General features: G+C 62.2%; 57 protein-coding genes and 1 pseudogene (1 of these 58 cut by a window edge). 26 read left to right on the top strand and 32 right to left on the bottom strand.

Annotated elements, in window-relative coordinates; all coding sequences use genetic code 11:
• Positions 1–184: 184 nt before the first annotated feature.
• Genes KFO72_RS19985 through KFO72_RS20000 form a run of 4 tightly spaced genes read right to left on the bottom strand, consistent with a single transcriptional unit; the run spans position 185 to position 5893 of the window.
• Positions 185–1114: a dihydrodipicolinate synthase family protein gene (locus KFO72_RS19985; RefSeq protein WP_054931644.1), complete on the bottom strand. Its 930-nt coding sequence runs from the start codon at positions 1112–1114 to the stop codon at positions 185–187.
• A 45-nt stretch (positions 1115–1159) separates the two neighbouring features.
• Positions 1160–2509: an MFS transporter gene (locus KFO72_RS19990; RefSeq protein WP_225032837.1), complete on the bottom strand. Its 1350-nt coding sequence runs from the start codon at positions 2507–2509 to the stop codon at positions 1160–1162.
• Positions 2510–2558: 49 nt separating this feature from the next.
• Complete coding sequence (locus KFO72_RS19995; RefSeq protein WP_225032838.1) at positions 2559–4148, bottom strand: aldehyde dehydrogenase (NADP(+)); 1590 nt, start codon at positions 4146–4148, stop codon at positions 2559–2561.
• An 11-nt stretch (positions 4149–4159) separates the two neighbouring features.
• Positions 4160–5893 (bottom strand): IlvD/Edd family dehydratase, encoded by a 1734-nt coding sequence (locus KFO72_RS20000; RefSeq protein ID WP_060610006.1) that lies wholly within the window; start codon positions 5891–5893, stop codon positions 4160–4162.
• A gap of 165 nt (positions 5894–6058) precedes the next feature.
• Here KFO72_RS20000 and KFO72_RS20005 point away from each other — a divergent pair, with 165 nt between their 5' ends.
• The gene (locus tag KFO72_RS20005) at positions 6059–7009 is read left to right on the top strand and encodes a LysR family transcriptional regulator (protein WP_225032839.1); all 951 of its coding nucleotides are present in this window, start codon (positions 6059–6061) and stop codon (positions 7007–7009) included.
• A gap of 63 nt (positions 7010–7072) precedes the next feature.
• Here KFO72_RS20005 and KFO72_RS20010 read toward each other — a convergent pair whose 3' ends face one another.
• Positions 7073–7723 (bottom strand): fumarylacetoacetate hydrolase family protein, encoded by a 651-nt coding sequence (locus tag KFO72_RS20010; protein WP_225032840.1) that lies wholly within the window; start codon positions 7721–7723, stop codon positions 7073–7075.
• Positions 7724–7847: 124 nt separating this feature from the next.
• Positions 7848–9260: a PLP-dependent aminotransferase family protein gene (locus KFO72_RS20015; protein WP_412101789.1), complete on the bottom strand. Its 1413-nt coding sequence runs from the start codon at positions 9258–9260 to the stop codon at positions 7848–7850.
• A gap of 255 nt (positions 9261–9515) precedes the next feature.
• Between KFO72_RS20015 and KFO72_RS20020 the strand changes: the two genes are divergently transcribed.
• From KFO72_RS20020 to KFO72_RS20055, 8 genes are all read left to right on the top strand, one after another.
• On the top strand, positions 9516–9800 hold the full coding sequence (locus tag KFO72_RS20020) for a DUF3331 domain-containing protein (protein WP_082433861.1): 285 nt from the start codon (positions 9516–9518) through the stop codon (positions 9798–9800).
• A gap of 13 nt (positions 9801–9813) precedes the next feature.
• On the top strand, positions 9814–10524 hold the full coding sequence (locus KFO72_RS20025; RefSeq protein WP_225032842.1) for an SDR family NAD(P)-dependent oxidoreductase: 711 nt from the start codon (positions 9814–9816) through the stop codon (positions 10522–10524).
• 48 nt (positions 10525–10572) lie between these two features.
• Positions 10573–11529, top strand: coding sequence for an AraC family transcriptional regulator (locus tag KFO72_RS20030; RefSeq protein WP_225032843.1), 957 nt, complete (start codon positions 10573–10575; stop codon positions 11527–11529).
• A gap of 262 nt (positions 11530–11791) precedes the next feature.
• Positions 11792–12427, top strand: a complete 636-nt coding sequence (locus KFO72_RS20035; RefSeq protein ID WP_062917623.1) for a nitroreductase family protein — start codon at positions 11792–11794, stop codon at positions 12425–12427.
• 123 nt (positions 12428–12550) lie between these two features.
• Entirely contained in the window at positions 12551–13096 is a 546-nt protein-coding gene (locus tag KFO72_RS20040; protein WP_225032844.1) for a carboxymuconolactone decarboxylase family protein, read from the top strand.
• A gap of 183 nt (positions 13097–13279) precedes the next feature.
• Positions 13280–13975 carry a glutathione S-transferase N-terminal domain-containing protein gene (locus tag KFO72_RS20045; protein WP_225032845.1) on the top strand — a complete coding sequence of 232 codons (696 nt, stop codon included), beginning with the start codon at positions 13280–13282 and terminating at the stop codon, positions 13973–13975.
• A 61-nt stretch (positions 13976–14036) separates the two neighbouring features.
• Positions 14037–14456, top strand: coding sequence for a cupin domain-containing protein (locus KFO72_RS20050; protein WP_035995878.1), 420 nt, complete (start codon positions 14037–14039; stop codon positions 14454–14456).
• 153 nt (positions 14457–14609) lie between these two features.
• The gene (locus KFO72_RS20055; RefSeq protein ID WP_062918801.1) at positions 14610–15083 is read left to right on the top strand and encodes a DUF3788 domain-containing protein; all 474 of its coding nucleotides are present in this window, start codon (positions 14610–14612) and stop codon (positions 15081–15083) included.
• 424 nt (positions 15084–15507) lie between these two features.
• Here KFO72_RS20055 and KFO72_RS20060 read toward each other — a convergent pair whose 3' ends face one another.
• The 3 genes from KFO72_RS20060 to KFO72_RS20070 all read right to left on the bottom strand — a co-directional run bounded on the left by KFO72_RS20060 (position 15508) and on the right by KFO72_RS20070 (position 17312).
• Positions 15508–15918 (bottom strand): hypothetical protein, encoded by a 411-nt coding sequence (locus KFO72_RS20060; RefSeq protein ID WP_225032846.1) that lies wholly within the window; start codon positions 15916–15918, stop codon positions 15508–15510.
• Between the two features lie 110 nt (positions 15919–16028).
• A complete protein-coding gene (locus KFO72_RS20065; RefSeq protein ID WP_035996276.1) occupies positions 16029–16217 on the bottom strand; it encodes a hypothetical protein in 189 nt (62 codons plus the stop codon).
• Positions 16218–16406: 189 nt separating this feature from the next.
• The gene (locus tag KFO72_RS20070; protein ID WP_054931623.1) at positions 16407–17312 is read right to left on the bottom strand and encodes a LysR family transcriptional regulator; all 906 of its coding nucleotides are present in this window, start codon (positions 17310–17312) and stop codon (positions 16407–16409) included.
• Between the two features lie 95 nt (positions 17313–17407).
• On the opposite strand from KFO72_RS20070, the gene KFO72_RS20075 reads away from it, so the two are divergent.
• The 11 genes from KFO72_RS20075 to KFO72_RS20125 all read left to right on the top strand — a co-directional run bounded on the left by KFO72_RS20075 (position 17408) and on the right by KFO72_RS20125 (position 24690).
• A complete protein-coding gene (locus tag KFO72_RS20075; protein ID WP_054931632.1) occupies positions 17408–18358 on the top strand; it encodes a ketopantoate reductase family protein in 951 nt (316 codons plus the stop codon).
• Complete coding sequence (locus KFO72_RS20080) at positions 18355–18747, top strand: VOC family protein (RefSeq protein ID WP_054931622.1); 393 nt, start codon at positions 18355–18357, stop codon at positions 18745–18747. Before KFO72_RS20075 ends, KFO72_RS20080 begins: the two co-directional genes overlap by 4 nt.
• Position 18748: 1 nt before the next feature.
• The gene (locus KFO72_RS20085; protein ID WP_054931621.1) at positions 18749–19207 is read left to right on the top strand and encodes a MaoC family dehydratase; all 459 of its coding nucleotides are present in this window, start codon (positions 18749–18751) and stop codon (positions 19205–19207) included.
• Entirely contained in the window at positions 19207–20427 is a 1221-nt protein-coding gene (locus KFO72_RS20090; protein ID WP_054931620.1) for a CaiB/BaiF CoA transferase family protein, read from the top strand. Before KFO72_RS20085 ends, KFO72_RS20090 begins: the two co-directional genes overlap by 1 nt.
• A complete protein-coding gene (gene aroE, locus KFO72_RS20095) occupies positions 20427–21260 on the top strand; it encodes a shikimate dehydrogenase (protein WP_054931631.1) in 834 nt (277 codons plus the stop codon). The genes KFO72_RS20090 and aroE overlap by 1 nt, the downstream gene beginning before the upstream one ends.
• A 19-nt stretch (positions 21261–21279) precedes the next feature.
• Positions 21280–21726 (top strand): type II 3-dehydroquinate dehydratase, encoded by a 447-nt coding sequence (gene aroQ / locus KFO72_RS20100; protein ID WP_062917619.1) that lies wholly within the window; start codon positions 21280–21282, stop codon positions 21724–21726.
• A 251-nt stretch (positions 21727–21977) separates the two neighbouring features.
• Positions 21978–22259 carry a hypothetical protein gene (locus KFO72_RS20105; protein ID WP_225032847.1) on the top strand — a complete coding sequence of 94 codons (282 nt, stop codon included), beginning with the start codon at positions 21978–21980 and terminating at the stop codon, positions 22257–22259.
• A 214-nt stretch (positions 22260–22473) separates the two neighbouring features.
• Positions 22474–23040, top strand: coding sequence for a sigma-70 family RNA polymerase sigma factor (locus tag KFO72_RS20110; RefSeq protein ID WP_224099969.1), 567 nt, complete (start codon positions 22474–22476; stop codon positions 23038–23040).
• Positions 23037–23756: an anti-sigma factor domain-containing protein gene (locus tag KFO72_RS20115; protein ID WP_225032848.1), complete on the top strand. Its 720-nt coding sequence runs from the start codon at positions 23037–23039 to the stop codon at positions 23754–23756. The genes KFO72_RS20110 and KFO72_RS20115 overlap by 4 nt, the downstream gene beginning before the upstream one ends.
• Positions 23757–23888: 132 nt before the next feature.
• A complete protein-coding gene (locus tag KFO72_RS20120) occupies positions 23889–24152 on the top strand; it encodes a PepSY domain-containing protein (RefSeq protein WP_060609991.1) in 264 nt (87 codons plus the stop codon).
• 13 nt (positions 24153–24165) lie between these two features.
• Entirely contained in the window at positions 24166–24690 is a 525-nt protein-coding gene (locus tag KFO72_RS20125; RefSeq protein WP_225032849.1) for a cytochrome b/b6 domain-containing protein, read from the top strand.
• Positions 24691–24706: 16 nt separating this feature from the next.
• On the opposite strand, the gene KFO72_RS20130 is transcribed toward KFO72_RS20125, so the two are convergent.
• Positions 24707–25882 (bottom strand): porin, encoded by a 1176-nt coding sequence (locus KFO72_RS20130; RefSeq protein ID WP_062917615.1) that lies wholly within the window; start codon positions 25880–25882, stop codon positions 24707–24709.
• A gap of 263 nt (positions 25883–26145) precedes the next feature.
• Here KFO72_RS20130 and KFO72_RS20135 point away from each other — a divergent pair, with 263 nt between their 5' ends.
• A complete protein-coding gene (locus KFO72_RS20135; protein ID WP_225032865.1) occupies positions 26146–26763 on the top strand; it encodes a dihydrofolate reductase family protein in 618 nt (205 codons plus the stop codon).
• A gap of 215 nt (positions 26764–26978) precedes the next feature.
• Here KFO72_RS20135 and KFO72_RS20140 read toward each other — a convergent pair whose 3' ends face one another.
• The 8 genes and pseudogenes from KFO72_RS20140 to KFO72_RS20175 all read right to left on the bottom strand — a co-directional run bounded on the left by KFO72_RS20140 (position 26979) and on the right by KFO72_RS20175 (position 36218).
• Positions 26979–27332, bottom strand: coding sequence for a BON domain-containing protein (locus tag KFO72_RS20140; protein WP_054931613.1), 354 nt, complete (start codon positions 27330–27332; stop codon positions 26979–26981).
• A 47-nt stretch (positions 27333–27379) separates the two neighbouring features.
• Positions 27380–28183 (bottom strand): hypothetical protein, encoded by an 804-nt coding sequence (locus tag KFO72_RS20145; protein WP_225032850.1) that lies wholly within the window; start codon positions 28181–28183, stop codon positions 27380–27382.
• A 70-nt stretch (positions 28184–28253) separates the two neighbouring features.
• Entirely contained in the window at positions 28254–28712 is a 459-nt protein-coding gene (locus KFO72_RS20150) for a YaiI/YqxD family protein (protein ID WP_054931629.1), read from the bottom strand.
• Positions 28713–28811: 99 nt separating this feature from the next.
• Positions 28812–28931: pseudogene (locus KFO72_RS20155) on the bottom strand (hypothetical protein); the annotation flags it as partial.
• Positions 28932–29112: 181 nt separating this feature from the next.
• Positions 29113–32469: an efflux RND transporter permease subunit gene (locus KFO72_RS20160; RefSeq protein ID WP_054931611.1), complete on the bottom strand. Its 3357-nt coding sequence runs from the start codon at positions 32467–32469 to the stop codon at positions 29113–29115.
• Positions 32470–32479: 10 nt separating this feature from the next.
• A complete protein-coding gene (locus tag KFO72_RS20165; RefSeq protein ID WP_225032851.1) occupies positions 32480–33700 on the bottom strand; it encodes an efflux RND transporter periplasmic adaptor subunit in 1221 nt (406 codons plus the stop codon).
• Between the two features lie 123 nt (positions 33701–33823).
• A complete protein-coding gene (locus tag KFO72_RS20170) occupies positions 33824–35395 on the bottom strand; it encodes an efflux transporter outer membrane subunit (RefSeq protein ID WP_107203256.1) in 1572 nt (523 codons plus the stop codon).
• 100 nt (positions 35396–35495) lie between these two features.
• Complete coding sequence (locus KFO72_RS20175) at positions 35496–36218, bottom strand: TetR/AcrR family transcriptional regulator (RefSeq protein ID WP_054931627.1); 723 nt, start codon at positions 36216–36218, stop codon at positions 35496–35498.
• A 198-nt stretch (positions 36219–36416) separates the two neighbouring features.
• Here KFO72_RS20175 and KFO72_RS20180 point away from each other — a divergent pair, with 198 nt between their 5' ends.
• Positions 36417–37040, top strand: a complete 624-nt coding sequence (locus KFO72_RS20180) for a glutathione S-transferase family protein (RefSeq protein WP_054931626.1) — start codon at positions 36417–36419, stop codon at positions 37038–37040.
• A 14-nt stretch (positions 37041–37054) separates the two neighbouring features.
• On the opposite strand, the gene KFO72_RS20185 is transcribed toward KFO72_RS20180, so the two are convergent.
• The 11 genes from KFO72_RS20185 to KFO72_RS20240 all read right to left on the bottom strand — a co-directional run bounded on the left by KFO72_RS20185 (position 37055) and on the right by KFO72_RS20240 (position 49195).
• A complete protein-coding gene (locus tag KFO72_RS20185) occupies positions 37055–38692 on the bottom strand; it encodes an ABC transporter substrate-binding protein (protein ID WP_225032867.1) in 1638 nt (545 codons plus the stop codon).
• 136 nt (positions 38693–38828) lie between these two features.
• A complete protein-coding gene (locus tag KFO72_RS20190) occupies positions 38829–39758 on the bottom strand; it encodes an ABC transporter substrate-binding protein (protein WP_225032852.1) in 930 nt (309 codons plus the stop codon).
• Between the two features lie 19 nt (positions 39759–39777).
• Positions 39778–41589, bottom strand: a complete 1812-nt coding sequence (locus KFO72_RS42320) for an amino acid ABC transporter permease/ATP-binding protein (RefSeq protein ID WP_318248511.1) — start codon at positions 41587–41589, stop codon at positions 39778–39780.
• Positions 41590–41606: 17 nt separating this feature from the next.
• Positions 41607–42929, bottom strand: a complete 1323-nt coding sequence (locus KFO72_RS20205; RefSeq protein ID WP_225032853.1) for an LLM class flavin-dependent oxidoreductase — start codon at positions 42927–42929, stop codon at positions 41607–41609.
• Positions 42930–42940: 11 nt separating this feature from the next.
• Positions 42941–43969 carry an LLM class flavin-dependent oxidoreductase gene (locus tag KFO72_RS20210; RefSeq protein ID WP_225032854.1) on the bottom strand — a complete coding sequence of 343 codons (1029 nt, stop codon included), beginning with the start codon at positions 43967–43969 and terminating at the stop codon, positions 42941–42943.
• A 60-nt stretch (positions 43970–44029) separates the two neighbouring features.
• Complete coding sequence (locus KFO72_RS20215) at positions 44030–44971, bottom strand: ABC transporter substrate-binding protein (protein WP_412101790.1); 942 nt, start codon at positions 44969–44971, stop codon at positions 44030–44032.
• 48 nt (positions 44972–45019) lie between these two features.
• Complete coding sequence (locus KFO72_RS20220; RefSeq protein ID WP_225032855.1) at positions 45020–45571, bottom strand: GNAT family N-acetyltransferase; 552 nt, start codon at positions 45569–45571, stop codon at positions 45020–45022.
• 202 nt (positions 45572–45773) lie between these two features.
• Positions 45774–46799 (bottom strand): succinylglutamate desuccinylase/aspartoacylase family protein, encoded by a 1026-nt coding sequence (locus KFO72_RS20225; RefSeq protein WP_225032856.1) that lies wholly within the window; start codon positions 46797–46799, stop codon positions 45774–45776.
• A 134-nt stretch (positions 46800–46933) separates the two neighbouring features.
• Positions 46934–47521 (bottom strand): flavin reductase family protein, encoded by a 588-nt coding sequence (locus tag KFO72_RS20230; protein ID WP_035995904.1) that lies wholly within the window; start codon positions 47519–47521, stop codon positions 46934–46936.
• A 1-nt stretch (position 47522) separates the two neighbouring features.
• Positions 47523–48257: a GntR family transcriptional regulator gene (locus tag KFO72_RS20235; protein ID WP_054931602.1), complete on the bottom strand. Its 735-nt coding sequence runs from the start codon at positions 48255–48257 to the stop codon at positions 47523–47525.
• The gene (locus KFO72_RS20240) at positions 48254–49195 is read right to left on the bottom strand and encodes a polysaccharide deacetylase family protein (protein ID WP_225032857.1); all 942 of its coding nucleotides are present in this window, start codon (positions 49193–49195) and stop codon (positions 48254–48256) included. Before KFO72_RS20240 ends, KFO72_RS20235 begins: the two co-directional genes overlap by 4 nt.
• Positions 49196–49482: 287 nt before the next feature.
• On the opposite strand from KFO72_RS20240, the gene KFO72_RS20245 reads away from it, so the two are divergent.
• From KFO72_RS20245 to KFO72_RS20260, 4 genes are read left to right on the top strand one after another with little or no spacing between them, the layout of a single operon-like run.
• A complete protein-coding gene (locus KFO72_RS20245) occupies positions 49483–50538 on the top strand; it encodes an ABC transporter ATP-binding protein (RefSeq protein WP_054931600.1) in 1056 nt (351 codons plus the stop codon).
• A 52-nt stretch (positions 50539–50590) separates the two neighbouring features.
• Positions 50591–51892 (top strand): ABC transporter substrate-binding protein, encoded by a 1302-nt coding sequence (locus tag KFO72_RS20250; RefSeq protein ID WP_225032858.1) that lies wholly within the window; start codon positions 50591–50593, stop codon positions 51890–51892.
• Between the two features lie 31 nt (positions 51893–51923).
• A complete protein-coding gene (locus tag KFO72_RS20255; RefSeq protein WP_060610717.1) occupies positions 51924–52838 on the top strand; it encodes an ABC transporter permease in 915 nt (304 codons plus the stop codon).
• A 1-nt stretch (position 52839) separates the two neighbouring features.
• Positions 52840–53736, top strand: a complete 897-nt coding sequence (locus tag KFO72_RS20260; RefSeq protein WP_054931598.1) for an ABC transporter permease — start codon at positions 52840–52842, stop codon at positions 53734–53736.
• 37 nt (positions 53737–53773) lie between these two features.
• Here the strand turns inward: KFO72_RS20260 and KFO72_RS20265 are convergent, their stop codons facing one another.
• The 3 genes from KFO72_RS20265 to KFO72_RS20275 all read right to left on the bottom strand — a co-directional run.
• Complete coding sequence (locus KFO72_RS20265) at positions 53774–54487, bottom strand: TetR family transcriptional regulator (RefSeq protein WP_054931597.1); 714 nt, start codon at positions 54485–54487, stop codon at positions 53774–53776.
• A 73-nt stretch (positions 54488–54560) separates the two neighbouring features.
• Positions 54561–55478: an ABC transporter permease gene (locus tag KFO72_RS20270; RefSeq protein ID WP_035995911.1), complete on the bottom strand. Its 918-nt coding sequence runs from the start codon at positions 55476–55478 to the stop codon at positions 54561–54563.
• On the bottom strand, positions 55475–56269 hold the 3' portion of the coding sequence (locus KFO72_RS20275) for an ABC transporter permease (protein ID WP_225032859.1). The gene runs 324 nt beyond the window's last position; 795 of the gene's 1119 nt are visible here — the last part of the coding sequence; its start codon lies beyond the right edge, outside the window; the stop codon is at positions 55475–55477. The genes KFO72_RS20270 and KFO72_RS20275 overlap by 4 nt, the downstream gene beginning before the upstream one ends.

Genomic DNA, 56269 nt, shown 5'->3' on the forward strand with positions numbered 1-56269 from the left:
CGCCCCGCACAGGGGCGACGCCTGAAGCACGCTAACAATTCGCGGATGCCAGCGAGGCAAAACGAATCGCGGACGCCAGCGCAAACACCAAAAACAACCGAACGGCGACGCGCGAAGCACGCTAACAATCCGCGGATGCCAGCGCAAGGGCAAACACACCGGCCAGCGCTAACCCCCTACACCTTCACTTCCCCCACCTCAACACCATCGGATCAAGCCCCCGCGCAATCTCAATCAGTTCAGCGCGCGTATCCGGATGCATCGCCGGCAGCGGATGCCGCGGCGCCTCGCATGCGATCACCCCTCCCTCCTTCATCAGCGCCTTCGCAGCAAGCAAACCCGTCTGACGGTTCTCGTGATTGATCAGCGGCAGCCAGCGCTGATACTGCGCAAACGCCTCATCGCGCTTGCCTTCGCGGAACGCTTCGAGAATCGGCCGAATGCCGTCCGGATAGCCGCCGCCCGTCATCGACCCCGTCGCGCCCGCGTTGAGATCCGCGAACAGTGTGATCGCCTCCTCGCCGTCCCACGGACCTTCCACGGCATCGCCGCCGAGACGGATCAGCTCGCGCAGCTTCGCAGCCGCGCCCGGCGTTTCGATCTTGAAGTACGACACCTGTTCGAGCTCACGCGCCATCCGCGCAAGAAATGCCGCCGACAGCACAGTGCCGCTCGCAGGCGCATCCTGAATCATGATGGGAATGTCGATGCCGTCCGACAGCCGCGCGTAGAACTCGTAAATCTGCGTCTCGGGCACACGGAACGTCGCGCCGTGATAAGGCGGCATCACCATCACCATCGACGCGCCCTGCTCCTGCGCTCGACGGCTGCGCTCGACACACACAGCGCTGCTGTAGTGGCTCGTCGTCACGATGACGGGCACGCGTCCCGCAACGTGTTCGAGCATCGCCCGCGTGAGCGTCTCGCGTTCGTCGTCGGAGAGCGCGAACTGCTCGGAGAAGTTCGCGAGAATGCACAGACCGTCCGAACCCGCGTCGATCATGAAATCGACGACCCGCTTCTGGCTTTCCAGATCGAGCGCGCCCGTTTCGGTGAAAGTGGTCGGCACTACAGGGAAGATGCCGCGATAGCGTGGAGTGCGTTGTGAAGTCATGACTTGGGTTCCGCTAGAAATGTGTTGAACAGGTCACACGCGCACTCAACGCGCATGCGTCTTCGGTTCGGGCAACGACGCCCGCACGACGAACGTGATCACGACAGCGAACAGCAGCGTCGCGGACAGGAAATAAAGGCCGGACGCGAGACTGCCCGTCGCATCCTTGATGAGGCCGATGCCGTATGGTCCCACGTAGCCGCCCAGGTTCGCGAGCGAATTGATCGTCGCGATGCCGACGGCCGCGCGCGCACCCGACAGAAACTGGCCGGGCAGCGCCCACACTACCGCCTGGATCGAATACAGCGAGAACGCCGTCAGGCAGATGAACAGGAATTGCAGCGCGGGCGCATGCGTCCATGCACTCAGCGCCATCGTGAGCGCCGCGAAAGCGGACACGACGACGATATGCCAGTACCGCTCGCGCTTGCGATCCGAATGTCGCGGCACGACACACAGTCCGACCACCGCGAACAGATACGGCACTGCCGACAGCAGGCCCGTCACGGCATCGGTGACGCCGAACGCCTTGATGATGGTCGGCAGCCACAACGACAAACCATAGATGCTCAACGGAAACGGCAGGAACAGCAGCGCGAGCAGCAGCACGCGTTTGTCCTTCAGCGCGGCCAGCGGATTGCCGTGCGACTGCAACCCATATGACGCGCTATCGGCGGCGAGTTCGCGTTCGATCCACGCGCGGTCCGACGCCGCAAGCCACTTCGCATTCGCGGGCGACTCGGGCAGCACGCGCAAGGTCGGCACGCACAGCAGCACGGCGGGCAGACCGCTCAGCACGAACAGCGTCTGCCAGTTCGACAGGCCGAACACGCCGTGCGTCGACAGCACGAGGCCCGCAACGGGTCCCGTCAGAATCCCCGCAAGCGGTTGCGCGAGCACCAGCAGGCCGATGATGCGCGCGCGATGACGCATCGGAAACCACTTGGTGAGAAAGTACAGAATGCCCGGATACAGACCCGCTTCCGCCGCGCCGAGCAGAAAGCGCAGCACGTAGAAGCTCGTCGGTCCGCTGACGAGCGACATCGCCATCGTGATGACGCCCCACGTGAACAGAATCCGCGCAAACCATACGCGCGCGCCGAAGCGTTCGAGCGCGAGGTTGCTCGGCACTTCGCACAGAAAATAGCCGATGAAGAACAGCCCCGCGCCGAGGCCATAGGACGCGTCGCTGAGTCCGACGGCCGCGTTCATGTGCAGCTTCGCGAAGCCGACCACGGAGCGGTCGATATACGCGACGACGTAAATCAGCGCGAGAAACGGAATCAGCCGGCGAACCAGCAGGCTCATGATCCGCTGTTCGTCGGCGAGCGCCGCGCCCGTGCCCGCATCGACTGCGGGTGCGGCCTGCTGCGCGCTGGCGTAAGGTGTGGTCATTGCGATGTCTCCATCATGTCGTTATGTACTGCGTTGAGAGCTTGCTTACTCAACCAGGCGTTCGCTCGTGCCGCCCCGCGAATCGCCGATGCACACCAAGCGGATTCGCATCGCGCAACGCTTCGGGCAACAGCGCGGCGGGCAGGTTCTGATAGCAGACGGGACGCATGTATCGCTCGATCGCCGCCGTGCCGACCGACGTGCTGCGTCCATCGGATGTCGCGGGGAACGGGCCGCCGTGCACCATCGCATCGCAGACTTCGACGCCCGTCGGAAAACCGTTCGCGAGAATACGGCCCGCCTTGCGTTCGAGTACCGGCAGCAGCGCTTGCGCGGCGGGCTGATCGGCGTCGTCGAGATGCAGCGTGATCGTCAGTTGCCCTTCGATCCGGTTCAACACCGTGCGCAACTCATCAGCATCGGCGCACTCGACCAGCACGCTGCACGGGCCGAACACTTCGTCAGCCAGCGTGTGATCCGCGAGCAGGCTCCTGGCACTCACGCGGAACAACACGGCTTGCGCGCGCCGGCTGCCCGCCTCGGGCGCCTTGCCGCGCGCGAGCGTCGTCACAGCGGGTTTCGCCGCGAACCGTTCGATACCTGCCTCGTACGCGCGCAGGATGCCGCCGGTGAGCATCACGCCCGCCTGCACGCCGTCAATGCTCTGCGCGGCTGTTGCAGCGAAACGTTCGAAACCTTCGCCCGCAATGCCGAGCATCAAGCCCGGATTCGTACAGAACTGCCCGCAACCCAGCGTCACCGATGCGACGAAATCGCGTGCCAGCGTTTCGGCGCGCGAGGCCAGCGCCGCCGGCATCAGCAGATTCGGGTTCACACTGCTCATTTCCGCGTAGACGGGAATCGGCTCGGCTCGCGCGTTCGCAATCGCCATCAATGCACGTCCGCCCGCGCGCGAACCCGTGAAGCCCACGGCCTTGATAGACGGATGCGCGACGAGCGCCGCGCCCACTTCATGGCCCGCGTCGAACAACATCGAGAACACGCCTTCGGGCAGTTCTGCGTGACGCACGGCCTCCTGAATCGCGCGGCCTACCAGTTCCGACGTGCCTGGATGCGCCGGATGCGCCTTCACGACAACGGGGCAGCCCGCTGCCAGCGCCGCAGCCGTATCGCCGCCCGCGACCGAAAACGCGAGCGGAAAATTGCTCGCGCCGAACACGGCAACGGGGCCGACGCCGATACGCTGAAAGCGCAGATCGGTGCGCGGCGGTTGGCGTTCGGGCAACGCGGGTTCGATGCGCGCATCGAGTGCGTCGCCGCTGCGCACGAGCGCCGCGAACATGCGCAACTGGTTTGCCGTACGCGCGCGCTCGCCTTCGAGACGCGCTTTCGGCAAGCCCGATTCGCTCATCGCGCGTTCGATCAGCGCGTCGCCGAGCGCTTCGATGCGCGCGGCGATGTCGTCGAGAACACCCGCGCGGCGCTCGGCGGGCAGCGTGCGGTAGGCGTCGAATGCGCTTTCCGCCAATGCGCAGGCGGCGTCGACATCGCCCACTTGCGCGCTGTAATACGTCGGCGCTTGCAGCACCTGTTCCGTTGCCGCATCGACGGCATGAAACCCGGCGCCTTGTCCGCGCCGCGCGCTTGCGCCTATCAGCAGTTCACCTGTCAGATTCATTCGTTCTCTCCTCAATGCGAATGGCGCGGCACGTCTGCGCCCCGGCAGCCGACGAGAAAGTCCAGATCGCAACCCTCGTCCGCCTGCAATACGTGATCGATATACAGCCGCTGATAACCGCCGCCGGCGGGCATCGCGGGCGGCGTGTGGCTGTCGAGGCGGCGCGCCAGTTCTTCGTCGCTGATATCGACGCGCAACGTGCCCGCATCGCAATCCAGCTCGATCCAGTCGCCGTCCTGCACAGCGGCAAGCGGGCCGCCGTCGGCTGCTTCCGGCGTCACGTGCAAGACGACCGTGCCGTATGCCGTGCCGCTCATCCGCGCATCCGAGATGCGCACCATGTCCTTCACGCCCTGACGCAACAGCTTCGGCGGCAAGCCCATGTTGCCGACTTCGGCCATGCCCGGATAACCCTTCGGCCCGCAGTTCTTCAGCACCAGCACGGAGCTCGCGTCGACGTCGAGCGTTTCATCGACGATGCGTGCCTTGTAGTGCTCGAAGTTCTCGAACACGACGGCACGTCCGCGATGCTTGAGCAATGCAGGCGTCGCCGCCGACGGCTTCAGCACCGCGCCGCGCGGCGCGAGATTGCCGCGCAGCACACGGATGCCGCCGTCCTTCACGAGCGGCTTGTCGAGCGGGCGGATCACTTCGTCGTTGTAGATGGGCGCATCCATCACGTTGTGCCATAACGCCTTGCCGTTCGCCGTCAGCGCGCCCGGATGCGGCAGCAGGTCGGCTTCGCCGAGTCGGCGCAGCACGGCGGGCAAGCCGCCCGCGTAATAAAACTCTTCCATCAGAAAGCGGCCCGACGGCATCAGGTCGACGATGGTCGGCGTATTGCGTCCGATCCGTACCCAGTCGTCCAGATCGAGCTGCACGCCGATGCGCCCGGCAATCGCCTTCAGGTGAATCACCGCGTTAGTCGAACCGCCAATCGCCGCATTGACGCGAATCGCGTTCAGGAACGCTTCGCGCGTGAGAATCTTCGACAGCGTGAGCCCTTCGTGGGCCATCTCGACGATGCGCATGCCCGACATATGCGCGAGCACGTAGCGGCGCGCGTCGACAGCGGGAATGGCCGCGTTGTGCGGCAGCGACGTGCCGAGCGCTTCCGCCATGCACGCCATCGTCGATGCCGTGCCCATCGTGTTGCAAGTGCCCGCCGAGCGCGACATGCCTGCTTCAGCCGAGAGGAACTTGTGCAGATCGATCTCGCCCGCCTTCAGCGATTCGTGCAGTTGCCAGACGGCCGTGCCCGAACCGATGTCCTTGCCGTCGAGCTTGCCGTTCAGCATCGGGCCGCCCGTCACGACGATCGCGGGCACGTCGCAGCTCGCCGCGCCCATCAGCAGCGCGGGCGTGGTCTTGTCGCAGCCGGTGAGCAGCACGACGGCGTCGATGGGATTGCCGCGAATCGCCTCTTCGACGTCCATCGCCGCGAGATTGCGCGTGAGCATCGCCGTGGGGCGCAGATTTGATTCGCCATTGGAAAACACGGGGAATTCGACGGGAAAGCCGCCCGCTTCGTAGATGCCGCGCTTCACGTGCTCGGCGATCTTGCGGAAGTGCGCGTTGCACGGCGTGAGTTCCGACCACGTGTTGCAGATGCCGATAACCGGCCGGCCGTCGAATTCGTGATCAGGGATGCCCTGATTCTTCATCCAGCTTCGATACATGAAGCCGTTCTTGTCAGCCGTGCCGAACCATTGGGCCGAGCGCAGCTTGGTTTTCTTATCCGACATGCTTACTTCCTGAAGGCAAGTGCTGATGTTTGCGCAACCGTGTGGGACGGAACGAAGGGTGGTTGCGGATCATGGGGAAATGAGCAGTCTACGAAGCAGTCTGATATCTTTCTAATGAAAATTGGCATCGAACCGATATCGCTTTAATTATTGGTATTAACCCTTATGCTTGATTCGAACCCCTGGTATGTCCGCACGCGGCTGAAGACGAGGCAATTGCTGCTGCTCGTCGCGCTCGACGAAGAAGGCAATATCCACCGCGCCGCCGACGCGCTGAGCATGTCCCAGCCCGCCGCGTCGAAGCTGCTGCGCGAACTGGAGGAGATGCTGGATGCGCCGCTGTTCGAACGGATGCCGCGCGGCATGCGGCCGACGCTGTACGGCGAGGTGATGATTCGCCACGCGCGCTCGGTGGTCGGCAGTCTCGATCAGGCGCGTGAGGAAGTGCTCGCGCTGAAAGCGGGGCAACTCGGGCGCGTGGCCGTCGGCACGATCACGTCGCCCGCCGTCAGCCTGCTGCCCGCCGCGATTGCGCAGGTCAAGCAGCAGCATCCTGGCTTGAGCGTGAGTGTCGAGATCGACAGCAGCAATGTGCTGCTCGAAAGCCTTGCGCAGGACAAGCTCGATCTCGTGATTGGCCGGCTCTCCGTCGAACATGACAAGCTGCATTTGCGCTACGAGCCTCTCGCGGAAGAACAGGCGCTGGCGGTCGCCCGATCCGGTCATCCGTTGCTGGCGGCGCCGTCGCTGACGCTGGCGGATGTAGTCGACGCGTCATGGGTCGTGCCGCCCGCGCAAAGCGTGCTGCGCCATCGCTTCGAGCTGATGTTCCAGCGTCAAAGCCTCGCGCCGCCGTCCAACGTGGTCGAGAGCGCGGAACTGCTGTTCGTCACCAGCCTGCTGTCGCAAAGCGACATGCTCGCCGTGCTCGCCGCCGAGGTCGCGCACTACTATGCGGCGCACGGGCTGCTGTCGATTCTGCCGCTCGACATGCCGCTGCGGATGGACGACTTCGGCATCATCACGCGCACCGGGCAGTTGCTGTCGCCCGCTTCGACACAAGTGGTACGCGCGTTGAAGCAGGTGGCGGGCGAGCTTTACGGCGCGATCACGTAACGCTCGATACGTGCCGCGGCCGCCCGCTGCGTACAGTCGTAGCGGTTCATCGGCGCGCTCTGTTTATGCGGCGACGGTGCGTTGCTGCTGCTCGCCGAGTCCTTCGATACCGAGGCGCATCGTCTGCCCCGCGCGCAGATAGACGGGCTCGGGCTTGTGCCCCATGCCGACACCTGGCGGCGTGCCCGTCGAGATCACATCGCCCGGTTGCAGGCTCATGAAGCGGCTCAGGTACGCGACGATCTGCGCGACGTTGAAGATCATCGTGCTGGTATTGCCGTTCTGATAACGCTTGCCGTCCACTTCGAGCCAGAGGCCGAGGCGCTGCGGATCGGGGATTTCGTCGGCGGTGACGAGCCATGGGCCGATCGGGCCGAACGTGTCGCAGCCCTTGCCCTTGTCCCAGATGCCGCCGCGCTCGATCTGATATTCGCGTTCGGAGACATCGTTGACGACGCAATAGCCCGCCACGTGACTGAGCGCGTCGGCTTCGTCGATATACGCGCCGCCCTTGCCGATCACGACGCCCAGCTCGACTTCCCAGTCGGTCTTTTGCGAGCCGCGCGGAATGCGTACGTCGCGTTCCAGCGATTCCGGCAAAAGCGTCGAGCCAGCGACGTCGTCGATCACGCCGGACAGATCGCGTATTGCGCCGTTGCGGTCGAGCATGCCGGGCTTCTCGTGACCGGGGGCGCCATATCGCAGCAATTTCATGTGATTCCTCGTTTCCAGTTGACTGAGCTACATTGCGTCTGCCGCACAATGTAGGGAAACGGGGCGGGGTTGAATAATGAAAAGCTGCTGCGCGGGCGATAACTTCTGGTTATCCCCGCGCGTCTCATGAGCGATATCGGTCGATGATCTCGAACAGTCGCTGACACGATGTCGCGAGGTGCTGTTCAGGTGCTGTCGCAACCCCGAGCAAAAGGCCGGGTAGAGTCCAGGACGGATTCGCGAACCACACGGACAATGGCGATGGCCCCATGCCAGCCGTCATCGCTTCACGAACAATCCGCACGTCGGGTGCGCCGTCGGGGAGTCGAAGAAGTACTGCCAGGCCAGCGCTCACCCACTCCGCGTCGCGCATTCGCAACTGCTCGCATAGTGCGTGACGCTGGGCCGAATATTGACGCTTGAGCCGGCGCACCCGCCGGAGGTAGTGGCCGTCACGCATGAATTGAGCCGTGGCGAGTTGAATAACGGGTGATGGCGCGGGAGCAAGCGTTGCGGCGACCTCGGAGAACGCGTTGGCCAGTTCGGTCGGCGCCACGACGAATCCAAGCCGCAGAGCCGGGTTGACAGTCTTGCTGAAAGAACCGATGTGGATGACCCGTTTGCCCTCGCCCAGCGACGCCATGGCAGGTGCCGGCCTGCCTTCCAGTTGTAGCTCACCCAGGTAGTCGTCTTCAATGATCCATGCACCGCTCGAAGTCGCCCACTCGAGCACCTGAAGACGTCGCCGCAACGACAGGGTCGAGCCCAAAGGAGCCTGTTGACCGGGCGTCAAGACGGCTAACGCGGCGTCCGCGGCCCTCTCGATACCATAGTCCACGTTGATTCCGTCTGCATCCACCGGTATCGGCACGATATTCAGGCGAGCGAGTTCCAATCCCTTCCGGGTGACCATGAAACCGGGCTCTTCCATCCAGACTTTCTTACCGTCCAAACCCAACACCCGTAGTGCCAGGCCCAAGCCGGAGCTGTATCCGGAAGTGACAAACACCTGCTCAGGATGGCAGTGAAAGTTTCTGGCAATGGAGAGATTGCCCGCGATTTCCCTGCGCAGTTCGAGTTCCCCTCTTGGGTCGGGATAGAGCAGGGACGATAAACATCCTGTTTTCAGCAGATTGGAAGAGCGCGCCCGTGAAAAAAGCTTCTCCGGTAGCCCTTCAAACGCCGGAATGCCGAGCTGGAAGATTGCCGGTCCAGCGTTCATCTCCTCATAGGCCCGCATGAACGTTCCGAGCCGCGGCGCTTTGGGCAGAGTTGCCGCCACGCGGAGCCGCGGGGCCACGCGCGTGCCCCCTGCCCCGAATGTTTCGATCATCTGCGCGTCGGACAACCGTTCATATGCCGCTTGAACCGTTCCGCGCGCCACGCCGAGTTGTGCGGCCAGGTCCTGCCACGAGGGCAGCCGGGTACCAGGAGCCAGCACACCTGACTCTATGGCCCGACTGATGCTCTCGCGAATCTGTTCTGCCAGGGAAAGCTTCGCTGTCCGATCGAGCTGAATCTGCAAGTCCGAATCCATGTTCTTGGTACACACAAAAGTGAATGATCTTGGTTCTTCTGTTCGTACCATCGATGGTACAGAATAAACACACCATCGTTGATATCAATGTAGGGCCAACGCGGAGATAGCTGGCCATGATCATTCGTCCGATTCTGTCTGCGTTTTGCGTGAAAGCCGATCATACGAGCACGACGCCAAAGCCCGAACGCCAACCATTCCCGGGAACCCATTCGGCCCTGCCGATAAGGTTTTGATGATGAGCGATGCCCGACCATGCAAAACGAACGATCGCCCTTGCACATCTCAATCGTGGAGAAGCTGTCGCCGACGACAATCAGCATACGCTGGAGCGACCCCTGTCTCGGTCATTACGCGAATCAGGTCTGGGGGATGGGTCTTGCGCGCGCGGATGCGATTTGTGTGCTGTCCGGCAAGCCGATACGCCGCGGCGATTCGATATTCCGTCCGCGCGTATATGGATCGCAAGTGCCCGTCAATCGCCACCGCATGATTCTGGCTTCCGCAGTCTCCGGCCTTCTCCACAGACCATCACGATAAAAGGTACTAAAGCATGAGCACGTCACGGAAGGTTGTCCTCGTTACCGGCGCGTCGCGCGGGATCGGCGCTGCGATCGTTCGCGCATTCCGCGAGCTCGACTATGCCGTCGTTGCAACCTCGCGCTCGATCAGTCCTTCGGACGACGCGAATGTCCTGACGGTAGCCGGGGATATCGCTGATCCCGCCGTCGCGCAGCGCGTCATTGCCGAAGGCATTGCCCGATTTGGCCGGATCGACACGCTGGTGAACAATGCAGGCATTTACATCGGAAAGCCTTTCACCGAACACACCGCCGAAGACTACGCTGCTGTGATGGATGTGAATATGAAGGGCTTCTTTTACATCACGCAACTCGCCATCGCCGAAATGGAGAGGCGTTCGAGTGGTCATGTGGTTAGCGTGACCGCCAGCATCGCCGACACGGCTTATACCGGTGTGTATTCCGTCCTGGCAGCGCTGAGCAAGGGCGGTCTCAATGCCGCGACAAAGTCGCTAGCGATCGAGTACGCGCGCAAGGGTATTCGCGTGAATGCTGTTGCGCCCGGAATCATCAAATCGCCGATGCATGCGCCGGAGACTCATGATGCACTCGGGGCGTTTAATCCGCTGGGACATATAGGGGAGATGAGCGATATCGCGGACGCGATTCTCTTTCTTGATTCCGCACCGTTTATCACAGGAGAGATCCTGCACGTCGACGGCGGGCAAAGTGCCGGCCGCTGAGATACGCCACATTTCAATCTTTCCTGTGCTGAGGCCTAAGGGAGTCCTATGTCCCAAGTCGACTGGCTGAGTCACCTGTTGCAAATGATCACCATCACTGGCCGGCTGGAGGTTCGTTGTACCTACGGCGCGCCATGGCGTGTGGCCTGGGCCGAGTCGGCAGCGAATGAGATCCCCTATCACGTCGTGCTCAAGGGAAAGGCCATCGTTGAGAATCCGGAGACAGGCATGGCCAGACAACTGGTGGGCGGCGACATCGTGCTAATGCCTCACGGTTCGGCGCACGTACTGCACGACGGCAGCGGACGTGCCCCTGGGCCCACTCACGAACGCGAAAGTTCTGCCGGGTTGACACTCAGCGAGAATGACGGCAAGGGCGATCATCTGGACATGTTGTGCGGGCGATTCTTCATTGGACCGCCTCATGACCGGCTGATTCGCAATTACCTGCCCACAGATGTGGTGGTACGGACCATGAGTGGCGATGGTGAAAAGAGCATCGCGTCTGCTTCGAATCAGCTCGCCAGTTTTGTGGGGCTGATGCGCGACGAGTCCACGGGCGACAAGGTAGGCGGAAACGCGATCCTCAATGCACTCAGTTCGGCGCTGTTCACGCTGGTGTTGCGCGAGGCGAGCGAATCCGACCAGGCACCGGCAGGCTTGTTGGCGCTCGCCGGTCATCCACGACTGGCTCCCGCGATTACCGCCATGTTCTCCGATCCCACCCGGCCCTGGAGTCTGCCCGATCTGGCCGCCTTGTGCAGCATGTCACGCGCCACCTTCATGCGGCACTTCCAGGACACGCTCGGGCGCTCGGCCATCGACCTGCTGACGGATATCCGCATCAGCCTGGCTGCTAACGAGCTGAAGAATTCGAGGCTGAGTACGGAAGCGGTCGCCGAATCGGTCGGGTACCAGTCCGTATCGTCATTCCGGCGGCTGTTCGCCGACCGGATGGGAATGACGGCGGGTGAATGGCGCCGTCTGGCCCGCAAGTGCCAGTAGCGGGCCGGCGGCTCGCGAAGCGTTCTTTCATACCTGCACCTGGATCCCGATGAGACAACACGCCTGCTGCGTCCCGTGTTTTGAATTCAAAAGATAAATCGTCTGCGTTCGCTTGATCCTTTTGGACACTTTATTGAGCAAATGCAGGCGTGAAATTGCTTTCGCGTGAGCCTACATTAGAGGCTCCTGATCACCTGATGAAGGCCTCGCACCGAAAGCACCCGTGCACCGCAATCTCTCTCCCGCAATCATAGGAATCGCCATGAACAATGGAACCACCATGACCAATGCAGTCATCGAATGCATCCTGAGCCGCAGCGCCGCCAAGTATTACGATCCCGCTGCTACCTTGAGCGACGACCAGATCCGCGAGCTGGTGCAAATCGGCACCAGTGCGCCGACATCGTTCCACTTGCAGAACTGGCGGTTCATCGCCGTGCGCACGCCTGAAGCCAAGGCACGGCTAAGTCCGATCGCCTGGAACCAGCCCGCAGTCACCGATGCGGCCGTTACCTTCATCGTCTGCGGCCAGCTGGTCGATACGAGCGTCATACCGGAGCGCCTGGCTCCGCTGGTGAGTGCAGGCGTCATGCCGGCCACGATGGTGCCGGAGTGGGAAAACCCCGCGCGCGATCTATATATGGCGTATCCGCAGCGCCGACGCGACGAAGCCGTCCGCACCGCCACGTTTGGCGCCGCGGCGATGATCTATGCCGCCCGCTCATTGGGACTGGGTTCGACACCGATGATCGGTTTCGATGCCGACGCGGTGCACCGCGAGTTCGGTCTGGCTGCGGACGAAGTGCCCGTCCTGCTGTTGTCGATCGGAGCGGAGCGGTCAGGAAACTGGGCGCAGAAGCCGCGCCGTCCCGTGGCCGATGTATTGGCGCTCGTATAGGCAAGATACCTCGTATTTGAAGACCTGAACCGCCTCGACGCGGGTCCAGGCGTGAAGTAAACCAAGGGAACGATTAGCACAACTTTCCCCAATCAGTGAAACCCGTAACTTATAGAGACTATGATGACAAGGACTACTATCTTAAACCAGGACCAGGTACCGAACGATTCGAAGCCGACACTCGATGCGTTCACGAAAAATATCGGATTCACTCCGAATATGATGGCAGCCTTCGCGCAGAGCCCGATCGCCTTCAATGCGTGGGCGACCCTGCTCGGCTCCCTGAGCAAGGCGCTCGACGTGAAGACGCGTGACAGCATCGGCCTGGCTGTCTCCGAAGTGAACGGATGCAACTATTGCCTGACGGTCCACAGCTTTACGGCTGAGCACATGGCGAAGCTGCCGGCCGATGAAATCGTTCTCGCACGGAAGGGCCACGCAATCGATCCGAAACGGGACGCCGCCGTCCAGTTTGCGCGCAAAGTCATCGAAACCCGAGGTCAGGTCAGTGACGCCGATCTGCAAGCTGTTCGCGATGCAGGTTACACGGATGCAAACGTGATGGAAGTCGTCGCGCTGGTGGCCATGTATTCCCTCACGAACTTTTTCAACAACGTGTTCGATCCCGAGAAGGACTTTCCCGCTGTTGCGCCGGCCGGTTCGATCTGAACGCTCTTAACCCATTTGAGGTTATCCCCGCTCATCCGTGAGGAAGCCAGCAGGGCGAATAGTCCTGCCCTCCTCTGGATCTTGTCCGTTTTGCGGGGCGCCGATGGTCCCGGCACGGAGCCAAGGAAAGGAGCCGGCCATGTCACGTGCAAGGCTGGCTCCGCCCGTTCATCCAGGATCAACATGACGCTTCATCATCCCGTTTTCACGCGTTGGCCGGCGCAGTATCCCGATCGGCTACAGCTCTTTTCCTTACCGACGCCCAATGGCGTGAAGGTCGGCATCATGCTGGAGGAGACGGGCCTGGCCTACGAGGCGCACCGCATCGACATCATGGCGAACGAGAACCATGAACCGGCATTTCTCGCGCTCAACCCCAACGGCAAAATTCCCGCGATCTTCGATCCCGACGGTCCCGGCGGACGGCCCCTCCCATTGTTCGAATCGGGAGCGATCCTGATCTATCTCGCCGATAAGACGGGGCGGCTGCTCTCCACCGATCCCAACACCCGATACGAAACCATCCAATGGCTGATGTGGCAGATGGGTGGTGTCGGGCCGATGTTCGGTCAGGTTGGCTTCTTCAACAAGTTCGCCGGCAAAGCGTATGAGGACAAGCGCCCGCGCGATCGCTACGCAGCGGAATCAGCGCGGCTGCTCGGCGTTCTCGACGCGCGGCTCGCGGGCCGCGACTGGGTGATGGGCGCCGACTACAGCATCGCCGATATCTCACTGCTTGGCTGGGTGCGCAACCTCATCGGCTTTTACGAAGCGCGTGAACTCGTCGGCTTCGACCGCTTCGCACATGTCCAGCGCTGGTTCGACCGTGGTCTCGCGCGTCCGGCGGTGCAGCGCGGATTGCAAGTGGCGGCGGCCTGAAGTTAGGCCGGCATGGAACACGGAACAGCAAAGACTAGCCGACACTCAGAAGGAGAAGTCCATGAAGCTCCGAACCATCATCGCTGCCAGCTACGCGACACTTGTCATCGTGTCGGCCGGCTCCGTCTCAGCCCACGACGGCAAAGGGCAAACCGTCACGAAGAACTTCGAGGAAGTTATTCCTAATGTCCCCGGCAAGTCGCTGATCGCTGTGGAAGTCGATTACGCGCCGGACGCGGCCTCCCCGCCCCACACCCACGCGAAGTCGGCCTTTATTTACGCCTACGTGATCAAAGGTGCAATCGAGTCGAAGGTGAATGACGGTGAGACGCACATCTATCGGGCAGGCGAGAGTTGGTCCGAACCGCCGGGTGCAATCCATTCGATCAGCCGCAACGCGAGCAAGACCGAGTCGGCAAAGCTGATCGCTGTGTTTGTCCTCGACACCAATGACAATGCGCTGACCACGCCGATCAAGTAACTGAAGCCATGGATGTCGTTCTGATGGCTGCGTCGCTTGCTGCCCTTCTGGCGTCTGTCCAGACCTGGTGGCCTGGTGGCCTGACGCTCAGAGGTCGTGATCTCGCAGAAGAAGCAGTCCACCCATGAAGACGAAGATGAAGAGGAAAGCAACGTGAACCAGTCCGCCCAGATCGGCGACAGAATCGCCGACAAATCTTCACAACCTGATGAGCGCACCGTCCGCGAATGGATGGGGCCGGAGGCATTTGAACATTGGGTCGAGCTACGCAACTGGATCGAGGCATCCTACCCCGGGGTTTTCGAGCCAGATTGGCTATATGGTGGCAAGACACGCGGTTGGTCGCTGCGCTACAAGAAGACCAGGGCCTTCTGCACTCTGCTGCCGGCATACAGGCTGCTTTCGGTTCTGGTGGTCTTGGGGCGAGCTGAACGAGAGAAGTTTGAGGCCCGGCGTTATTTCTGGAGCCCACAGTTGCTCAAGCTCTACGATGAAGCTCGCGCATACCCTGACGGGAAATGGTTGACTGTCCCAATCGTATCTGCGGATGATCGGCATGAGGCGAAAGAGCTTATGAGTATGAAGCGCGCTACGCTTTCAAGCGGTCGATCGCCGCGGAAGTCCTAAAACCTGCGGCGTCGCGATTGCGAATGTAACGGCCGCGGTCGAAGAAACGGTCGACAACTATAACGAGACTCACCCGGGAAAGAGACCCGAACGTTTCTGACGCTTACTACCGACCGCACGCGCATCGCCGAAAATTCGGCCACGCCAATAAGATTATCAATATCGTTCTCTATTCTGATTCGCGCGTCACTTGTCGCTCTGCCCGCGAACCGCTCCAAGTCAGCCAGGCAGACGGATTCGCCGTAATCTTTCAGCATGCTCGCGTGCGCGACGAAGGAATTACCGCGTCTGGTGCTCGACGCCTGGATCGCGGCACCACGGTCATATAAAACCATTTGCGCCCCAGGATTCATTGAAAGTATGTTGTAATAAAATCGGCGGTCTCAGCACGGCTGCTACGCTTTTGAATTGAATGCCCCATCCATTACTGGGTACCCGATTTCATGATGCCGATATAGGAAAGGCCGACCAAACGTGTCTTCGCCGGTTTGACGCAATTGATACGAGGGGTGCAGTCATGGCGTTGAATTTTCGAGTTGTCGAGAAGGTGGCCTTTTCCGCCGTCGTGTTGTCCGCGTTGTCGTGCCTCGGATTTATCATTTGCGAGAAGTTCCCAGGTATGCTGGATTTGCTGCCGCGAGGTCAGAACGTAGCGATTAGCGAATTCGCGCTTGCCTGCCTGTTTCCGAGCGACTGTGAGCAACTGCTTGATCTCTTGAAGACGGCTGATGCGCGCAGTGCTGCGGCGCCCCTCCTGGAGCGACAGGAATAGACGTCTCCCGCCCGCGTGACGCGATATGCACATCAACCGCGTCGTGCGAATCGCGATGAACAACGCCGGCCATACTCAAATGGTTTTGGACGCTGCCAACCCCGGCGTCATTCGCACGACGCCTCCTGAATTGCTAGCCCTCCTTCACTGAGCGCCCGGTATCGCACTCGTCATCAGTGTCTCGTACGGTTGACGGTCAGGATTTCGTATCCGGGGTCGGCGTGCTCGTTCGCGACTTTGTTCGCTTCCTCATACGAGAGAAAGGAAGTGGCTTCCTTAATCTCTGGCGCCATACCGATATCGCCGTCCTCTGCGGTGCAGAGGAACTTCTCGCCAGTCTTCACGACGTAGACGGTCGTCATGTCTCCCTCCATGGATTGCAGGGGAACTTTCAGTCTAGCAGGTCGGAAGGGTTGTTGCCGTCGTTACAGGCGCCCCGGATTACACGATGTCGGCGGCACGCTCGGCGCAGTCGGCCAGGCTGTGCGTGTGCGTCGGCTTTCTCGGATCGGAACGCGTACGTACAGAGCTCGCGTTGCGGACGCCCTGCATCATCGCAAACTGCTGAATAGCTGCGCCACCATATCGCGCAGCCAGCGATTTCCCGCTTCGTGGTGATAGCGGGCGTGCCAGTGCTGCCGCACCGCAAATCCCTCCACCGGCATCGGACACGCATGCACCGACAGTTCATTCACCTTCGCCAGCGTCTCGCCGATATGCCGCGGCAGCGTGGCAATCAGGTCGGTGTTCCTGATGATGGCCCCGAGGCCGAGAAACCCAGGCAGTTCGAGTACCACGTCCCGCTCGACGTGTTCGCGCACGAGCGCCTGCTCCAGCAGTTGCGCCCCCGTCCCTGCCGCGATGGCGACATGGCCTTCGGCGCGGTACTGCTTGAGCCCGAGCTTTCCACGCACGCGCGGATGATGCTTATTGACCAGACACACCCAGTCCTGCGTGTACAACTGCTGCTGGTAAATGCCGCCGCCGAGCCAGGGCACGTGCCCGATCGCAAGGTCTGCCTCGCCAGATTCCAGCGCGCGTTCAGTATTGCCGTCGATCCTTGCCGCTTCCAGACGGATTCCGGGCGCCTGCGCGCGCACGTGCGCCAGCATTCGGGGCAGCAGCGTGATGTGGCTCGCGTCCGTCATGCAGATGCGAAACCGCCGCTTGGCGGTGGTGGGATCGAATGCAATCTCCCACGCCGCGAAGCGCCGCAGCGATTCGAGAATCTCCCGGCACGGGCCGATCAGCGCGTCGGCCTGCGGCGTCGGCGCCATGCCGCCGGGCGTACGGATAAACAGCGGGTCCTGCAGATGCTCGCGCAAACGCCCCAGCCAGATGCTGACGGTCGGCTGACTCTGTCCGAGCTGCTCCGCGACGCGCGTGACATTGCGGACATCGTAGAGAAGATCGAAAAGCTGCAGCAGTTTGAGATCGGGGAGTTCGGCCGGGTTCATAGCATTATTGCCAGTCGCAATGACGTCATTGTATCCATTGCATTGCCGACATGAGCGTCGAATCGTATCTTGATCGTCAGATTAAGGAGACGGCAGTGAAGATTGCGATTCTGGGCGCGGGTGCGCTGGGCTGTGCCATCGGCGCGGCGCTGACCGAAGGCGGCAACGAGGTCTGGTTGCTGAACCGCTCGGCGGCACATGTGGAGGCGATGCGGCGCGACGGTCTACGCGTGGACGACGCGAATGGCTCGCGCCGTGTGGAAGTCAAGGCCACGACGCGTCCTGCCGAAGCCGGAACGGTCGATCTGGTGATCGTGCTGGTCAAGTCGTTTCATACCGATGCGGCCATGCGTGGCGCCTTGGCGCTCGTCGGCCCCGGCACGCTGGTCCTGTCGTTGCAGAACGGCCTCGGGCATGAAGACGTGCTGGCGGACATCGTGGGGCGTGGACGCGTGCTGGCCGGCAAGACCTATGTCGGCGGCGTGATGCGCAATCCGGGACATATCGAGTCTGGCGTCGCCGGCAAGGCGACTTATATCGGCGAACTCGATGGCGAAATCACCGCCCGCGTGACGGCGATCGCCGAAACATTCAACGCCGCAGGCTTGTCCACCACTGTCAGCGACAACATCGTCGGCACGATGTGGGACAAGTTGCTCGTCAACGTCGCAACCGGCGCGCTGACGGGAACCACCGGCCTCACCTACGGCCAGCTCTACGACGAGCCGCTTCTGAAGACGGCTGCGCTCGCAGCGGTTGCCGAAGCCATCTCGGTCGCCCAGGCCGCTGGCGTAGCCCTCTCCACCACCGATCCCGAGCGTCCGTGGACGCTCGCCGGCGAAGGCCTTTCGGCGTCGTTCAAGACCTCGATGCTGCAAAGCCTCGAAAAAGGCTCCATCACTGAAATCGACTTTATCAACGGCGCGGTCGTGCGCTGGGGCCAACGGCATGGCGTGCCGACGCCCGTCAACGCGACGCTGGTGGCGTGCATCAAGGGCATCGAGCGCGCCATGACCGACCGACAACGCAAGGAGACAACGGCATGAACGGCAGCAGGGCTTATCTGGAGCATGTCGCCATCTGGGTGAAGGACATCCACTGGCACATCCGCTTTTTCGAAGACGTGTTCGGCATGACGATGCGCGAGGTCGACGGCACCGTCGAGGAACCCCGGCAGTACTGGACGCTCGGCGGTCTGCAATTTATTCATAACCCGCAGCATGACGCGCCTGAAGGCCGCCTCGGTCACCTGGGCGTGATGTGCGAAGACATGGAAGCGGCGCTCGCCGCCGCACGACGCCATGACGTCAGCGAAATGCCGCAGGGACGCAACTGGTTGCGCCTGCCGGACGGCCTCGCCGTCGAACTGATTCAGGCCAGGCCCGCCTCGTGTGTGGCGCGGGCACTGGACATCAATCCGCGCGCGGAGGTTTGAGATGACGATCATCGACAAGTACTGGGACGATGCCAACGAGGGCGACGAGTGCGTGAGCCCGAACTACACGGTGACGAAGGAACGCATCCTCGCCTACGCCGACCTCACCGGCGATCACACGCCCGTGCATGTGGACGAGGAATACGCGAACGCGAGCCACTTCGGTTCGATCGTCGCGCACGGTCTGTTTGGCCTGTCTATCGCCGACGGGCTCAAGACCCAAAGCGAATACCGCTTCCTGCCCGGCATGTCGCTCGGCTGGACGTGGGACTTCAACCTTCCGATCAAGGTCAATGACGTGCTGCACGTGAAATTCCGCGTGGGCGCGATGCGCGCGAGCAAGAGCCGCCCGGGCTGGGGGATCGTCGTACTGCCGTCCGAACTGATCAATCAGGACGGCCTGGTCGTCCAGCATGGCGAGCATCGTCTGATGGTGCCGCGCCGGCCGGGAGCGTTCTGATGCAAGCACGTCCTCTCGAAGGGATTCGCGTCGTCGACTACAGCCATTTTCTGGCCGGTCCGTATGTCGGACGCTGTCTCGCGGCGCTCGGCGCCGAAGTCATCAAGGTGGAGCGCCCGGGCAGCGGCGACGCCGGACGTCAGCACGCAACCGTGCTCGACGATGAGCAGAGCGGCTATTTTCTGCAACTGAACATGGGCAAGCGCGGCGTCAGCGTCAATATGCGCGACCCGCGCGGCAAAGAGTTCATGCAGCGGCTGTGCGACTCGGCGGACGTGTTCGTCGAGAACTACCGGCCGGGTGCATTGAACAAACTCGGGCTTGGCTATGACGAACTGTCCGCGCGTAATCCCGGCCTCGTCTACTGCTCGATCTCGGCGTACGGGCATACGGGACCGGACGCACATCGCGCAGGCTTCGGCCTGATCGCCGAAGCGAAGAGCGGGATCATGCAGATGATCGGCACGCCCGGTGAGCCGCCGCCTTTGATGCGCATCTCGCTCGGCGACATGTACACGGGCATTCACGCGGTGGCGGCGATCAATGCCGCCCTGCTCGGCCGCGTGAAGAGCGGGCGCGGCCAGCATATCGATATGGCGCTGTACGACACGCTGGTGTCGATGCATGAATACGCGGTTCAGTGCTACACGTTGCAAGGCATCGTGCCGGAGCAGACGGGCCACGATATGCCCACGTCGACGCTCTACGGCGTGTTCCGTGCCGCCGATGGCGACCTCGTGATCGCGGCACAGGTGGACGACGCCTGGAAGCGCTTCGCGGCCATGATAGAGGCGCATGGCGGACCAGACGGATTTGGCACCGACTCACGCTTTCACACGCTCGCGGGACGCAATGCGAACCGCCTGGACATTCTGTCCGTCGTGAAGCCCTGGGTGGCGAGCCGACCCGTCGCGCAGGTGCTTGAACTGCTCGACGGCATCGATGTGCCGTGTGCGAAGGTGCAGCGTATCGACGAGGTACTTGCCGATCCGCAGATCGTCGCGCGCGGCATGGTGGTCGAACAGGAGCACCCGCGCTACGGGACTTTGCGTCTGCCGAATCTGCCCTTTCGCTTCTCCGACTGCGACACGACGATCCGCGAAGTCGCGCCAGATCTCGGTCAGCACAACGCGGAAGTGGCGCAATCGCTGGGCTTCGGCGCCGCCGAAATCGACGCGATGCAGACTGATGGTGTGTTGTATTCGAAGGTGAGGCCATGATGACTGACCAATACGCGGTGATCGGCAATCCGATCGGCCATACGAAGTCCCCGCTGATCCATGGCCTTTTTGCAGAAGAGACGCAGCAGGCCATGTCCTACACGGCGATCGAAGGTCCGCTGGAGCCGTCAGACGCGTTTGCCGCGACCGTACGCGCGTTCATCGCGGCGGGCGGCAAAGGCATGAACGTGACCGCGCCGTTCAAGCTGAAAGCATTCGCGATGGCCGATGAGCGCAGCGAGCGCGCCGAACTCGCAGGCGCCGCTAACGCGCTGAGCTTCAAGGACGGCCGGATCATTGCCGAGAACTTCGATGGCGTCGGCCTGCTGCGCGACATCGAGATCAATCTGAGCCTGCCGATGGCCGGCAAGCGCGTGCTGGTCCTCGGTGCGGGTGGCGCCGTGCGTGGCGCGTTGCTGCCCTTCCTTGCCGCGCGGCCTGCCGAACTGATCGTCGCCAACCGGGATATCGCGAAGGCTCGGGCACTGGTCGGCCAGGCCGCCACGAGCGGGCCGCTTGCCGCCTGCGGCTACGCCGATCTCGAGGCGATGGGACAGTTCGACCTGGTGGTCAACGCGACGTCGGCCAGCTTGACGGGCGAACTCCCGCCCGTGCCGCCGGGCGTTTTCAGCCCGACGGGCGCGGCCTATGAACTGGCCTACGGCAAACGGCTGACACCGTTCCTGAGACTCGCGCGCAATGCGGGGGTGCTGCGTGTCGCCGACGGCGTCGGCATGCTGGTGGAGCAGGCAGCAGAAGCGTTCGCGTGGTGGCGCGGCGTGCGGCCCCAGACCCATGCCGTGATCGATCGGCTCACGGTGCCGCTGGACTGAGAATGCGTTGGAGTGACGAATGAAAACGATCCTGATGCTTCACGGTATCAACCACAATATGTTTGGCAAGCGCGACCCGGTGCAGTACGGAACGATCACGCTGGCCGAAATCGATGCGAGGCTGCGGGCTCTCGCCGTCGAGCTTGGCGTGCGCGTGGAATCGTTCCAGACCAATAGTGAAGGCGCAATGTGCGAACGCATTCACCGCGCCTTCGAGGAGCGCTGTGACGCCGTGCTGATCAACGCCGGGGCGTGGACGCACTACAGCTACGGTATACGCGACGCGCTGGCTATCCTCACCTGCCCGGTCGTGGAATTGCACATGTCCAATATCCACGCCCGGGAACCGTTCCGGCATCACTCGGTATTCGCCGAGATCGTCGATGGGCAAATCTGCGGCTTTGGAGTGGAAAGCTATCTGCTCGCCTTGCGAGCGGCCGTTCAATTGTCAACGGTCGATTGCTGACGTACTACCGTCGAATTGCCGGAACTGGCCGGGATAGTCACGGGCACGCAGCGTCCGCAAACACGATTCGATCAACGATACGGCTCACTGTTCTGCAAGAGCGACGGCGCCACGGGCTCGCCGCCGAGGTCACGAGCGACGACACACAAGCGCGTTACCGACCGTTACAGATGAGCGCCCGTCGAGCGACTATGCTTCAAATGGCCGTCTCACAGTCGGGGCGACCTGGCGAATCGACGGGAAGTCACATCATGAAGCACGCAATCTCGCTGCTCGCAATCGCTGCGGCCGCCTGCGCACCCGCGTCAGCTTCGGCTCAAGCCAATGCGGGTGGCTATTACATGCCGATTCCTGCGCCGCCTCCGCCCGTAACCTACCAATCCCGCTACGCGCCGCCGGGTGCCTATGGGGCGCCGGGCACCTATGTCTATCAGTCCAATCCACCCCCAGTCGTGTATCGGGCACCACTCGTCGGCTATGGCAATGGTCAGGGCGGTGGTTGGCACAGGGGCTGGGAATACAACCGCCGCTGACCGCTGCGCATCCGCGATACGTCCAGCCACGTAAAAAGGGAATCGAATCCGCGCATACGACCGCCCTGGAGGTCCGATGCCCTCGCGACTATTGCCCGATGGCGGGCCGCTGGATGCGCATCACGCTGATACACTACGGGCACGAAGGCGTACCGTGTACAGCCAGCCCGGGTAGAACATGTCCTCAAGGCAACCGAAGGAAATGCGTGACGCGATGCGTACACCCACGTCTTCGGACACAGTGGGGCACGACGATCTGGATCGCTTGCTATCGGCTGTTGCGTTGCGCGACCGGGTTGCGTTCGAAACGCTCTATCGTCGTACGTCTCCCAGGATATTCGCCATTTGCATCAAGGTACTGCGTGACCGGTCCGAAGCCGAAGACACGCTTCAGGATGTGTACGTCACCGCCTGGAACCAGGCGGCCACCTTCAATCCGCAGTTATCGAGCGCCATCACATGGCTCGGCACGATCGCGCGCAATCGCGCAATCGATCGCATCAGACGCCGCCGCACCGTCTCGCTTGACGAAACAACGGTCGAAGAGATTGTCGACGAATCGCCCACTCCCGCTGCCCTTGCTCAACTCAGCCAGGAACGCCAGCGGCTCGAATTGTGTCTGCAAGCGCTGCCCGAGACTCAGAGAAAGGCGATCAGGGAGGCATTCTTCACGGGTTCGTCGTACGCCGAGCTGGCCGCGCGAATGAGTGTTCCGCTGGGCACCATGAAAAGCTGGATCCGCCGCAGTCTGATGCAGCTGAAGACGTGTCTTGAAAGATGAATACGCCCGCCTCTTCCGACGACAAAGACCTTCGCTGCGCGGAGTACGTACTCGGCGTGCTCAGCGACGAGGAGCGCCGCGAAATCGAACTCGCATTGCAGCAGGAAGCGGGCATGGCCGAATCGCTCGCGCGTTGGCAAGCGCGTCTGATGCCGTTGAACGAAGACGTGGCGGAGGTGATGCCGCCTTCACATGTGTGGGACCGTTTGCAAGCACAACTGGGCTGGACGCGGACGGGTCACCGGGCGGGCCTATGGAACAGCCTGTTGTTCTGGCGCTGGACGGGATTGGCGTCGGTCGTTGCCGCTTGCGCGCTCGCCATCGTCCTGACACGCACCGTGATGTTGCACGAAGCCGAGGCCCCGCGCGCAGGTGCGCAATATCTCGTTGCGACGCTCGAACGGCAAGGCGCGGGCGCAGCCTGGACGGCAACGGTGGATGCGCAGCACGCACAGATCGTCGTCGTTCCGCCTCGCGACTTCGTAATCGCCGCCCATCACTCCACGCAGATGTGGATGATTCCGCCCGGCTCGAAACCCGTCTCGCTGGGCGTCATCGATCCGCAGCGCCCGACGATCGTGCACGTCGCGCGGGATCGGCTTCAGCAACTCGGCGCACAGACCACGCTAGCGGTGTCCCTTGAACCGCAAGGGGGATCGCCAACTGGGCAACCCACTGGGCCGGTACTCGCGGCGGGCCGCGTCGAGGGAATCTGACCGTTCGAACGCGGGTGTCGACCTGCGCGAAGGTCGAGATCGTCACTCCTTCTTGAACCCTACAATAAGCTTGCGAACACGCCTGGGTACACGTAGAGTAAGCGCTCGACAAACCAGCACATGAGGTGACGGATGTTCAGGTTCCTGGCGTTATGCGTGGCAATGGGCGTTTCCGGCGCGGCGTTCGCTAAAGCCGATTGCCCGGTTTATCCGAAGAGCGAGTGGATGAAGGAATCGGATGCGCGCGCGCAACTCGAGGCGCAAGGCTACAAGATCAAGAAGTTCAAGGTCGACGGCAACTGCTACGAAATCTACGGCCACAACAAAGAGGGCAAGAAAGTCGAGATCTACTACGACGCCAAGACGCTTGCTGTCGTGAAGTCCGAGATCGACTGACGTCTCGCGCGCGATGCCCGTCAAAACCTGGGACATAGGCGTGCGGTTCACACACTGGACCGTCGCCGGCATCGTCGTGTGGAATCTGTTCGGGCCGACTGACCAGTTGCATCGGGTACTGGGATATATCGCTGCCGGTCTCGTTGCCTGCCGCTTCGGGTGGGGGTTCGTCGGCACGCCTTGCGCACGCTTCTCCGCCTGGTGGCCAACGCCGGCGCACCTGAAAGACTATGTGCGCTCGCTGGCCGCAGGCGCGCCACACCGTCATCTGTCGCACAATCCGCTCGGCGGTCTGATGGCGATCGCACTCTGGCTACTGATTCTGGCACTGGCGCTAAGCGGCTGGCTGATGCGGCTCGACGCGTTCTGGGGCGAAGACTGGCCGCACGACCTTCACACGGTTCTGTCGATAGCGCTGGAAATCTGCGTATGCGTGCACGTTCTGGCGGCCATCATCATGAGCGTGTGGACGCGCGACAATCTGATCGGTGCGATGCTGACGGGCGTCAGGCGCGATCCCGGCGACAGGCACTCGTAGCCGAGCGCGTCAGTGTTCAGAACATCTTGCGAAGACCGACCGCCACGCCCAGCTGGTTGGTTCGGCCAATGGTATTGGTCGGCACACCGGCGGAATTGACTCCGCCCGGATAGTCGGCGGCGAAGGCGCCCGTGCCGCGCGCCCAGTCCGTGATCGCGTAGATTTCCGACTGCCGGGAGAACGAGTACTCGGCGAGAATCGTAGCCGACTGGTTCACCCCTGTACCGAGCGAACCGTCCAGCCGTTCGGCGTTGCGCGCGTGCCCGTAGTAGTACGCGAACGTGAAGAGCAATGGGGCGGTGGCTTTCCAGTTCGCACCGACGTAAAACGTGTCGTCGATGCGGTTAGGACTGGCGCCCTTCAATGTCGGCGAGCCAGCCTGCTGCATGTTGACGTCGGTCAAACCCGTCTGATCCTGGCCATGAAGCCAGCCGGCCAGCAGGCGGACGTCGTGCGTGACCTGCCAGGCGCCGCTGATGTGCAGGAAGTTCGTCTTGCCGCCATTGATTGCACTGCCCACACTCGTGCCGACTGCCGAGCCCGTCGCAGAGGTTGGGACGGACACCTGCTGGAAGCCTGCGTTGAGCATGGCCGGGCCATAGGTGTACGTCAGTTCCACGGCGTAGATCGCACCGAGCCCGAGTGCGCCCGGCTGGTTGCCGAAACCATATAGCGCATCCACGGCCAGGTTATAGAACGTGCCTTTGTACTTGACCGCGTTGTTGATTTCCAGGTAACTGCCGATGCCGTTATAGGGCCAACTGTTCTGCCAGTAATTGCCAACGGTCAACGGGTCGAAGATATCGCCCAGGGTGTCGTAAGCGGGCGCGTATTGCCTGCCGAAGGTCAGTGCGCCCCACTTGTCGTTCGACAGACCCACGTAAGCCTGGCGACTGAACAATGTACCCGGAACGTGGAGTGTCCCGTTAAAGGCTTCGAAGCCGTTTTCGAGGTGGAAGACTGCGGACCATCCTCCGCCCAGATCCTCGCTGCCCTTCAAGCCCCACCGGCTGTGGGTTTCCGGACCCGAGGTCATGGCAACCTGGTCGTCGCCGCCCGGGCCGGCGTTCGTCTGATAGCGGATGGCTTCATCGACGATGCCGTATAGCGTAACCGAGCTTTGTGCGAAGGCCAGCGGTGTCGCGGCAGCGAAAAGTGCACCAATGGCACTTGAAATAACGATCTTTTTCATCAGCGATCCACAGTAATAAGTGAGCCAGCTGGATCAATTTCGTGAACAGGAGCATAGCCCGCCAATTCGTTGCAGCATAGCGATCTGCCAAAGAGGTGTTGTTTATTTACCGTACTGCGCGAATGAGCGTGAATCGTCTGGCGATTAACCGCGTCGAAGCGTTGCGCGCTTTCTTTGGAAATCGCATTGAGTGGCTGTCGATCGACATGCGATTCGTTCGTCGTATAGATGGAACGATTGGGTCCGTCGACCTGGAGAACCTCATGCGCAAACTCGTGGTTTCTGTTTTCATCAGCCTGGATGGCGTCGTGCAGGCCCCTGGCGGCCCGGACGAAGATCGCAGCGGCGATTTTCGCCTTGGCGGCTGGATTGTTCCCTATGCCGACGAAGCCATTGGCCAGAACTTGCAGGATCTGCTCTCGCAGCCGTTCGAGTTGCTACTTGGCCGTCGCACCTACGACATATTCGCGTCGTATTGGCCACATGTGCCGGCCGATTCTCACAGCCGCACCATCGCCGACCTGTTCAACCGCGTGACCAAGCATGTCGCCACGCACCGGTCAGGTGCGCTCGGCTGGCAGAACAGTCATCCGCTGAAGGGCGACCTTGCCGATGCGATACGTACGCTCAAACGTCAGGACGGCGCCAATCTGTTGACCTTCGGCAGCGGCGACATGCTGCGCCAACTGCTTGCAGCGGGCCTGGTAGATGAGATTCGACTTGTGATTTACCCCATCATACTTGGGCGCGGCAAGCGCTTGTTCGGCGACAACGCACTCGCGTCGGCCTTCACGCTGACGCACTCGATCACCACGCCGGGCGGCGTGTTGATTACCCGCTACTTGCGCAACGGCGAGGTGCGTACAGGGACATTCGAATAAGTCGAGTGGCGTTGCTCCCGCCCGTGGAGAACTGCGATTGCCCGCCCGCGACCGTGAATCGCGAGACCAGGCATGCCTGAACGATCATCCTTTTCCAATCTATACATCAGCTATCCGAACTATCCGAACTATTCGAACATGAATTGCGGGGTGCACAAATAGTGCGCCACTCTCGCGCAGTATCCCGCACCCCGCAATTCCCAGCGCTCGATGTACTACTGACCGCCTTCCCGAATCGTCAGCGCATTCTTCACCGACGTGACACCGGAAACACCCTTCGCTATCGACGTTGCCTTATCGATCTGCGACGGATCGGTCACACCCCCAGCGAGCGTCACTGCCCCGCCTTTCACGAGAACATTGATCCCCGTCGTATCGACACCGCCCTTCGAAAGCGCCTGAGCCACTTTCTTGCTCAATGCCCGGTTCGCCTTTCTGACGCTGGATTTCGAAGCGCCTTGCGTGGGCGTCGTTGCGCTAGCGGCTTCGCTTCCCTGCGCCCAGGCATTGACGGAAGCAACGACGATCAATGCAGCGCCAGCCAGCTTGAGTGTTTTGAATGCGTTCATTAGTTTCCCCTGTTTAAGTAACTCAACGAAAGATGCTGCCGACTACCTTAAGGTTTCACACTCTCTTGCCTCGCGCCCGTGGCGGCAGCGAGCCGGCTTTGCGCCGGGACGAGCTGGTCGTCCGTGGTCGCCACCAGCCATAGACGCGCGTGTTCCATCAGCTTGCGGTTGTGGTCCTTCAACGGGCCCATCGCGGCTGCCGCCTTCCAGACCACCGGGCCGATCCGGCTCTTGCGGCCCGAGTGCGCGCCTACCAGCAGGCAATAAGGTCCCAACGGAAGCGATACAAACGGCAGACCCGGACTTGCACGCACGCGCCAGTCGATGAATGGCGTCTCGCTGATCAGCAGCGGCGAGGGCAAGCCGTACAGCACACTGAAATCGTACAGCGACAGTTGCTCCCGCACCCCCGCGTACACCCGCCGGATATCGTCGACAACCGCCGCACGGATTTCGTCTTCGAACATCGGCTCCTGGGCATAGCGGGCCGTTGCCTCGCGAGCCTCCGCCTGATAGGCGCTGAATAGGCCGAGCTCCACGCAGTCCTGCACGGCGCGTTGAATCTCCGCGACAGAACCCGCCTCATCCGGCGTGCCCAACTGCGCGGCCCGCAAGAACCGGGCAAGCCCGGCTTCCTGGATCGCCGGGCCTTCTGCGGCTACAGTGGCTTCACTGTCCTTGTCGAGCGGCACATAAATGTACTTCTCTGCCGCGAAACGTGATTTCTTGCCTTCATCGAACTTGATTTCGCCATCGGCGTAATCCAGATAGCGTGTCCCTACCCGACCATGCTCCCAAATCCAGTTCTTCAAAAACGGGCGTAGCGGATGCAGTTTTTCTTGATCGGCCATTGGAACCTCCTGGTGCCCCAGTATAGAGCCAATTCGCCTGTTGAAAACCACAGCGAATCACACTCGACGTTCAGGTCGGCGCCGCGCGATGCCGGGCGAGAAACCGGTCCAGTTGCCCCGCGAAGGTTTTGCTGTCGCGTGGACTGTAGGGCGCTGGACCGCCCGTATCGACGCCCGTGCTGCGCAGTTGATCCATCACGGCACGCATGGTCAACCGTTCCTCGATATTCTCGCGGCTAAACCAGCTTCCGCGCGGGTCGAGCACGAAAGCGCCCTTGTCGAGCGCAGCGGCGGCAAGCGGGATGTCCGCGGTAATCACAAGATCGCCGGCCACGGCGAGTTCGACGATGCGGATATCGGCCGCATCCGCGCCCGCAGGTACTTGCATTGACTTGATATACGGCGAAGGCGGCGTCTGCAGATAACGGTTTGCAACGAGCGTCACACACACTTCGGCGCGACGCGCGGCCCGAAACAGCATGTCCTTGATGACAACCGGGCAGGCGTCTGCGTCAACCAGCACTTGCATCTTGTCGCTCCCAATCACTGCATTGCTTCCGTCTGAATTTTTTTCGAGCGCCGTGTGGGCCTCGTCGACCTTGCGTCGGCGCCCGGCTATTTTCTTCGCGCTCTTGCCATCGGCTTTGGCTTGCTGCAACTCGCGCTCACGCTCCGACAGCGCTTTCTCCGCCGCAGCCACCTTGCGTTGTGCATCGCTGCGCAAGATGGCTCGAGGTGCGCTTTGCATCGCATCCGCCTGTCTGCGCCAGGCAGATCATCTGATAAACCGCCATGGCGAGCATGGCGCGAACCATATTACTTCAAAACACGAAAGCGACTCGACAAAGCGGACGTGCTGACGAACGCGCGTCAGAAAAACGGGCGAGGTTTGCTGCTATCCGCATGCCGCCTAGGCGCGCGTGCGTTCGTCAGACGGGCGCACCCTCGCCTGGCGCACCATCCTTCGGCGCGCCGTCTGCTGGTCCGACCGACGCGCCGCCATCGCCGCCATCGCTGTGGTCACCGCCGTGATGCGGCATCTTGTGCGACACCTCGTCGAGCTTGTCGCCGAGCAGGCGGCGCACGACCACATAGAACACGGGAATCAGCAGCAGACCGAGAAACGTCGCAAACAGCATCCCGCCGATCACGCCCGTGCCGATCTCGTGACGTGACGAAGCGCCCGCGCCCGACGAGATCACGAGCGGAAACACGCCGAGAATGAACGCCATCGACGTCATCAGGATCGGACGCAACCGCAGTCGTGCCGCCGTCAGCACCGCGTCGCGCAACGTCATGCCGCGTTGCTGTCCCTCCACCGCGAACTCGACGATCAGGATCGCGTTCTTCGCCGCGAGACCGATCACCGTCACAAGGCCGATCTTGAAGTAGATGTCGTTGGGCACGCTGAAGGTCAGGCAGAACGCGAGCATGCCGAGCATGCCGAGCGGCACCACCAGCAGCACCGACGCGGGTATCGACCAGCTCTCGTACAACGCCGCGAGACACAGAAAAACCACCACGATCGACAACGCCATCAGTGTGGTCGCCGACGACCCCGACAGCAACTCCTGATACGACTGACCGGTCCAGTCACCCGCGAAGCCGCGCGGCAACTGATGGTTGATGATGTCGTTGAGCGTATCGATCGCTTGCCCCGTGGAGTAGCCGGGCGCGGAGTTGCCGACGATCTCGATTGCCGAATAGCCGTTGTAGCGCGGCAGCACCGTCGGCCCGAAGGCCCATTTGGCATTCACGACGCTGGCGAGCGGCACCATGTTGTAGGGGGCAATCGACGTATTGGCGGGCGACGGATCGACGGGTGCGACAAAACCGTTCGAGCCGACGGCGGTGCCGGTGCTGCCCGTCGTGCCCGAACTGCTCTTGCTCGAAGACGCCTGACCCGACGACCCGCCCGCCGTGAAAACGCTCGGCGTGTAGAGGTGCTGAAGCGCGTCGAGCGACATCCGGAACGGCGCATCCGCCTGGATATAGACACGCTTCACGCGGCCGCCGTAGGTAAACTGATCGATATAGAAAGGCGCGAGCTCCATCTCCAGGGTCTGATAAACGTCCGTCAGAGACAGGCCCATCGCCTGCGCCTGCGTACGATCCACCGCGATGTCCAGTTGCGGCGAGTTCGGCAGCGAGTTCGGCCGGATGCCGAACAGCACAGGACTTTTCGCCGCGCTCGTGAGCAGCGTGCGCTCCGCCTCGCCGAGTTCGGCGCGCGATTGCCCCGAGCGCGCCTGCAGATACATGTCGACGCCGCCGAACTGGCTCAGGCCGCGAATGGTCGGCAGGTTCACGGCGAAGATCTGCGCGTCGGGGATCGACGACAGAATGCGGTTGATCTGCGGGATCATCTTCATTGCCGTTTCGGAGCGGTCCTTCCAGTCGGACAGCTTGATGAACGACATGCCGACGTTTTCGCTCGTCCCGACAAAGCTGAAACCCTCGGGCTGGAAAATGCCCACGATGTCCTTGCCGAGCGGACTGTTGGCGAGCTTGTCGCGCAACTCGGCCATCACGTGATCGGTGCGCTGCAAGGTCGAACCAGATGGCAGGTTGACGAGCGCCAGCACGAAGCCCTGATCCTCGTCGGGCACGAAGCTGGTCGGCAGCTTCGTGTACAGGAAGCCCGTCAGCACCAGCACGATCGCAAATGCCATCATCCAGCGCGGCGCGTGACGCACGGCCTTGCCCACATGGCTGAGATAGTGTTTCGTCGTCCAGTCGAAGGTCCGGTCGAACCAGCGGTAGAACGCGTTTTTCTTCGTCTGATGCTCTGTCCTGAGAATCGCGGCGCACAGCGAAGGGGTGAACGACATCGCCAGAAACGCGGAGAAACCCATCGATACCGCAATCGTCAGCGCGAACTGCGCGTAAATGATGCCCGTTGCGCCGGGCTGCAGCGCGGACGGCACGAACACCGCCGTCAGCACCACCGTGATCGCGATGATGGCGCCCGTGATCTGCTTCATCGCCTTGCGGGTCGCCTCGCGCGGCTCCATATGCTCCTCGCTCATGATGCGCTCGACGTTCTCGATCACGACGATCGCATCGTCCACCACGATGCCGATTGCGAGCACCATGCCGAACAGCGTCAACTGGTTGAGCGTGTAATGCAGCGCCGAAAGACCGATGAAGGTGCCCAGCAGCGCGACGGGAATCACCAGCGTCGGAATGATGGTCGCGCGCAGGTTCTGCAGGAAGATCAACATCACGAAGAACACCAGCAGGATCGCCTCGATCAGCGTGCGGATCACGTCCGTGATCGATGCGGTGATAAAGGGCGTGGTGTCGTACGGCACGCTCCATGTGACGCCTTCGGGCAGGTCGCGCGCTAGCGTATCCATCGTCGCCTTGACGGCCTTTTCGACCTTCAGCGCATTCGCGCCCGGCAGCAGGAACACGGCAAGACCGCCGGCCGGCTTGCCGTTGTACACGGGCGCCTGTCCGTAAGTCTGCGAGCCGAACGAGACGCGCGCCACGTCGCTCAGTTTGACCGTGGTGCCGTTGCTGTTCGATAAGACGATGATGTCGCGAAACTGCTGGAGCGACGAAAAAAGACTGTCGCCGGAGACGGTTGCCGTGAACACCTGGCCCTTCACGGCAGGATCGGCGCCGAGCGAACCGGCCGCGAATTGCGCGTTCTGTCCGCTCACGGCGTTGAGCACCTGCGTGGTCGACAGGCCGTAGCTCTGCAGCTTGTCGGGATCGAGCCAGATGCGCACCGCGTATTCCGAACCGAGCAGCGTCGTGTTGCCGACGCCCGTCACCCGGCCGATCACCGGCTGGATCTGCGACGCGAGAATGTCGGAGAGCCGCCCCGCGTCGATCGACGCATTGTTCGACTGCAGCGCGATGAACAACAGAATGTCCGGGCTCGACTTCGCCACGATCACGCCCTGCTGCGTCACCTGCGAGGGCAACAGCGGCTCGGCGAGCGTGACCTTGTTCTGCACCTGCACCTGCGCAATGTCCGGATTGGTGCCCGTCGCGAACGTGAGGATGATCTGCGTCTGGCCATTCGAGCTCGACGTCGAACTGAAGTACAGCAGATTGTCGATGCCCGTGAGCTGCTGCTCGATCACCTGCGTCACGGTCGATTCCATCGTCTGCGCGCTCGCGCCCGGATATTGCGCCGTCACGGTCACTTGCGGCGGCGCGATGTCCGGATACGAATCGATCCCCATGCCGCGCACGGCGATGATGCCGAACAGGCAAATCAGGATCGCGATGACCCACGCGAAAACGGGACGGTCGATAAAGAAACTCGGCATGAGCGCTCTCCTACTTCGCCATGCCGGCCGAAGCCGCTGCGGCCGATGATGCCGCCGCGCCCTGAGAAGAAGCCGCTGCGCCCGATGAACCCGGCGGCTGCCAGGCGACCGTTTTGACGGGCGCCCCTTCATGCGCGAACTGGACGCCCGTCACGATGACCTCGTCGCCATCGTTCAGGCCGTGCGTCACGATCCAGTTGTTGCCGAGGCTATTCATCGTCTCGACATCCCTGCGCACCACCTTGCCGTCCCCCCCGACCAGCAGCATATAGGCGCCCGTCGTATCGCGCAGCAAGGCCTGCTGCGGCACCAGGAACACATTGTTCTGGCGGCCGAAATCGACCGTCAGCGAGACGAACATGCCAGGCAGCAGACGCCGCTGCGGATTCGCGACCAGCGCGCGCAGATTGACGGCGCCCGTCGATGCATTCACCGTCACGTCGGAGAAATCGAGTGTGCCCGGGTTGCCGTATGCCGCGCCGTTGGGCAACGCGATACGCACCGAGACCTGGTTCTGCTGCGCAAGGTCGACTGAGCCGCCCGTTTGCGATTGCTGCAAGGTCGCGAGATCGGCCGAGCTGATGGTGAAGTTCACGTACATCGGGTCGATCTGCTGGATGGTCGTCAGCAGTGTGCCGTTGCCGCCCGTGTCGGTCGTGCTGCTGCCGACCACCGCGCCCGCCGTCACCTGCTGCTGGCCCGCGATGCCGCCGATCGGCGCCGTCACGCGCGTGTAATCGAGCGAGATGCGCGCGCTCTGCACCGTCGCCTCGTCGGCTTTCACCTTGGCGGCCGCGCTGCGCTCGGCAGCGTCGGAATTGTCGACGGTCTGCTGCGAGATCGAGCCGACGGGCAGCAGTTTGCGGTTGCGCTCGGCGGTGATGTGATCGTTGATATAGGTGGCGCGATCCTGGGCGAGGATCGCGAGATCGTTGTCGAGCTGCGCGCGATAGAACGTCGGATCGATTTCGAACAGCAGTTGTCCAGCCCGCACCTGCGAGCCTTCCGCGTAATTGCGCTTGAGCAATACGCCCGAGACGCGCGCCGTGACATTCGAGCTGTAGTACGGCGACAGGCGTCCGACAAAGTGCCGTTCGAGCGGCACCGACTGCGCCTGCACCTTCACCGTCGAGACCTGCGGCGGCGGTGGCGGCGGCGCCTTTTTCGAGCACGCGCCCAGCACGATCAGACACAGACATAACAACGACACGCGTTCCAAACGAGACTTCATGAGAACTCCGTTGTTGCGTAACACGGGCGTGCCCGGGCGGCTTGTCTGCATGCCGGCGTTCCCGTGAAGATTGAATCGTTTCGAACTGCGTGCGCGTCAATGCGTCATTCGTGACAACCGTGTTCAGTCGGCGGAACTGGCGGATTGCTGCGCGACAGGCCGTACAGCGCTTCCCGAGGCCGGGGATGCCGCGCTGGCGTCATCGCGCTGCCAGCCGCCGCCGAGATTCTTCACGAGCAACACGTGGTTCTGCGCAAGCAAGGCCTGCGTATCGCGCAGACTCTGTTGCGCCTGGATCAACGTCAGCCGTTGATTCAACACGTTTTGCTGGCTGACCGCACCGGCATTGAACTGCGCCTCTTGGCTCGCGAACAGCCGCGCGTTGCTGTCGAGCACACGCGCGAACGCGCTTTCCTGCGCCCGCAGGTGATTCATCGACGACAGGCTGTCTTCCACGCTCTGGAATGCCGAGAGCACGGTATTGCGGTAGTTGGCCACGTCTTCGTCATACGTGGCGCGCGCCTCATGCACGGCCGCGGTACGCGCGCCGCCGTCGAAAATGGTTTGCGCCAGATCTGGCCCGAGCGTCCAGTAGCGGTACGGCACCGTGAACAGATGGGCGAGCGTGCTGTGCGCGAAGCCGCCTTCAGCCGAAAGCGTCAAGGTCGGGAAAAACGCGGCTTCGGCCACGCCGATGCTCGCATTCGCAGCGGCTGCCGTGCGCTCGGCGCTGACCACGTCGTAACGCCGCTCAAGCAGTTGCGAGGGCAGCGACGTCGGCACGGCGGGCGCAACGAAGTGATAGTCGGGATCGGGCGGGATGCTGAACGACTCGGGCGGCACGCCCGCCAGCACGGCAAGCGCGTGCTCGTCATGTTCACGGTTGATTTCCGTCGTCTGGAGATCGGCGATCACCGTTTGCAGATCTTCTTGCGCGACCAGCACGTCGTCGTTGGAGGCGCCGCCCTGGGCGTAGGCCGTCTGCACGATCGCAAGGATGCGCCCGTAAGCGTCCAACTGGTCCTTCAGCGCGCGGATGTCGTAGTCGGCTTGCCGCAGCTGGAAGTAATCGGTCGCGACGCTCGCCGCAATCGAAATGCGCTCGCCGGCGAGTTGCGCATCCGAAGCTTGCGCGTTGGCCTTCGCTGCTTCGATCTGGCGCCGTACCTGGCCCCACAGGTCCAGTTCCCAGCTGACGGCTCCGAACGCCACCACGCTATTGCCCGCCCCGCCCGCCGCCGACGACGTCGAACCGGACGCGCGGCTCGCGCTCAGCGCGGCGACGTTGCCGCCGGAGCGCGCGCCGGACAGACCGGCCGTCACGGTCGGAAAGAGGCCCGCACGGTTCGCCTCGACTGTCGCGAGCGCGAGACGATACGCGGCCTCCGCTGCGGCGATCGACTGGTTCGCCCGCAAGGCCTGATCGACGAGGTCGTTCAGCTTGTCGTCGCCGTACATTCGCCACCATGTACTGTCGATCGCGGCCTGCGGGTTCGCATCGGCGCGCTGCCAGTCGACGCCTTCCTTGAATCCGTCCGGAATCTGCGCTTCGGGTCTGCGATAGTCCGGGCCCATCATGCAAGCGGCCAACGACATGACGACGACGAGCACAGCCCCGCCGAGCGCCGCGAACCGCCATTGCGTCGTTCCACATCCTGCGCGCACAACACTCGACGCACGCGAAACTGCTTTCATGCCTTTGCCTCCATCGACTGGATAGGCATTCCAACACGATCGATTTACTTCGTATGACTAATTGAATTGAATGAAAATCGACAATGTTTTGAAAGTTTTTTTACCGGGTCAAACACCCTGCGGTAAAAATCCTGACCGCCTGCTTTGCGATCGTTTGACGTCTCGCTGCGCTCGGGCGCCGCGTGCCCATGAGCAGCATTCTGGCGCGCACACCGCCTAGCACCAGATACACGAACTGCTCGGTGGCGAGCTCGACGTCGTCGAATTCGAGCTCGCCGTTTTCGATCGCTGCGCGCAGATAGCCTTCGAGCGGTTCGATGCCGATCAGCCGTCCTCGCTCCTGGTAAAGCCCGGCCGAGAGCGCGGGAAAACGGCGTGTCTCGACCAGCAGCACCCAATAAAGCTGCGTCATCTCATCGCGAGTGCCGATGTCGAGCAGATGCAGCGCCGCTCTTTCGAGCACGTCGACGGGTTCGCCGCCGCTCGTGACGATGTGCCGGAGCTGCTCCTGCCAGGTCCGCCCCAGTGTTTCCAGAATCGCGCTAAACAACTGCTCTTTGCTGCCGAAATGACAATAAAGCGTCTTCTTCGCCACGCCCGCATCGCGAGCAATGTCGTCGAGACTGGTCTCCCGGAAGCCAACCGTCAGGAAGCGTTTTTTGGCGCTTGCGACCACCGCGCGAAGCCGAGCCTTCGACTCGCATCGCGTCAAGCGCCCACCCGGCCCGTGCTTGCGATCTGGATTCATGGCGTCCGAAAACGCACCGCATGGAAACTCTACTGGCGAGTTTCCACTTCGTGTCTTCAATAAGGGACGTGCCATGCGCACGCGCCGACAACCACAGCCTCACGCAGTATAGTCAATGAAATCCGCTTGGGGCCTTCGACAATTAACTATTGTTGTTCGTGCAATTGAATCGTTCACCGCCACTTACTGGCAACTTCCGTGCACAGATATGATTCATTTGATCGACTGCTATTGGGCTGGCAATTTTCGCGTGGTCACAAAAAGGACATGGAGATGAAGACGAGCTATGAGCTTTATGGCGCGCCGACAGGGAACTGTATTCGCGCCGCCATTGCGCTGGAAGAAGCCGGCTTGCCGTACGCGGTCCGACCCGTCGATCTTGCGAGCGGCGAGCATCGAAGCGCAGCGTATCTTGCGCTCAACCCCGCGGGAAAAGTGCCCGTACTGATTGAAAGGCAACAGAACGTACCGCCTGTCGTGATCGCGCAATCGAACGCGATCATTCTCTACGCTGCGGAGAGACCGCCGGGTCGCCTGTTACCGGACGACTCGCTTGCCCGATCCGTCGTCTATGAGCGGTTCTTCTTTTTCGTGACCGACGTGATAGCCGTCAGTCACGCTGCTTTTTTTCTGCGTGGCGCGGGTGTGCCGGCGGGGCAAACGCTGCTCGTCGAACGGATGCTTGCCGCACTCGAATCGGCGGAGCGGTATGTCAGTGACGATGCGTACATGGCAGGAAAGACATTTTCGATCGCGGACATCGCGGCCTTCACGATCACTCAGTCGGTCAAGTCACAACTGCCCTGGGCTCGATTGCCGAATCTGCGCCGCTGGTATGAACAGGTCGAGGCGAGGCCCGCGCTCGCGCGGGGCCTCAAGGCGTTTGATCCGGGTTGAACGAAGCGAAGCCGCTAGTTCAGCGACACGCCATCGAAGCGATGACTGCCGAGCGGCGAAAACACCAGTCCGCTGACACGTTTCGATGCGGGCAGTGAAACGATCGAATGCGCGACAGGCGTATACGGCACCTGCTGTTTGAAGATGACCTGTGCCTGCTCGTAAAGACGCGTGCGCTCATTCGTGTCCGACGTTTCGCGCGCCTTCTCGATCAGCCCGTTGAACGCCGGATCGCACCACTTCGATACATTGCTGCCACCCACCGCGGCACAGCCGAGCAAGGTGCCGAGCCAGTTGTCGGGATCGCCATTGTCGCCGGACCAGCCGTACAGGATCGCGTCATGTTCGCCGCCCTGCTTCGCACGCCGGTTGTACTCGCCCCACTCGTAACTGACGATCTTCGCGCGCACGCCGATTTTCGCCCAGTCCTGCTGGATCAGTTGCGCCATCAGATGTGCATTGGGATTGTAGGGACGCTGCACGGGCATCGCCCACAACGTGAGATCGAAGCCGTCGGGAAAGCCCGCCTGTGCGAGCAGCGCCTTGGCCTTTGCGGGATCGTGAGGCGCATCCTTCAGTTCCTTGTCATATGACCATTGCGCGGGCGGCATCGGATTGGTCGCCACCGTCGCGTTGCCGGAGAACACGGCCTGGATGATCGCGGGCTTGTCGATAGCCATGTCGAGCGCGCGGCGAACATCGAGCTTGTTCAACGGGGCGTGCTGTGTGTTGTACGCGACGAAGCCCACGTTGAAGCCGACACCCGAAACGAGCGTCAGCGACGGATTGCGCCTGACCACGTCGAGGTCGGCTGGCCGCGGGAATACCGACACCTGACATTCGCCGTTCGCCAGTTTCTGGATGCGCGCCGCCGGGTCCGGCGTGATCGAGAACACCAGATGCGCGAGCTTGACGTCGTCGGGCCGCCAGTAATCGGGATTCGCGTCGTAGCGGATCAGCGCATCCTTCTGATAGGAGCGGAACGCAAACGGCCCGGTTCCGACCGGCAACTGGTTGATATCGGCTTCACGATGCGCCTCCGTCAGCTTCGCGGCATATTCGGCGGATAGGATCGACGCGAAGCTCATCGCGAGATTGCGTACGAAGATCACGTCGGGCTCTTTCAGGCGAAAACGTACGGTAGTCTCGTCGACCCGGTCGATACTCTCGATGTTCTTCGCGAATCCGAGATCGCTGAAATACGGAAAGCTCGTCGGATAGGCTTTGCGGAATGGATCGTCGGCGTGCAGCATCCGGTTGAACGTGAACAGCACGTCGTCGGCATTGAACTCGCGCGTCGGTTTGAACCATGCGGTTGTCTGGAACTTCACGCCTTTGCGCAGGTGAAACGTGTATGTGCGCTGATCGGCGGACACATCCCAGCTCGTCGCCAGAGCGGGTTCGAGATCAAGCGTGCCGCGCCGGAACTGCACGAGTTCGTTGTAGACGGTGTTGGTGCTCGCGTCGAAATCGGTGCTGGTCGTATGCTGGCCCGGATCAAAACCGGCCGGACTGCCCTCCGAGCAGAAGACGAGCGTGCCGGATGGCGCCGCCTGAGCTGCAGCGGACAACACCGTAAGGCTAAGCACGAATGAAATGCGGGATAGGATGCGCCGGACAGGCGCGGGGTCACGAAGCGGTCGGGAAATCATCACGATTAGAATAGTTGCGGGTCAAATGCGAACGACGAACGTGGAGTGTCTCCGCGCATCGCATCGAACCGCCACCAATTAATCCGCACATCGTTATATGCGGTTCTGCTTAATCAGCCGCGTGCACCGGGCAGCATCAGAACTTCGGCAGTCCCGGCGGATTGGTTTCCGAGCGGCTCAACGCTTCCGACTGAATGCCCCAACGCGCGAGCGACCGCGTGTAGCTGCCGTCGGCGATCAGACCGTTCGTCGCGAGGGTGAGCGCATCGACGAGACCGCTGCCTTTGCGCGTCGCAATCGCCACGTCGGCGCGTGCGGGCCAGCCCGCGTTGACCGTCCCCACCTGCCGGATCGCGCCTGTGGTTGCGGCGTCGTAGGCCAGCGGTGCGTTCGGATTGAACACGGCATCCGCGCGTCCCGACAGCAAGGCGCCCCGGCTTGCGGCATCGTCATCGAAGTACTGGATTTCGATGGCCGCGAGTCCTTTTGCTACGTTCTGCCTGTCCCATTCAAGAAGAATCTTTTCCTGAATCGTGCCGGAGCCCGTAATCAGCTTGAGACCCGCAATGTCGTTCGGCGCAGAGATCTTTCTGATGGGACTGGCCGTTCGCACATAGAAGCCGTGCAGGCCCTGCCGATAGGTCGTGAAGTCGAATTTCTCCTTGCGCTGCTCGGTCACGCCGACGTTCGAGATCACGGCGTCGTACTTGCCCGAACTCAAGCCGAGCGGCCAGTCAGCCCATGCTATCGGTATGATCTGCAGCTTGAGCCCGAGCGAGTCGGCGATCAATTGCGCGTAGTCGGCATCCGATCCGACCACGGTTCGCGCATCGGTCGCATACGTGGCCGTCGGCGGCAAATGCGGCGAAATGGCCACGGTGAAGTACCCTTCCTTGACGAACCGATAGTGGTTGCCGATCGCCGCAAGCGCGGCGGCATTCTGTCGTGTGCGGACTCTTCCCGGCTGCTGCGGGCTGAGGTCGACGGCGGCCCCTGCCTCTGCGTCGTGAAGAAAAAGCGCGCCCAGCGCGAGGCTCGCGAGTATGAAGTGGCGGCGGTCTGTCATCGTAGGGTTGCGAAGGTCATCACAAGACACGCGAGAGAAACTCGCGCGTTCGGCTATGCTGCGGCGCGTTCAGTACTGTCGACGGCGGCCCTTGCTCGATCACGCGGCCGTGATCCATGAACACGATCGTGTCCGCCACTTCGCGCGCAAAGCCGATTTCATGGGTAACGGTCACCATCGTCGTGCCGGAACGCGCGAGCGCCTTGATGACGTCGAGCACCTCGTTGACGAGTTCGGGATCGAGCGCTGACGTGGGTTCGTCGAACAGCAGCACTTTGGGTTTCAACGCAAGCGCGCGTGCAATCGCCACACGCTGCTGCTGACCGCCCGACAACTGACGCGGCCACGCCTGCGCTTTCGAATCGAGGCCAACGCGTGCAAGCAGACTGCGCGCAAGATGCTCCGCTTCCGTCCTCGACAGACGCCCCAGCGCGACAGGTGCCTCGACGATGTTTTCGAGCACCGTCAGATGCGGAAACAGATTGAAGTTCTGGAACACCATCCCGACATCGACACGGCGACGCAAGATCTCTTTCTCTTTCAATTCGTATAGCGTGTCGTCGACGCGGCGATAGCCGATCAACTCGCCGTCGATGTCGATAAAGCCGTCGTCGACACGCTCGAGGTGATTGATCGCGCGCAACAACGTGGACTTGCCCGATCCGGACTGCCCCAGAATCACCGTGACGCTGCCCGGACGCATCGCCAGCGATACATCGTCCAGCACCTTGAGCGCCCCGAAGCTCTTCGACACATGTTGAATGGCGATCTCCGCGCCCTTGCGCTGCATATCCCAACCAGGATTTCCTACGTGAACCGGATGCGACGCGGGTTGCGGCGCAACCGGTTCACGCCGCGCATCAGCGTCGCGATACCGTATGCCCAGCCGCTTGCGCAACCAGACGAATGCATCGCTGAAAACGGAATCCGGCGCGTTACGCGAGACGCCGCGCGCAAAGTGCCGCTCCACCACCACCTGAATCGCCGACAGCACGGAAAGAATGATCAAATACCAGACGGTCGCGACCATCAGCAAAGGGATGACTTCGAGATTGCGCCGGTAAATGATCTGCACCGTATAGAACAGTTCGGGCATCGCCAGCACATAGACCATCGACGAACCCTTCGCGAGGGCTATCAGATCATTGAATGCCGTCGGCACGATCGAGCGCATCGCCTGCGGCAAGACGATGCGCCTGGTCTGCCGCTGGCGGGGCAAGCCCAGCGCAGCAGCGGCTTCGAACTGGCCGTGATCGACGGAAAGAATGCCGCCGCGAATCACCTCGGCCGAAAAGGCCGCATGATTGAGCGTCAGACCGAGCACGGCCGCAAAAAACGGGCTGATGAGCTCCGTGGTCGGCATGTCGACCAGTGCGATCTTCGTGAATGGCACGCCGATCCAGACCGACTCGTACAGATACCCGAGATTGTTCAGGATCAGCAGCAGCACGATCAATGGAATGGAACGAAACAGCCACACGAACGCCCACGCGCTGCCCGCCAGCAGCGGCGAGCGCGACACTCTGGCAAGCGCAATCGGAATGCCGAGCGCGAAGCCGATCACCGCGCCCAACGCGGTGAGCAGCAAGGTACGGCCAAGTCCAGACAGAACCGGCCCGGAGAGAAACCATTCGGCAAAGACGCTCCAACCCCAGCGCGGATTGCCCAACACCGAATTGAGCACCACGCCGATCAGGATCGCCGCGCACACGGTGCCAAGCGTGCGGGCAGGGTTCCTCGCCGGCACCACGCGGTAGCCCGACCTGTTTCGTGGCGAATCGGCCGGCGCACCGGCAAGCGGCGGATTGGCGAGTTCAGCGGAATCGTTCATCGTCGACACTCCCGCCCTCAAGCCACGTCGGCAAGCGCGTAGCGGCTTTGCTTGCGCGGCAAGCCGAGCTGATCGCGCAGCGTCACGCCCGTCAGCGCGCGCTGGTAGCGCTCGCGCTGTTCGAGTTCAGGGATCACGTAGCGCACGAAGTCGTCGAGACCCTGCGCTTGCACCGCAAAACCAAGGATGAAGCCATCGGCGGCGCCAGCGTCGATCCAGCGGATCAGCTCATCGGCAATCTGCGCGGGCGTGCCGAGAAAGTGGGTTCGCGGCGTGGCCACTTCGAGCGCGACTTCGCGCAGCGTCGAGTTATTCTCGCGGGCCTTTGCCTTGATGCGGTCCGTCGTCGAACGGAAACTGTTCTTGCCGATCTCCCCCAGTTCGGGAAATGGCGCGTCGAGCGGATACTGCGTGAAGTCGTGATGGTCGAAGTATCGGCCCAGATAAGCAAGCGCTTCGTCGATCGTCAGCAGTTCGCGGATTGCACGGTACTTTGCCTCGGCCTCCTCGCGCGTCGCCCCGACGATCGGACTGATGCCGGGGAAGATCTTCACGTCGTCGCTGCTCCGGCCATGTTCGACGGCACTATCCTTTACACGTTGTGCAAAGCGCCTTGTTTCTTCGATCGACACCGAATGCGTGAAGACGGCGTCCGCATACTTGCCCGCGAGCGCAATGCCCGCATCCGATGAACCCGCCTGAAATATGACTGGCTGTCCTTGCGCAGAGCGCTGGATATTGAGCGGTCCCGCAACCTGGAAGAACTTGCCCTTGTGATCGAGTGTGTGCAACTTCGTCTTGTCGAAGAACACGCCGTTTTCGCGATCACGCACGAAGGCATCGTCATCCCAGCTATCCCAGAGGCCCCGCGTCACGTCGAGGTATTCATCCGCGATTTCATAGCGCAGCGCATGCTCGGGATGCGAGCCGCCATAGTTCTTCGCCGTGCCTTCGAGCGGCGTCGTCACGACGTTCCACCCCGCGCGCCCGCCGCTGATCAGATCGAGCGAGGCGAACTGCCGCGCGACGGTAAAGGGATCGCTGTACGAGGTCGACACGGTGCCCGCCAGCCCGATCTTCGACGTGACCGTGGCAAGCGCCGAAAGAATCGAAATGGGCTCGAACCGGTTGAGGAAGTGAGGAATCGACTTATCGTTGATGTAGAGTCCATCCGCGACGAACGCGAACGCGATGCCATGCGCCTCCGCCTTTTGCACGGTCTTGATGAAGAAGTCGAGATTGACGCTCGCATCGGCGGGGCCGCCTGGGTGCTTCCACGAATTCATGTGGCTGCCGGCGCCTTGCAGCATGATGCCGAATGGAATGTTGCGCGTGCTCATGGTGGAGTCCGTCAGTTCGTGAGGTTCGGAAGGGAGGGTCGAGCGCGCGCAGGCGCGATCGTACTGCCGAGCAGTTCGACCGATCTCAGACGCTCCGGATAGCTTTGCAGCGGCGAATCGATAACGAACTCTTCGATGCCATAGCGTTCGCTCAATGCATCGAGTTGCCGCCGCACTTCATCGGCGCTTCCCTTGATGACATGCGGACGTCGTTCGTCGATCCGGTAGTCGCTCGCACCCGTTTGCCTCGCAAATTCCGTTGCCGCTTCCGCCGTACCGAGATTCACGCATTGGCCCGTCGCGAGTTGCAGCCTGAAGATACGCAGCGGACCGACCAGTTGCCGCGCTTCTTCGTCCGTCGGCGCGGCGACGGCATAAAGCGCGAGCAATGGCGCCCGCCCCGTCGCATCGCGGTACGTCTGCAGCGAGCGCTCGATATTCGCCTCGTCGCCATTGAAGTGCCCGGCATAACAGAATTGCCATCCGTGCCGCGCCGCCAATGCGGCACTATCCGGGCTGCCGCCGAGCAGAATGCGTTCAGCCGACTCGGGCGGAATCGGCAACGCAATCGCGCCCGCAAGCGGATGCTCTTCGTCGACGCCCCAGTCGAGGAACGCATTCAATAGCGCGAGTTGCGTTTCGAAGTCCGCCCGGTTCGCCTTGTCGTGCCGCCACTGCAATGCGCGCGTGGTGAACGGCAGTCCACCCGGTGCCTTGCCGACGCCCAGATCGACCCGCCCCGGGCCCAATGCCGCCAGCACCTTGAACGTCTCCGCGACCTTGAAAGGGCTGTAGTGCTGCAACATCACGCCGCCCGAGCCGACGCGGATGCGCGACGTATGCGCAAGCACATGCGAGACGACGATCTCAGGCGCCGAACTCGCGAGCCCTGGCGAGCCGTGATGCTCGGCGATCCAGAAACGCTTGAACCCAAGCGTTTCGGCTCGCTTTGCGAGCTGCACGGTGAATTGCAAGGCGTCCTTCGCCGTGGCGCCGTCGGCGATCGGACTCTTGTCGAGCAAGGAAATCGAATAGGTCATGGCGTTCGGCCTGAAACAGTGGAAAGACGAGTCGACGCATGCACGCAAGCAACCGCATCATCAGGACCTGGGCAGACCCGGCGGATTGGTCGAGGCTTTTTCGATGGCTTCGGAGCCGAGATTCCAGCGGTCGAGCACCGCGTGGTATTGGCCTTTGTGAATGAGATCGTTCAGCGCGATCGTCAGCGGATCGGCGAGCCCACTGCCTTTGCGCGTCGTGACGGCCACTTCGGCGGTGCGCGGCCAACCACCGCTGACGGTGCCCACCTGACGCGTCTTGCCCTGCTTCGCAGCGTCGTACAACAGAACGGCATTGACGCTGAAGATCGCGTCCGCGCGCCCGGATTGAAGCGCGACGGACTTCACGGCATCGTCGTCGTAGTACTGCACCGTGATCGGCTTCAGCCCATGCGCGATATTCTGACGATCCCATTCGAGCAGGATCTTTTCCTGATTCGTGCCCGCATCGGTTATCACGCGCAGGCCGGCGATGTCCTTCGGTTCCTTGATCGACCTGATTGCACTATCCGTCTTCACGAAGAAGCCGAGCTGGTCGCGGCGATAGGTCGAGAAATCGAATTTGGCCTTGCGCTCTTCCGTCACCGTGACATTGGAAATCACCGCATCGACCTTCCCGGAGGCGAGCGCAAGCGGCCAGTCGGGCCACGACAGAACCACCACGTTCAGCTTGCGCCCGAGGCTATCCGCCACGAGTTGCGCGAGATCGGGATCGAAGCCGACGACTGTTTTCGCGTCCGTCGCATAGGTGCTGATGGGCGGATGCGCCGGCACGATGCCAATGGTCAACGTATCTTTGACCACGAACTGAAAACTCGCAGGCACGGCCTTGATCGCCGCCGGGTCCTGCTCTGTGCGGATGCGTCCGTTCTGCTCGGGGCTCAGATCGAAACCCGTTGCGGCGAGCGCGCTATTGCTCACATACAACGCCATGCCCGTCATGGCGGCCAGTACGAGCGACGACAATTGCAGACCCAGTCTCATAGTCCGTCCGATGTTGTGTTGAATTGAAGTGAATGCCGGAGGCGACCGTTAGCGCGTAGCGAGATCGGTGTCTTTGGCTCTCAGGTCTTCCAGCGTGCCGGTGCGATGCGGTTCCAGCAGGTCCTTGCCGAAGCGAAGATGTACGTGCACTTCAGGCGGCAGTGCGCTATCGAACAACTTCGCGTAACCCGTCTTTTCGTAAAGTGCCCACGCTTCGGGTTGTTTGAACCCGGTTGTCAGATAGACGCGCGTGTAGCCCTGTTCGAGCGCGCGAAGTTCCAGTTCCTGGACGACGCGGCGCGCGAGACCCTGACGACGCAAATCGTCGCGCGTCCAGATGCGTTTAAGTTCGGCTGTTCGTGCATCGTAGCGTTTGAATGCGCCACCGCCGATCGTCTCGCCATCGCGGATCAACAGAATGAATGCGCCTTCAGGGGACGCGAAGAGTTCGGCCGGATACCGCGACATCTCTTGCGCGGCGGCGGCGCCTCCGTCCTTGCGGAAATCCTCGTAGCGCGTCGCATATTCCCACTGCAACGCGTCTAGCAATGGTTTCGCGCGTGGATCTCGAGGGGTGGTGTCAACGACGATCGTGCTCATGAATCATCGACAGCGATGTCGATCTGCGTTCAGGAGCTCATACGATAGCGCCAGGTCACGACGGCGCTAAACAAGCAATTTCTATATGAATATCGTGCGATGCAAATGAATCGAATCGCGCACACAAGTCATGCAATGACGATTGAATACGGTAATGCCACAGTGAAATTCGCGCTTCGACATACGTTCCAGAAAGGGCCGATCAAACGTACGAGCGATCTTCGTCCGCCAGATGGAAGAGACAGTCGCCTCGCTTCACGAGAGCGGGTACGCGTTTGCAGACTACCTCTCCATCGCTCGCGAAGTGACAGGTCACTGGCTCCTTGAGCGGCGTATCGGGAAAATGGATGCGCGCGGCTGGCTGACCGGCACGAACGCGCTGCCCCAACTCGACGAGCGGTTCGTATATACCGTTGTCGTACGCATAAACGTAGTGCCGCGCACCCGCGACGCGCAGAAAGCGCGTATCGGCAGGGGGCGCTGCGGGAACGAGTGGACCATGCAGCAGGCCGATATGCGCCAAAAAATGCAGCAAACCCTGCCTTGCTTCATTCAGCAACAGCGGATTGACCGCACCACCGCCACCAATTTCAGCTGTGATCGAGAGCGCGCCCTGACGGCGCGCCGCCGATGCCGCATGCACGGGATTCTCCGCGTGCAGGAACGCGTTCGGCAAGCCGAACGCCTGCAATGCCTGCACCAACTGGCGCCGTTCCTCTTCATCGCGTGGATCGATCGCGAGCATGTTGTTGCCGTGGTAGAGCAGCGAGCTGCCGCCAGAATGCAGATCCAGCAGGAAATCCGCGCGCGCCAGCAACTCATGCTCGATGTAATGCGCAATGATCTGCGTCGGAGAACCTGAAGGATCGCCCGGAAAAGCGCGGTTCAGGTTTCCGTCATCGAGTGGAGACGTGCGTAACCCTGCTTCTGCCGCAGGCGCGTTGGCCGTCGGCAGCAGGATCAACTGACCCGAGACGTCGTCTGCGTCGATCTGCCGGATCAGTTCGGACACGAGAATCTGGCCTTCGTATTCGTCGCCGTGGTTGCCCGCCATGACCAGCACGACAGGCCCCGCCGCGTTGCGTATCGAGGCGATGGGAATGGGCAGCCAGCCGTAAGCCGAGCGGTGCACGGAGTGAGGCAAACGCAGATAGCCGCTATGTTTGCCCTGCGCGTCGAAATCGATTTCGCTGCGAACGGGATTGCGTGGATTTCGGATCGGGTTCATTGCATCGCCAGGTGAGATGACTCATGTCGCTACCAATCGATATGGCGAAGCTTATACCCGAAGGAAACCAGGCACGTTCAACGGAAACTGAAAATAGATATCAGCCTTTGTTCTTTCCAGGGACCGCGCGCAACTCAAAGCTCGAATCGATCCCGCGTCGTCACATAGTCGCTCGCGCCGAACCGGCCCACGGGAAAGTAATGCTGCAATCTGACACGCCACGCGTCGCGATCGATCAGTTCGTCCCGCGCGTGCAGCACCAGCACCTTGCCGATGAAGATATGCCGGCTCGCTGTCTCAAGCGTCTCCCAAAGCTCGCATTCGAACGCAACGGGCGCCTGCGCGATGCGCGGCGGCTTGATGCGCGTCGACGGCAGCGCGGTGAAGCCCACTTCGTCAAGCTCGCTGACGGTCGACGCAAAGCGCTCGCCGCAACGATGCATCTGCTGTGCGATCGCCTCGTCGGCAAGATGCACGACGAACTCCTTTTCGCGCGGAATGTTCACTGCCGTGTCCTTCAGCGTGCCGTCCGCCAGCCGGTTGATACTGATCATCACAATGGGCGGCTCCTCGCCCAGCATGTTGAACATCGAGAACGGCGCGGCATTCACCGTGCCGTCAACGCCGAGCGTGGTCACGAGCGCGATGGGGCGCGGCACGATCAGGCTCGCCATCAGCTTGTAGCGCTGGTACTCGGTGATCGCTTCGAAGTCGATTTCCATGTCACTCCATCACGGTTTGTCGATCGGGTTCGATGCCGAGCAGCTGCGCCAGCCGTTTTTTGCCAGGCATGCGCGACGTTTCGATACGCGCCTCCAGACTCCGGAGATGCGCGGTCATATGCGCAATCGCGCCGTCGGCATCGCGAGCTTCCAGACAATCGAGAATAGCGGTGTGTTCGTCGTGCTCGCACGGCGCGTTGCCGACCGGCTCGTATGCACCGACGATCAGCGAACAGCGCGAAATCAGTTCGGTGAGATAGCGTTCGAGGGTCGCGTTGCCCGCCAGCGCGGCGATGCGCAGATGAAACTCGCTGGCAAGCCGCGCCCATGAAGGCTGGTCGAATCGATGCATCGCCTCGTGCTCGTCGGCAAGCTGTCTGCGCAGCGCGCCGATATCGTCGACGCTCGCGCGTTGCGCTGCGAGCTCGACTAGTGCGCGTTCCACCGCGCAGCGGGCCTCGAAAATCTCGCGTGTTTCCTCACGCGTCGGTTGCGCAATGACAGCGCCTTTGTTCGGACGCAAGACGACGATGCCGTCGTGTGCGAGCTTCTCCAGCGCGCGCCGCACCACCGCGCGCCCGACGCCGAACAGCGCGCACAACTCCGGCTCGGGCAGCTTGGTGCCCGGCGTAAGCCTGCGATTCAACACGCCTTCGAAGATCGTTTGATAGATGCGGCCATCCGCGTCCGCCCGATCGCGCTTCGCGCGCTGCATTCCCGCCTGCACGGCACTCATACGGCTTGCGCCGCTACGGGCACGGCCTCGTCGGCATGGCGCGCGATGGCGCCCGGCGTGGTGAGCCAGATGTCGTCGCGCACACTGTCGATATGCGCGAGCGCGCGCCGCAAGTGCCGCAACCGGTACGGCTGCCCGACGATGTACGGATGCAGCGCGATGCCCATGACAAGCGGCGGCGCAGTGCACGCGCGCTGCGTTTGCTCGAGCATCTCGTCGAACTGGTCGATGATCATGTCCGCGAAATCGCGCATGTCCATCTGCCGCGCCATGATCATCGGCAGATCGTTCAGCTCCTGGGGATATGGAATCGACCACAGCGGCCCGCCGTTCGTTTGCATACGCACGGGCCGGTCGTCGTGGCACCAGTTGAGCGTGTAGCGATACCCCGTCTCGGCGAGCAGGTCCGGCGTGCGGTGCGACTCGGAGATCCATGGCGACAGCCATCCCGCCGGCTCCGCGCCCGACTGCTCGTACATGCGCGAGCGGCAATGGGCCAGCAGCGCGCGTTCGCCGTCCTCGTCGAGATCGCTCTGGCGCTGCGCGTTGGTGTGACCGTGCGCGATCAGTTCGTCGCCGCGCGCGACACAGGCATCGACGAGTTCCGGGCAGTGATCGTAAAGCGACGTGTTGATGAGCGTGCCCGCCGGCATGTCAAACGAATCGAACAGTTCGATGCAGCGCCAGGCACCGACGCGATTGCCGTACTCGCGCCAGCTGTAGTTCAGCACATCGGGCTGCGGAGACAGCGGCCCTAGCGCCGCGCCCAGTCCCTCGCCGAACGCGAAGTGCTCCAGGTTGAAGCCGAGGTAGACCGCGAGCCGCGCGCCGTTCGGCCAGTGGTACGCCTCGCCTTCATGAATCGGCTGATAGCCGAAGCGGCCATGTGTTTTCGGTGAATCGAATGAACTGGACGGCTCGCGCTTGAAGTCGTTCATTGTCGGTGTGAATGATCCGGTTTGGTTAGGTTGTGCCCCAATCCGAACGGAACCTGCACTGCGATTGCACACGCAACGGATCCCAAAGTGCAGACGATCGAGGTCCGCAATCGTGTGCAATATGCGCGCCAACCTGTCGACACGCATTGTCAGCGGGCCTTGCGGCACGCGTGCGAGTCCATCCCGGCGGCAGACCCGATTGCGAATGGCATATGACTTGCAGAAGCTCCCGGCTGCATGCTTCGTGCGCCCTATTTCATCCGCGTTTCCTGACAGGACACACCTTCATGGTTCAGCCGGCCTCAACCGTGGTTCATGCAAGCCCCGCCGACATCGAGCTAGTACACGTTTCGAAGCGTTATGGCGATTCGCTCGCCGTCGATGCCATCGACCTGCGCATTCCCGGCGGCGCCTACTGTTGCCTGCTTGGCCCGTCGGGCTGCGGCAAGACATCGACGCTGCGCATGATCGCGGGTCACGAGTCGGTTTCCGAAGGCGACGTGCTGATCGGCGGGCGCAACGTGACACATGAGCAGCCCGCCTCGCGCGGCACGGCCATGGTGTTTCAGAGCTATGCGCTGTTCCCGCATCTGTCCGCGCTCGACAACGTCGCGTTCAGTCTCAAGATGCGCGGCGTCGCCAAAGAGGCGCGCAGAAAGCGCGCGGCCGAACTGCTCGAACTCGTCGCGATGTCGGACTACGCGAGCCGCCGGCCCGCACAGCTTTCGGGCGGCCAGCAGCAGCGCGTCGCGCTCGCTCGCGCGTTGCTCAACGAGCCGCGCTGCCTGCTGCTCGACGAACCGCTGTCCGCGCTCGATCCGTTCCTGCGCGTGCAGATGCGCGCCGAACTCAAGCGCTGGCAAAAGGAACTCGGGATTACTTTCGTCCACGTCACCCATTCGCAGGAAGAAGCGATGGCGCTCGCCGATCTCGTGGTGGTGATGAGTCACGGTCATATCGAACAGACAGGCACGCCGTTCGAAGTCTTCAACCGGCCGCGCACGGAGTTCGTCGCGCGCTTTCTGGGCGGCCATAACGTGCTTGGCGCGAAGGGCGGTCTCTTCACCGTGCGCGCCGACCGCTTGCGCATCGCGCCGCAAGGCGTCACGCCGGGCACGAGCGCGGGCGAAAGCGGCTTGAGCCGCATCGGCGGCCTCGCCTGCACGGTGCGGGAAGCCGAATATCAAGGCACGCATTTGCGCATCACGCTCGATCCGCAGGACGGCTCACCCGCACTCGTGTCCCTGATGAGCGACGCCGACTACGATCCGCAACGCCTCGGCCCGAATGCGCGCGTGACGGTCTGGTGGGACGAGCAGAACGCCCATCCGCTGGCGGCCTAGCAAGTGCACTGACAACGACAACGCAACGACAATTCTTTAGAGGAGAGACGCAATGAACGACGACAAAGTGGCCGCAAACGTACAACAGGCTGGAGAAGAGACGGCAGGAAAGGGCATATCGCGCCGCACGTTCATCAAGGGTGCGGTCGCGGCTGCGGGCATCGCTGGTTTTCCGTACGTGCACGCTCAGGAGAAGATCACGTTGCGTTACCTCGGCACTGCCGTCAACCAGAGCGCCGACATTGCGAAGAAGTTCAAGGAAGACACGGGCATCGAGATCCAGTACATTCCCGTCACCACCGATGACGTGACCAAACGCATCATCACGCAGCCCAATTCGTTCGATATCGTCGACACCGAGTACTTCGCGCTCAAGAAGCTGATCCCGGCGGGCACGCTCGCGGGCATGGACGCCAAACGTATCAAGCTCGCCGACAAGATCACGCCCGTGCTGACAAAGGGTGAAGTGGACGGCAAGAAGATCGGCGATCAAGGCACCGCGCCGAAGAAGGTGATGTTCCTCAAGGGCCCGCGTTCGACTGAATTCTCCGCGACGCCGACCGAGTGGATGACGCTGATCCCCACCACGTACAACGCCGACACGCTCGGCATTCGCCCCGACCTGATCGCGCGGCCCGTGACGACGTGGGCGGACCTGCTCAATCCGCAATTCAAGGGCAAGGCGGCGCTGCTCAACATTCCCGCCATCGGCATCATGGACGCGGCAATGGCCATCGAAGCGATGGGCCGCGTGAAGTACGGCGACAAGGGCAACATGACGAAAGCCGAGATCGATCAGACCATCAAGATCCTGATCGAGTCGAAGCGCGCCGGCCAGTTCCGTGCCTTCTGGCGCGACTTCAACGAGAGCGTGAACCTGATGGCGTCGGGCGAAGTCGTGATCCAGTCGATGTGGTCGCCCGCCGTCACGAAGGTCCGCACCATGGGCATCGCCTGCAAATTCCAGCCGCTGAAAGAAGGCTATCGCTCGTGGGCGTCGGGCTTCGGCTTTCCGCGCTCGCTGCAGGGCAAAAAGCTCGATGCCGCGTATGAATTCGTCAACTGGTTTCAGGACGGCTGGGCGGGCGCTTATCTGATGCGCCAGGGCTACTACCCCGGCGTCACGGAAACGGCGCGCACGCATATGCAGGCCTACGAATGGGACTACTGGATGGAGGGCAAGCCCGCAGCGCAGGACATCAAGGCGCCCGACGGCCAGCTGCTCGAAAAAGCGGGCGCCGTGCGCGACGGCGGTTCGTACAACCAGCGCATGGGCGCGATTGCGTGCTGGAATGCCGTGATGGACGAGAACATCTACATGGTGCAGAAGTGGAACGAATTCATCGCGGCATGACAGTGCACACGAACACGCGCGGAGTGTGAAGATGGCCTCGGTCGAGTATCTCCAGCAGGCAAAGCAACCGGCCGTGCGCCATCGACGTGTGAGCGCGTGGCTGCAAGCCACGCCGCTCACGGTGACGTTCGCGTTGTTCTTTATCGTGCCGCTCGTGATCACGTTGATCGTCAGCTTCTGGGACTTCAATGAGTATCAGATCATTCCGGCGTTCACGCTGAAGAACTACGCGGCGATCTTCGACGGGTGCACGTCGTTCACGGACGTGTGCGTCACCTTCAAGACGTATTGGTCCACGCTGAAATTCTGCGCGATGGTCTGGGCCGTGACGCTCGTGCTCGGCTTCACGATCGCCTATTTCCTCGCGTTCCATGTACGCACGACAGCGATGCAAACCGTCCTGTTTCTGGTCTGCACGATTCCGTTCTGGACGTCCAACGTGATCCGCATGATCTCGTGGATTCCGCTGCTCGGACGCAACGGGCTTGTCAATCAGGCGCTCATGTCGGCGCATCTGGTCGACCAGCCGCTTGAATGGCTGCTGTATTCGAACTTCTCCGTCGTGCTGGCGTTCGTGCATCTGTATACGTTCTTCATGATCGTGCCCATCTTCAACGCAATGATGCGTATCGACCGGTCACTGCTCGAAGCCGCGCGCGACGGCGGGGCGAGCGGCTGGCAGGTGATCCGCGACGTCGTGTTGCCGCTATCGAAAACGGGCATCGTGATCGGTTCGATCTTCGTCGTCACGATCGTGATGGGCGATTTCCTAACGGTGGGCGTGATGGGCGGGCAGCAGATCGCGTCGGTCGGCAAGATCATTCAGGTACAGACAGGCTATCTGCAATTTCCCGCCGCTGCCGCCAATGCGATCATTCTGCTTGCGGTGGTGCTCATGATCGTGTGGGCGCTGACGCGCGCCGTCGACATCAGAAAGGAACTCTGACATGCGTGTTTCGCTCATGCATCGCGAGCGCCGGCCCGCGAGCTTCTACTGGCTCGCGCTGATCTTCGGCCTGTTCGTGCTGTTTCTGTATGGCCCCGTCATCACGATTTTCATTCTGTCTTTTCAAGGTCCGGAAGGCGGCCTGACTTTTCCGATGCGCGGCGTCTCACTGCACTGGTTCGAGGTGCTGCGCAACGGCGTGGGCGATATCGACATATGGGCGGCGTTCGGGCGCTCCGTCAAACTCGCGATTGCTGTGACGGTGCTGACGGTGCTGTTCTCCGTCAGCGCGGGCCTCGCGTTCAGGCGGCGCTTTCGCGGCGACACGGCCGTGTTCTATGTATCGGTTGCGAGTCTCATCATGCCGTCGATCATCGTATCGCTCGGCATCGGGCTGACTTTTCGTCTGCTCGACACGCTTATCAAGTATCTGGCCAGCACGTGGGGCTTTCAGTCGTTCGCGGATAGCTGGACCACCTCGATGGGTCTCTACACGTCGGCGCTCGGCGCGCATCTCACGTGGACGCTGCCGTTCGGCCTGCTCGTGATGTTCGCCGTATTCAACCGCTTCAATCCCGCCTTCGAAGAAGCGGCGCGCGATCTGGGCGCATCGCCGTGGCAATCGTTCCGCAATGTCGTGCTGCCCATCATCGGGCCTTCTGTGATCGGCGTCGCGATGTTCGGCTTCACGCTGTCGTGGGATGAGATCGCGCGCACGTCGCAGGCAATCGGCGATCAGAACACGCTGCCGCTCGAACTGCAGGGCTTGACGACATCGGTGACCACGCCCGTCATTTACGCGCTCGGCACGATGACGACGTTGATCTCGCTCGCGGTGATGGTGGGCGGATTGCTGGTCGCGAGAGCGCTCGCACGCAAGCGGGCGACTGCGGGTTGACGCGCCGCGCGGCGTTGCGCGGCGCTTTATCGGCAAATCAGATGTGCGCCGCGAGTTCAGGCACGCGCGCGCCCGTCAGAAACGCGCGCACGAGTTCGTGCGCCTGCGCCTTGTGCGCGGCCTGCCATGAAGGCGCGAGCATCTCGGTGTCGAACATGCGTGAGAGCGTGTACGCATTGGACTTGTGAAAATACGCGAGACTCACGAGCGTCACGTACATATGCAGCGGATCGATGCCCTCGCGCAACTCGCCAGCAGCCTCGCCGCGTTCGATCAAGGTGCGCAGCTTGTCGAGCACGGGCGACGACATCGCGGGAATGACCTTCGAGCGTTTCAGGTAACGCGCCCGGTTCAGGTTTTCCCACGAAAGCAGACAAAGCAACTCGGGGTGCGCGGAAAAGTGCCCTTCCGTGAAATCGTAAAGCCGCAAGATGCCAGCTGCGGGGTCGACGGTCTTTTCATCCAGCTCGACGGCCAGCTCCGCTTCGCGCAGCTTCGCGAGCACATGCTCCAGCACTTCGACATACAGCATCTCCTTGCCGCCGAAGTAATGATAGATCATCCGGATATTGACCTTGGCGCGACTCGCGATGCCCTCCACGCGCGCGCCGCTGAAGCCCTTGTCGGCGAACTCCTTGATGGCGATGCGGAAGATGCGCTCGCGCGTCTTTGCCGCAAGTTGCTGGCGGCGCGTGGGCTCGTCCTTCGCCGCTCGGGCGGGTGCGCTTGATGCAGGGGCGTTGCGTGGCATGGTGTCGATGTATGGATGAACAATGGCGCGGCGTATCGTTATGGTACTCCGCCGCGCCCCGGCGCTCGCGCGCTCAGCGCCTGAACGGCTGGGTGAGCGCGGGTGGCGCGGATTGCCGGCCGATCAGTCCGGCGACGGCCACGAGCGCGAGCAGGTACGGCAGCATGATGAGCAAGGCCGTCGGCACATGCAGGCCGAACATCGGCAACTGAAACTGCATCGCCGTCGCTGCGCCGAACAGCAGGCACGCGAGCGCGGTGCGCCCCACCTTCCAGTTGCCGAAGATGATCGCCGCAATGGCCAGATAGCCCGCGCCGTTGGTCATGCCTTCCGTGAAGGTGTGGATGTCGCCGATCGAGATGAAGCAGCCCGCCGCTGCCGACATCACGCCCGAGAACACCACCGCGCCGTAGCGAATCCGCGCGACGCCGAGGCCCGACTGATCGACGGCGCGGGGTGCGACACCTGTTGCGTGCAGCGCGACGCCCAATGCGGTGTGACGCATCACCACGTAGGTAGCGATCAGCACCGCGAGTCCCGCATACAGCAGCCACACCTGACCGAATACCGGCTCGCCGATGACAGGCAGTGTGCCGAGCACAGGCGGCGACCAGTGCGCCAGGCCCGGAATCACCGCGCTCGAACGCTCGCCGAAGATTTCGCGGTAAGCGAGCGTCGTGCCGCCGAGCGCCAGAATATTGATGCCGATGCCCGTCACGATCTGATTCGCGCGCATCGTCACGCTCAGGAACGCCTGCAGCAGCGCGAGCGGGATCACGCCGAGCATGCCGCACAGCAAACCGACAGACGGATTGCCCGTGAGCCATGAAAACGTCGCGCCGAGAAACGCGCCTGTCAGCATCATGCCTTCGACGCTCATGTTGAGCACGCCCGCGCGCTCGCTGACGAGTTCGCCCGTGGATGCGAGCATCATCGGCGCGGCGAGGCGGACCGACGCGCCCGCGAACACTGCGAGAAGTTCGAGATTCATTGGCGCGCGTCTCCCTTGTCGAGCCACATCGCGCCGCCCGCAAGCGCGATGGTGACGATGCCCTGCACGATCAGCACGAGCGCCGACGGCACCTGCGCGACCATTTCCATGTTGATGCCGCCCGAGCGCAGAAAGCCGAACAGCAGCGCCGCCGCGACTACACCTGTGATCGAGCCGCGCGCGAGCAGTCCGACCACCAGGCCATCGAAGCCATAGCCGGACGAAAAGCCGGCTTTCAGCGAGTATTGATCGCCCTGCAGCATCAACGCGCCGGCAAGGCCGCTGAACGCGCCAGCCAGCGCCAGTGCACCGACGATCGACGACGTGATCGGCAAGCCCGCACGCCTCGCCGCGATCGCGTTCAGGCCCGCCGCCCGCAGCGACAGGCCGAAGCGCGTGCGCGTGAGCAGAACGGCCGAGCCGATGGCCAGCGCGATCGTGACGGGCAGACCGATGTTGAGGTTCATGCCGCTCGCCGCGAGGATCGCGGGCAGCTTGGTCGGATCGGGAATTTCGAGCGATTCGGGCAAGGTCGCGCCGTTCGTCATCGGCTGGCGCAGCAGCGCTTCGCTTTGCACGCACCAGTAGAGCAGCCACACGGCGATGAACGACAGCAACAACGTGCTGATCACTTCATTGGTGCCGGCCTTCGCTTTCAGCACGCCGGGCACGCCGCCCCATAGCGCGCCCGCGGCGGCGGCGCCGAGCATCGGCACGATGAACGACAGGCCGAGCGGCAAGTGCGCGCATCCGCCGTAGAGACTCAGCGCGGTCGCGACGATGCCGCCGAT

The sequence above is a fragment of the Paraburkholderia sp. XV genome (genome assembly GCF_020177535.1).
GTDB classification, from domain to species: domain Bacteria; phylum Pseudomonadota; class Gammaproteobacteria; order Burkholderiales; family Burkholderiaceae; genus Paraburkholderia; species Paraburkholderia caribensis.

Bases quoted from the DNA above. Each gene is read 5' to 3' on its own strand.
- KFO72_RS19985 (WP_054931644.1), bottom strand. From the start codon at position 1,114: ATGACTTCACAACGCACTCCACGCTATCGCGGCATCTTCCCTGTAGTG.
- KFO72_RS19990 (WP_225032837.1), bottom strand. From the start codon at position 2,509: ATGACCACACCTTACGCCAGCGCGCAGCAGGCCGCACCCGCAGTCGAT.
- KFO72_RS19995 (WP_225032838.1), bottom strand. From the start codon at position 4,148: ATGAATCTGACAGGTGAACTGCTGATAGGCGCAAGCGCGCGGCGCGGA.
- KFO72_RS20000 (WP_060610006.1), bottom strand. From the start codon at position 5,893: ATGTCGGATAAGAAAACCAAGCTGCGCTCGGCCCAATGGTTCGGCACG.
- KFO72_RS20005 (WP_225032839.1), top strand. From the start codon at position 6,059: ATGCTTGATTCGAACCCCTGGTATGTCCGCACGCGGCTGAAGACGAGG.
- KFO72_RS20010 (WP_225032840.1), bottom strand. From the start codon at position 7,723: ATGAAATTGCTGCGATATGGCGCCCCCGGTCACGAGAAGCCCGGCATG.
- KFO72_RS20015 (WP_412101789.1), bottom strand. From the start codon at position 9,260: ATGGATTCGGACTTGCAGATTCAGCTCGATCGGACAGCGAAGCTTTCC.
- KFO72_RS20020 (WP_082433861.1), top strand. From the start codon at position 9,516: ATGCAAAACGAACGATCGCCCTTGCACATCTCAATCGTGGAGAAGCTG.
- KFO72_RS20025 (WP_225032842.1), top strand. From the start codon at position 9,814: ATGAGCACGTCACGGAAGGTTGTCCTCGTTACCGGCGCGTCGCGCGGG.
- KFO72_RS20030 (WP_225032843.1), top strand. From the start codon at position 10,573: ATGTCCCAAGTCGACTGGCTGAGTCACCTGTTGCAAATGATCACCATC.
- KFO72_RS20035 (WP_062917623.1), top strand. From the start codon at position 11,792: ATGAACAATGGAACCACCATGACCAATGCAGTCATCGAATGCATCCTG.
- KFO72_RS20040 (WP_225032844.1), top strand. From the start codon at position 12,551: ATGACAAGGACTACTATCTTAAACCAGGACCAGGTACCGAACGATTCG.
- KFO72_RS20045 (WP_225032845.1), top strand. From the start codon at position 13,280: ATGACGCTTCATCATCCCGTTTTCACGCGTTGGCCGGCGCAGTATCCC.
- KFO72_RS20050 (WP_035995878.1), top strand. From the start codon at position 14,037: ATGAAGCTCCGAACCATCATCGCTGCCAGCTACGCGACACTTGTCATC.
- KFO72_RS20065 (WP_035996276.1), bottom strand. From the start codon at position 16,217: ATGACGACCGTCTACGTCGTGAAGACTGGCGAGAAGTTCCTCTGCACC.
- KFO72_RS20070 (WP_054931623.1), bottom strand. From the start codon at position 17,312: ATGAACCCGGCCGAACTCCCCGATCTCAAACTGCTGCAGCTTTTCGAT.
- KFO72_RS20080 (WP_054931622.1), top strand. From the start codon at position 18,355: ATGAACGGCAGCAGGGCTTATCTGGAGCATGTCGCCATCTGGGTGAAG.
- KFO72_RS20085 (WP_054931621.1), top strand. From the start codon at position 18,749: ATGACGATCATCGACAAGTACTGGGACGATGCCAACGAGGGCGACGAG.
- KFO72_RS20090 (WP_054931620.1), top strand. From the start codon at position 19,207: ATGCAAGCACGTCCTCTCGAAGGGATTCGCGTCGTCGACTACAGCCAT.
- aroE (WP_054931631.1), top strand. From the start codon at position 20,427: ATGACTGACCAATACGCGGTGATCGGCAATCCGATCGGCCATACGAAG.
- aroQ (WP_062917619.1), top strand. From the start codon at position 21,280: ATGAAAACGATCCTGATGCTTCACGGTATCAACCACAATATGTTTGGC.
- KFO72_RS20105 (WP_225032847.1), top strand. From the start codon at position 21,978: ATGAAGCACGCAATCTCGCTGCTCGCAATCGCTGCGGCCGCCTGCGCA.
- KFO72_RS20110 (WP_224099969.1), top strand. From the start codon at position 22,474: ATGCGTACACCCACGTCTTCGGACACAGTGGGGCACGACGATCTGGAT.
- KFO72_RS20115 (WP_225032848.1), top strand. From the start codon at position 23,037: ATGAATACGCCCGCCTCTTCCGACGACAAAGACCTTCGCTGCGCGGAG.
- KFO72_RS20120 (WP_060609991.1), top strand. From the start codon at position 23,889: ATGTTCAGGTTCCTGGCGTTATGCGTGGCAATGGGCGTTTCCGGCGCG.
- KFO72_RS20125 (WP_225032849.1), top strand. From the start codon at position 24,166: ATGCCCGTCAAAACCTGGGACATAGGCGTGCGGTTCACACACTGGACC.
- KFO72_RS20130 (WP_062917615.1), bottom strand. From the start codon at position 25,882: ATGAAAAAGATCGTTATTTCAAGTGCCATTGGTGCACTTTTCGCTGCC.
- KFO72_RS20135 (WP_225032865.1), top strand. From the start codon at position 26,146: ATGCGCAAACTCGTGGTTTCTGTTTTCATCAGCCTGGATGGCGTCGTG.
- KFO72_RS20140 (WP_054931613.1), bottom strand. From the start codon at position 27,332: ATGAACGCATTCAAAACACTCAAGCTGGCTGGCGCTGCATTGATCGTC.
- KFO72_RS20145 (WP_225032850.1), bottom strand. From the start codon at position 28,183: ATGGCCGATCAAGAAAAACTGCATCCGCTACGCCCGTTTTTGAAGAAC.
- KFO72_RS20150 (WP_054931629.1), bottom strand. From the start codon at position 28,712: ATGCAAGTGCTGGTTGACGCAGACGCCTGCCCGGTTGTCATCAAGGAC.
- KFO72_RS20160 (WP_054931611.1), bottom strand. From the start codon at position 32,469: ATGCCGAGTTTCTTTATCGACCGTCCCGTTTTCGCGTGGGTCATCGCG.
- KFO72_RS20165 (WP_225032851.1), bottom strand. From the start codon at position 33,700: ATGAAGTCTCGTTTGGAACGCGTGTCGTTGTTATGTCTGTGTCTGATC.
- KFO72_RS20170 (WP_107203256.1), bottom strand. From the start codon at position 35,395: ATGAAAGCAGTTTCGCGTGCGTCGAGTGTTGTGCGCGCAGGATGTGGA.
- KFO72_RS20175 (WP_054931627.1), bottom strand. From the start codon at position 36,218: ATGGCACGTCCCTTATTGAAGACACGAAGTGGAAACTCGCCAGTAGAG.
- KFO72_RS20180 (WP_054931626.1), top strand. From the start codon at position 36,417: ATGAAGACGAGCTATGAGCTTTATGGCGCGCCGACAGGGAACTGTATT.
- KFO72_RS20185 (WP_225032867.1), bottom strand. From the start codon at position 38,692: ATGATTTCCCGACCGCTTCGTGACCCCGCGCCTGTCCGGCGCATCCTA.
- KFO72_RS20190 (WP_225032852.1), bottom strand. From the start codon at position 39,758: ATGACAGACCGCCGCCACTTCATACTCGCGAGCCTCGCGCTGGGCGCG.
- KFO72_RS42320 (WP_318248511.1), bottom strand. From the start codon at position 41,589: ATGAACGATTCCGCTGAACTCGCCAATCCGCCGCTTGCCGGTGCGCCG.
- KFO72_RS20205 (WP_225032853.1), bottom strand. From the start codon at position 42,929: ATGAGCACGCGCAACATTCCATTCGGCATCATGCTGCAAGGCGCCGGC.
- KFO72_RS20210 (WP_225032854.1), bottom strand. From the start codon at position 43,969: ATGACCTATTCGATTTCCTTGCTCGACAAGAGTCCGATCGCCGACGGC.
- KFO72_RS20215 (WP_412101790.1), bottom strand. From the start codon at position 44,971: ATGAGACTGGGTCTGCAATTGTCGTCGCTCGTACTGGCCGCCATGACG.
- KFO72_RS20220 (WP_225032855.1), bottom strand. From the start codon at position 45,571: ATGAGCACGATCGTCGTTGACACCACCCCTCGAGATCCACGCGCGAAA.
- KFO72_RS20225 (WP_225032856.1), bottom strand. From the start codon at position 46,799: ATGAACCCGATCCGAAATCCACGCAATCCCGTTCGCAGCGAAATCGAT.
- KFO72_RS20230 (WP_035995904.1), bottom strand. From the start codon at position 47,521: ATGGAAATCGACTTCGAAGCGATCACCGAGTACCAGCGCTACAAGCTG.
- KFO72_RS20235 (WP_054931602.1), bottom strand. From the start codon at position 48,257: ATGAGTGCCGTGCAGGCGGGAATGCAGCGCGCGAAGCGCGATCGGGCG.
- KFO72_RS20240 (WP_225032857.1), bottom strand. From the start codon at position 49,195: ATGAACGACTTCAAGCGCGAGCCGTCCAGTTCATTCGATTCACCGAAA.
- KFO72_RS20245 (WP_054931600.1), top strand. From the start codon at position 49,483: ATGGTTCAGCCGGCCTCAACCGTGGTTCATGCAAGCCCCGCCGACATC.
- KFO72_RS20250 (WP_225032858.1), top strand. From the start codon at position 50,591: ATGAACGACGACAAAGTGGCCGCAAACGTACAACAGGCTGGAGAAGAG.
- KFO72_RS20255 (WP_060610717.1), top strand. From the start codon at position 51,924: ATGGCCTCGGTCGAGTATCTCCAGCAGGCAAAGCAACCGGCCGTGCGC.
- KFO72_RS20260 (WP_054931598.1), top strand. From the start codon at position 52,840: ATGCGTGTTTCGCTCATGCATCGCGAGCGCCGGCCCGCGAGCTTCTAC.
- KFO72_RS20265 (WP_054931597.1), bottom strand. From the start codon at position 54,487: ATGCCACGCAACGCCCCTGCATCAAGCGCACCCGCCCGAGCGGCGAAG.
- KFO72_RS20270 (WP_035995911.1), bottom strand. From the start codon at position 55,478: ATGAATCTCGAACTTCTCGCAGTGTTCGCGGGCGCGTCGGTCCGCCTC.